We start from the raw sequence: 55,072 nt of genomic DNA, 5'->3' as shown, positions 1-55,072 counted from the left end.
GCCGTTGTGCGAAACCTGCGAGGTATTGGGCCATTTCGGCATACCCTGTTGGCAAAACCTGAACACGCCCTGAGCGTCGTACGAATCCAGATGCGGCCACTATCGTGAACATGCCTGAACGAGATCCTGCCATGAGTGAAGAGATTCTGATCAACATCACGCCGATGGAATCGCGCGTGGCGGTGGTCGAAAACGGTGTGCTGCAAGAAGTCCACGTCGAGCGCACGCAGAAACGCGGGATCGTCGGCAACATCTATAAAGGCAAGATCGTTCGTGTACTGCCGGGCATGCAAGCGGCATTTGTTGACATCGGCCTCGATCGTGCGGCTTTCATTCACGCCGCCGAAATCTCCCTGCGCGAAGGCCCGGCGGTGGAAAGCATCAGTTCGCTGGTGCACGAAGGTCAGAGCCTGGTGGTGCAAGTCACCAAAGACCCGATCGGCTCCAAAGGCGCACGCCTGACCACGCAACTGTCGATTCCTTCGCGTTATCTGGTGTACATGCCGCGTACCGCTCATGTCGGTATTTCCCTGAAGATCGAAGACGAAGCCGAGCGCGAGCGTCTCAAGCAGGTGGTCAGTGACTGCGTGGCCAAAGAAGGCATCAAGGAGGCCGGCGGCTTCATTTTGCGCACCGCTGCTGAAGGTGCCGGCGCTGATGAAATCCTCATGGACATCCGTTACCTGCGGCGCCTCTGGGACCAGATCAACGAGCAGATCAAGACCATCGCCGCGCCGAGCGTGATCTACGAAGACCTCGGCCTGGCCCTGCGCACCCTGCGTGACCTGGTCAATCCGAAGATCGAGAAGATCCGCATCGACTCGCGGGAAACCTTCCAGAAAACCACGCAATTCGTCGCCGAACTGATGCCGGAAATCGCTGATCGTCTGGAACACTATCCGGGTGAGCGGCCGATCTTCGATCTGTACGGTGTCGAAGACGAAATCCAGCGCGCGCTGGAGCGCAAGGTACCGCTGAAATCCGGCGGCTATCTGGTGATCGATCCGGCGGAAGCCATGACCACTATCGACGTCAACACCGGGGCGTTCGTCGGTCATCGCAACCTCGAAGAAACCATTTTCAAGACCAATCTCGAAGCGGCCACGGCGATTGCCCGGCAGATGCGCCTGCGCAACCTTGGCGGGATCATCATCATCGACTTCATCGACATGGAAGATGAAGAGCACCAGCGTCAGGTCCTGCGCACTCTGGAGAAACAGCTGGAGCGCGATCACGCCAAGACCAACATCATCGGCATCACCGAGTTGGGCCTGGTGCAGATGACCCGCAAGCGCACCCGCGAAAGCCTCGAACAGGTGCTGTGCGAGCCGTGCAGCAGTTGCCAGGGACGCGGCAAGCTGAAGACCGCCGAAACCATCTGTTACGAGATCTTCCGCGAGATTCTGCGCGAGGCGCGGGCCTATCAGGCCGAGGGTTATCGGGTACTGGCCAACCAGAAAGTGGTCGATCGCTTGCTTGACGAAGAATCCGGTAACGTCGCCGAGCTTGAAGGCTTTATCGGTCGCACCATACGTTTCCAGGTGGAAACCATGTATTCCCAGGAACAATATGACGTGGTGCTGCTCTGAAGCCCTGCATCACCACTCATTCAACGCGGCTGGCCTCAGCTTTTCGCAGTATTTTTGCCATGGGAGCCGACTGACATGGAGCGTCTGACACGCATATTGGCCGCACTCACCCGCTGGGGGCTGGGCCTGTGCGCGTTGGTTCTGGTGTTGATGGCGTTGTACGTCAGCCTCGGCCGCGAGCTGACCCCTCTGGTGGCGGAATACCGCGCCGACATCGAAGACAAGGCCAGCGCCGCCCTCGGCATGCCACTGCAAATTGGCGAGCTGGAAGGCAACTGGAGCGGTTTCGCGCCGATCCTGCTGGCCCACGACGTGATGGTCGGCGACGGCGCCAACGCTCTGCGCCTCGACCGCGTGCGGGTGGTGCCGGATTTGTGGGCCAGCGTGCTCGCCCGCGAAGTGCGCCTCGCGCATATCGAACTCAACGGTTTGAAGATCAGCCTCAAGGAAGCCGAAGACGGCACTTGGGCGCTGGAAGGCCTGCCGGTGCAGAAGGATCAACCGTTCGATCCGGCACAATTGTTCCAGCGCTCGCAGATGATCAGGCAACTGTCGGTGCTCGATAGCCAGGTGACCCTGCAACCGGTCGACCACGCGCCCATGACGCTCACCTATGTCGGTCTGAATCTGCGTACCGGCGCCAGCCGCCAGCGTCTCGACGCGCGTCTGACCTTGCCCGATGGCCAGCCTGTGGCGCTGAGCCTGCGCAGCCAGTTGCGTCCTGACCAGTGGCAGACCAGCGCCATCGAGGGTTATGCCAGCCTGCCGCAGAGCGACTGGTCGAAATGGCTGCCCGAGCGCCTGACCCAGCAATGGAATTTTTCCGAGATCAAGGCCGGCGGTGAACTCTGGGGCGATTGGGCCGAAGGCGCGTTGCAAAGCGCCGCGTTGCGCCTGAATGCGCCGCAAGTGACCGGTGCCTACGCCGAGCGCAAGCCGATCCAGATCAACAATCTGGCGCTCAACGCCTATTACCGCAACACCGCCGAGGGCGCAAAGGTCACTCTTGATTCACTGGCGATGAGCTTCGGCGACACCCGTTGGGAATCCCATGTGCAGGTGCAGCAGACTCGCGCCAGCGCCAACGCTGAAGAGCTCTGGCATTTGCAGGCCGATCGCCTCGATCTGACCCCGATCACGCCGCTGCTCAATGCGCTGGGGCCGTTGCCGCAAAGCTTCGCCACAGTGGTCGAACGTTTGAAGGTAACCGGCGACCTGCGCAACGTCCTGCTGGATTTCCGTCCGACCGCCACCGATGGCAACAAATTCAGCTTTGCCGCCAACCTCGACAATGTCGGTTTCGATGCCTATCACGGCGCTCCAGCGGCGCGAAATGTCAGCGGCAGCCTCAGCGGCAATCTGGACGGCGGTGAGTTGCGCCTCGACAGCAAGGACTTCGTCCTGCACCTCGATCCGATTTTCGCCAAACCATGGCAATACCTGCAGGCCAATGCGCGGCTGACCTGGAAGCTGGACAAGGATGGCTTCACCCTGATTGCGCCGTACCTGAAGGTGCTGGGCGAAGAAGGCAAGATTGCCGGCGACTTCCTCATCCGCCTGCACTTCGATCATAGCCAGGAAGATTACATGGACCTGCGCGTCGGCCTGGTCGATGGCGACGGTCGCTATACCGCGAAGTACCTGCCGGCGGTGTTGAGCCCGGCACTTGATGAGTGGCTGCGCACAGCGATCCTCAAAGGCGCGGTGGATCAGGGTTTCTTTCAGTATCAGGGCTCGCTGAGCAAGAACGCCGGCGAGGCTGATCGCAGCATCAGTCTGTTCTTCAAAGTGCACGACGCCGAACTGGCCTTTCAGCCGGGCTGGCCGCACGTGAGCAAGGTCAGCGGTGACGTGTTCATCGAGGACAGCGGCGTGCGCATCTGGGCCAGCAAGGGCCAATTGCTCGATACGCAAGTCAGCGATGTCTTCGTCAATATTCCTCACGTACCGGCCGGGCAGAACTCGCATTTGTTTCTTGATGGCGCATTTGCCGGTGGCCTGGGCGACGGCTTGAAGATTCTCCAGGACGCGCCGATCGGCACTGGCGAGACCTTTGCCGGTTGGGAAGGCGCTGGTGATCTGAATGGCAAGCTCAAACTGGACATTCCGCTGGCCAAGGGCGAGCAACCGAAAATCCTCGTCGATTTCAAAACTGCCAACGCGCGGCTGAAACTGGCCGAACCGAAACTGGAACTGAGCCAGCTCAAAGGCGATTTCCGCTTCGACAGTAACAAAGGCCTCAGCGGCCAGAACATTTCTGCGCGGGCCTTCGGCAAACCGGTCACTGCGCAGATATTCGCCGACGGCAGCCCCAATCAGATCAAGACTCGCGTCGCCGCATCCGGACAGGTTGAAGTGAAAAAGCTCACCGACTGGCTGGGCGTGACCCAGCCGTTGCCGGTGTCCGGGACGATTCCGTATCAGTTGCAGCTGAATCTTTCCGGGGCCGACAGCCAGTTGCTGGTCAGCTCCAGCCTCAAAGGCGTGGCAGTGGATTTGCCGGCGCCGTTCGGCATGGCCGCCGATGTCGGGCGTGACACGGTATTCCGCATGACCTTGCAAGGGCAGGAGCGGCGGTACTGGGTCAATTACGATCAACTGGCCAATTTCACTTTTGCTGCGCCGCCGAGCAATTTCGCCGATGGCCGTGGCGAACTGTTCCTCGGCGCTGGCGAAGCGGTGTTGCCGGGCGCCAAGGGCCTGCGCATTCGTGGGGTGCTGTCAGAGCTGGACGTTGCGCCGTGGCAGGATCTGGCCAACAAATACGCCGGTGGGGATCCGGGCGGCAGCGCCAAGCAACTGCTCAGCAGCGCTGACATCAAGGTCGGCAAATTGACCGCGCTCGGCACCACACTGGATCAGGCCTCGGTGCAGATCAATCGCAAGCCCGGCGCATGGAATCTCGCTCTCGATAGTCAGCAGGCCAAGGGCAGTGCCAGCCTGCCGGACGCCAAAGGCGTGCCGATTGCGGTGAATCTTCAGTACGTGAAACTGCCGGCGCCGGACCCGGCGGTGCAGGCTGACGAGAACGCGCCTGATCCATTGGCGTCGGTCGACCCGACGAAAATCCCGGCGCTGGATATCACCCTCAATCAGTTGTTCCTCGGCCCCGATCTGGTCGGTGGCTGGTCGCTGAAAGTGCGGCCGACTGCTAAAGGCATCGCCCTGAACAACCTCGACATGGGCCTCAAGGGTATCCTTCTGCAAGGCAACGGCGGCTGGGAAGGCGCGCCGGGGGCGACCAGCAGTTGGTACAAGGGCCGCATTGGCGGCAAGAATCTGGCTGACGTGCTCAAAGGCTGGGGCTTCGCGCCGAGCGTGACCAGCGAAGAATTCCACATGGATGTCGACGGCCGCTGGCCGGGCTCGCCGGCGTGGCTGGCGACCAAGCGCTTCTCCGGCACGCTCGATGCCTCGCTGAACAAGGGCCAGTTCGTTGAAGTGGAAGGCGGTGCTCAGGCGCTGCGGGTGTTCGGCCTGCTCAACTTCAACTCCATCGGCCGGCGTCTGCGTCTGGACTTCTCCGACCTGTTCGGCAAAGGCCTGAGCTACGACCGGGTCAAAGGTTTGCTGGTGGCGAACAACGGTGTCTACGTCACCCGTGAGCCGATTCGCCTGACCGGGCCTTCGAGCAATCTTGAGCTGGACGGCACGCTGGATCTGGTCGGTGACAAGGTCGATGCGAAATTGCTGGTGACCTTGCCGGTGACCAACAACCTGCCGATTGCCGCGCTGCTCGTCGGCGCACCGGCGGTCGGCGGCGCGCTGTTCCTCATCGACAAGCTGATCGGCGACCGCGTGGCGCGCTTCGCCAGCGTCAAGTACACGGTCAAAGGCCCATGGAAAGAGCCGAAAATCACCTTCGACAAGCCTTTTTAACTAGCAGACACTACCCCTGTAGGAGCTGCCGAAGGCTCGGGCCGCGATCGGACGATCTTTTGATCTGGCTCTTAAAAAAATCAACAGATCGCAGCCTTCGGCAGCTGCTACACAGTCATATGCAAATCCCGAGGAGCGGCCATGTCTTTAGCGGTGATTCAAATGGTCAGCAAGAGTGACGTGCTGGCCAATCTGGCCCAAGCCCGACGCCTGCTTGAACAGGCCGCCGCCGGCGGGGCGAAACTCGCGGTGCTGCCGGAAAACTTCGCCGCCATGGGCCGTCGTGACGTCGCTGATATCGGCCGCGCCGAGGCCTTGGGCGAAGGGCCGATCCTGCCCTGGTTGAAACAGACCGCCCGCGACCTCACCTTATGGATAGTCGCCGGTACATTGCCGTTGCCACCGTTGGGTCAACCCACGGCCAAAGCCAATGCCTGCTCGTTGCTGATCAACGATAACGGTGAGATCGTCGCGCGTTATGACAAGCTGCATCTGTTCGATGTCGATGTCGCCGACAATCGCGGCCGGTACCGTGAATCCGATGACTATGCTTATGGCGGTAATGTAGTGGTGGCGGATACGCCGGTGGGGCGCGTCGGTCTGAGCGTGTGCTACGACTTGCGTTTCCCGGAGCTGTACAGTGAATTGCGTGCCGCCGGTGCCGAGTTGATTACTGCACCGTCGGCGTTTACGGCCGTAACCGGCGCCGCGCATTGGGATGTACTGATCCGCGCGCGGGCCATCGAAACACAGTGTTATATCCTCGCGGCCGCACAGGGCGGCAGTCATCCGGGGCCACGCGAGACCTTCGGGCATGCGGCGATTGTCGACCCGTGGGGGCGTGTGCTGGCCCAGCAGGATCAAGGCGAGGCGGTGTTGCTGGCCGCCCCCGACAGCGATGAACAAGCGTCCATCCGGGCGCGCATGCCGGTGACGCGTCATCGGCGGTTTTTCTCGCAGGGCGCCCAGCGGCCTGCTTCAGAACACGAATTTAAGGCGTAAACCTATGAGCGAGTTGTTGTCCTCAGTCAGTGATCACCTGTTGGCACCCGGCGGTGTCACGATCGAGAGCCTGCAAGGCGTGCTCGGCGATCTGGCCGGGCCGGGCATCGATGCCGCCGACCTGTATTTCCAGGGCCAGATTTCCGAGTCATGGGCGCTGGAAGACGGCATCGTCAAGGAAGGCAGCTTCAACCTCGATCAGGGTGTCGGCGTGCGCGCGCAGTCCGGTGAGAAGACCGGTTTTGCCTACAGCAACGCGATCACCCTCGAAGCCCTCGGTGCAGCGGCCCGCGCCGCGCGTTCGATCTCACGTGCCGGGCAGAACGGCACCGTGCAGGCGTTCACCAGCCAGGACGTCGCGCAACTGTACGCGCCCGATAACCCGCTGGAAGTGCTCAGCCGCGCGGAAAAAGTCGAGTTGCTCAAACGCATCGACGTCGCCACCCGCGCACTCGACCCACGGATTCAGCAGGTCAGCGTGAGCATGGCCGGGGTCTGGGAGCGAATCCTGGTGGCCTCCACCGACGGTGGCCTGGCCGCCGACGTGCGCCCACTGGTGCGTTTCAACGTAAGCGTCATCGTCGAACAGAATGGCCGTCGCGAACGCGGCGGGCACGGCGGCGGTGGGCGTACCGATTACCGCTACTTCCTCGCCGAAGACCGCGCTATGGGTTATGCCCGTGAAGCGTTGCGTCAGGCGCTGGTCAACCTCGAAGCGATTCCGGCGCCGGCCGGTACCTTGCCGGTGGTGCTGGGTTCCGGCTGGTCCGGCGTGCTGCTGCACGAAGCGGTCGGTCACGGTCTGGAAGGCGACTTCAACCGCAAGGGCAGCTCGGCCTACAGCGGGCGCATGGGTGAAATGGTTGCCTCCAAGTTATGCACCATCGTCGATGACGGCACCTTGAGCGGCCGTCGCGGTTCGCTGAGCGTCGATGACGAAGGCACCCCCACCGAGTGCACCACGCTGATCGAAAACGGCGTACTCAAGGGCTACATGCAAGACAAGCTCAATGCGCGGCTGATGGGCGTGGCACGCACCGGTAACGGTCGCCGCGAATCCTATGCGCACCTGCCGATGCCACGCATGACCAACACCTACATGCTCGGTGGCGAAAGCGATCCGGCAGAAATCATCGCCTCGGTGAAGAAGGGCATCTACTGCGCCAACCTCGGTGGCGGTCAGGTCGATATCACCAGCGGCAAGTTCGTGTTCTCGACCAGCGAGGCTTATCTGATCGAGGACGGCAAGATCACCGCACCGGTCAAAGGCGCGACGTTGATCGGCAACGGCCCCGAGGCGATGAGCCGGGTGTCGATGGTCGGTAACGATCTGGCGCTGGACAGCGGTGTCGGTACGTGTGGCAAGGATGGGCAGTCGGTGCCGGTGGGTGTCGGCCAGCCAACGCTGAAAATCGATGCGATTACCGTGGGTGGCACGGGCGCATAAGAACGGTGGGGCTTTCGGGTGGCGCGCAGGACGGCCACCCGGTGGCGATTTTCAACGCAGGCCGCGTTGAGTCTCGTCCAGCTCCCGAATGTATTTGAAGATCTTGCGGCTCGAAGCAGGCGGTTTGTTTTGCGCAACCTCATGCTGGGCCTGACGGATCAGGGAACGCAATTGCTGGCGATCTGCGTCCGGGTACTCGATGACGAATTTCTCCAGCACGGCGTCATCGCCCGCGATCAGGCGGTCACGCCAGCGTTCCAGATTATGGAAACGCTCGTTGTACTGGCGAGTGGAGGCATCAAGTTGATCGAGCAGAGTCAGAATCGCGTCAGTGTCCTGGTCGCGCATCAGTTTGCCGATGAACTGCAAATGCCGTTTACGCGCGATGTTCGCGGTGTGCTTGGGCGCATCGGCCAATGCCCGGCGCAAAGCGTCGGTCAACGGCAGTTTGGCGACCAGATCAGGCTTGAGTGTGGTCAGGCGCTCGCCGAGGTCAACCAGCGCATGCAACTCGCGTTTGACCTGAGATTTGCTTTTTTCTCCCGTATCGAGGGAGTCGTCGTAAGAATCAACCATGGTGGCAGTCCGCAAAGAAACGCCGCCATGATAACCAGTCGGGGGCCGCTTGTCCGGCCCGGTCGCTCGATGACCCTAGCCGAAAGCAGAATTTGAGTGGAGATGAGCATGAGTGCAGTTCAAAGCGTCGGCCCGCAGGCATTGCCGGCACTGCAAGAACAGGTCGAGCAGATCATCGCCGAAGCCAAGCGCCAGGGCGCCAGCGCCTGTGAAGTCGCGGTGTCGCTGGAGCAAGGCCTGTCGACTTCGGTGCGTCAGCGCGAGGTCGAAACCGTTGAATTCAATCGTGACCAGGGTTTTGGCATAACCCTGTACGTCGGCCAGCGCAAGGGCTCGGCCAGCACCTCGGCCACCGGACCGGAGGCGATTCGTGAAACCGTCGCAGCAGCACTGGCCATCGCCAAGCACACTTCCGAAGATGAAGCCTCGGGCCTCGCCGACGCCGCACTGATGGCCAGGGATGTGCAGGATTTCGACCTGTTCCACGAGTGGGACATCACCCCGGAGCAGGCTATCGAGAAGGCGTTGCTCTGCGAGGCTGCGGCGTTCGATGCCGATGCGCGGATCAAGAACGCCGACGGCACCACCCTCAGCACCCATCAGGGCTGCCGGGTGTATGGCAACAGCCACGGTTTCATCGGCGGTTACGCATCGACCCGGCACAGCCTGAGTTGCGTGATGATCGCCGAAGCCGACGGCCAGATGCAGCGTGATTACTGGTATGACGTCAATCGCCAGGGCAGTCTGCTCGCCGATCCGGTGAGCATCGGCCAGCGTGCCGCGCAACGGGCGGCGAGCCGTCTGGGCGCGCGGCCGGTGCCGACATGCGAGGTGCCGGTGCTGTTTTCCGCCGAACTGGCGGGCGGTCTGTTCGGCAGCTTCCTCTCGGCAGTATCCGGCGGCAGTCTGTATCGCAAATCGTCGTTTCTCGAAGGCACGCTGGGGCAGAAGCTGTTCCCGGAATGGCTGACCATTGATGAGCGTCCGCATCTGATGCGTGCCATGGGCAGTGCTTCCTACGACGGTGATGGCCTGGCGACTTACGCGAAACCGTTCGTCGAAAAGGGCGAGTTGGTCTCCTACATCCTCGGCACCTATTCCGGGCGCAAACTGGGCATGCCGAGCACCGCCAACGCGGGCGGGGTGCACAACCTGTTCGTCACCCACGGTGATGAGGATCAGGCAGCGTTGTTGAAGCGCATGGGCCGAGGACTGCTGGTCACCGAATTGATGGGCCACGGCCTGAACATGGTCACCGGCGACTATTCGCGCGGTGCGGCGGGCTTCTGGGTGGAAAACGGCGAGATCCAGTTCGCTGTGCAGGAAGTGACCATCGCCGGCAACATGCGCGACATGTTCAAGCAGATTGTCGCGGTGGGTAATGATCTGGAGCTGCGCAGCAACATCCGCACCGGCTCGGTGTTGATCGAGCGGATGACTGTCGCCGGCAGCTAAGCCGCGAATCCGCCAACAAAAAAAGGCGCGCCATCCGTTCTGGATGGCGCGCCTTTTTTCTTCGCTTCGCACAAATCCCCTGTGGGAGCGAGCCTGCTCGCGAAAGCGGTGGATCAGTTGTAAATGTGCTGACTGACACAGCGCATTCGCAAGCAGGCTCGCTCCCACAAGTGAGCAGCGCAAACTCGAGTGCTTGTGTTGGTTATCATTATCATCTAATAATAAATCTCATCTCCGAACGAGTCCCGGATCATGAGTTCTGCCTTGCACGAGCAGCCTTACCTCGAAAGCTGGCGCTGGATGAGCCGCCAGATCCGTTGCGCGCTGGATCCTGACGAACCGCGCCTGATCGAACACTACCTCGCCGAAGGACGCTATCTGTCCTGTTGCACAGCCACTTCGCCCTGGACTGTCGCCGAAACGTCTTTCCGTCTGCTGCTCGATACCGCCACCGACATCGCGTTGCCGTGGCACTGGCGCAGCGTCTGTCTCGATCAAGCCTGGCGCCCCTTGCGTGAAATGGAGCGCCTGTCGCTATGCCAATGCCGCTTGCGGCGCTGGCAACGCTACACCTGGCAGCTCGCCACTTGCGAGTTGCAACCGTCGATTCCTCTCATTGATTTGCTGCAAGGACATTCGCATGACCAAGACACGTATTGAGCGCGACAGCATGGGCGAACTGCAGGTGCCGGTCGATGCGCTCTATGGCGCGCAGACCCAGCGCGCCGTGGACAACTTCCCGATCAGCGGCAAGCCGATGCCGACGCAGTTCATCCGCGCGCTGATCCTCGCCAAAGCCGCCGCTGCCCGGGCCAACGTTGAGCTGAACCAGATCAGCGCGGCCCAGGGCAAAGCCATCAGTGATGCCGCGCAAGGTCTGCTCGAAGGCGATTTCATGCAGCATTTCCCGGTGGATATCTTCCAGACCGGGTCCGGCACCAGCTCGAACATGAACGCCAACGAAGTGATCGCGACGCTGGCCAGTCGCATGCTCGGCGAGCCGGTCAACGCCAACGATCATGTCAACTGCGGGCAAAGCAGCAACGACATCATCCCGACCACCATCCACGTCAGCGCCGCGCTGGCGCTGCATGAACAATTGCTGCCGGCGCTGTTGCATCTGGTCCAGGTCATCGAGCGCAAGGCCGAGCAAGTGCATCACCATGTGAAGACCGGGCGCACTCACCTGATGGACGCGATGCCGGTGCGCATGAGCCAGGTGCTCAACGGTTGGGCGCAGCAGCTCAAGGCCAATATCGGCCATCTGCAGGATTTGCTGCCAAGCCTGCAAGCGCTGGCGCAGGGCGGCACCGCGGTCGGTACCGGGATCAATGCGCATCCGGAGTTCGCCGCGCGATTCAGTCGGCATCTGAGCCAACTGACCGACGTGCAGTTCACCCCGGGCAAGGATCTGTTCGCGCTGATTGGCTCGCAGGACACGGCAGTCTCTGTCTCCGGCCAGCTCAAAGCTACTGCGGTGTCGCTGATGAAAATCGCCAACGACCTGCGCTGGATGAACTCAGGTCCCCTGGCCGGCCTCGGCGAAATTGAACTGCAAGCGCTGCAACCGGGTTCATCGATCATGCCCGGCAAGGTCAACCCGGTGATCCCGGAAGCCACAGCGATGGTCGCTGCGCAAGTGATCGGCAACGACTCGGTGATCACCGTCGCCGGTCAATCCGGCAACTTCGAACTGAACGTGATGCTGCCGATCATCGCGCACAACCTGCTGAGCAGCATCGAACTGCTGGCCAATTCCAGTCGCCTGCTCGGTGACAAGGCAATCGCTACTTTCAAGGTCAACGAATCGCGCTTGCAAGAAGCGTTGTCGCGCAACCCAATTCTGGTCACCGCGCTCAACCCCATCATCGGTTACCAGAAAGCCGCCGAAATCGCCAAGCAGGCCTACAAGGAAGGCCGCGCGGTGATCGACGTCGCTCTGGAACACACCGACCTGTCGCGCAGCCAGCTGGAAGAGTTGCTCAACCCCGAGAAACTCACCGCCGGCGGCGTGTAAACCCCGCAACCGCTTTGGAGGCTCACCATGGAGCACTGGAAACGCACGATCGAACGGGCCAATCGCTGCTTCATGCTGGGCGAACTGATCGACGCCCGTGAGGCTTACCTGCAAGCCCTGGCCCTGGCGCAAGTGTTGTTCGAACGCTGGGCGGATGCCGACGAAGCGGTGGCGGCCTGCGTCGTCTCTCATCACAACCTCGCCGACCTGCATTTGCGCCTGAACCAACCGGAGGAGAGCGCCGAATACCTGTGCGCTATCCATCAACGTTTGTTGCAGACCATGCAGGACGAACGCCTTCGCCCGGCGCTGCGTGAGGCGGCGTTGCGCCAGAGCAGCAAGACCTACGTCGAACTGTTGAATTTCATCAGCGAGCACGGCGAGTACCCGCGCACCCAACGCCTGCTGCATCCAGACACCGGCAATGCTCGCCGCGCCGCAAATTCTCATCAGCATGGAGTCCACTGAAATGGCTTTTACCTTGCCTGCCTTGCCCTACGCCTACGATGCCCTCGAGCCGCACATCGATGCGCAGACCATGGAGATTCATTACACCAAGCACCACCAGACCTATATCAACAACCTCAACGCCGCCGTTGAAGGCACCGAATTCGCCGAGTGGCCGGTGGAAAAACTTGTCGCCAGCGTCCAGCAACTGCCGGAAAAGCTTCGCGCGGCGGTGATCAATCAGGGCGGCGGTCACGCCAATCACTCGCTGTTCTGGGAAGTGATGGTGCCCAACGGCGGCGGCAAGCCCGACGGCGCGCTGGCCACGGCTATTGATGAGCAACTGGGCGGACTCGACAGTTTCAAGGAAGCCTTCACCAAGGCCGCGCTGACCCGTTTCGGCAGCGGTTGGGCCTGGCTCAGCGTGACACCGGAGAAAAAACTGGTCGTGGAAAGCAGCGGCAATCAGGACAGCCCGTTGATGAACGGCAATACCCCAATCCTCGGTCTCGACGTCTGGGAGCACGCCTACTACCTGCGCTACCAGAACCGTCGCCCGGAATACATCAACGCGTTCTACAACGTGATCAACTGGCCGGAAGTTGCTGCGCGCTATCACGCCGCACTGGTTTAAGCCTTCAATAAAAACAATCCAGGGCTGACTATGGGCACGGAAACACTGGCGATTGGCAGCGGGCGCATGTTTCGTTACGCGGTGGGCTCGCTGTTGCTGCTGGCGGGGATGACTTTGCTGGTCGCCCACGGTTTGCAGTGGCTGAATCTGGAACCGCGGCTGTTGCGCGCCTTGCAGGGCGGTGCCATCTGCGCCTTGGGCACGGCGCTTGGCGCGGTGCCGGTGCTGGTGATCCGGCGCATGCCGCAGGCACTCAGCGACACCTTGCTGGGATTTGGTGCCGGGGTGATGCTGGCGGCGACGGCGTTTTCGCTGATCGTGCCGGGCATTGCTGCGGCGGAGAGTCTTGGTCTTACGCCGTGGGCTGCCAGTGGCCTGATCTGCTTCGGCATCCTGCTCGGCGCGTTCGGTCTGTATCTGGTGGATCGGCGCGTTTCGGGGGCCTCGCCGGAGATGCTCGTCGGCACGCTGGAGCATCCGGTGATTCCACCACGAATCTGGCTGTTCGTGTTCGCCATCATCGCGCACAACATTCCAGAAGGCATGGCGGTCGGCGTGTCTGCCGGCGGCGGGATGGCGGACGCCGACAGTCTGGCGATGGGCATTGCGTTGCAGGATGTGCCGGAAGGGCTGGTGATTGCGTTGGTGCTGGCCGGGGCGGGGATGTCACGGTACAGGGCGTTTCTCATCGGCGCGGCGTCTGGGCTGGTCGAACCGGTATTTGCACTGTTATGCGCGTGGCTGGTGAGTCTGGCTCAGGTGCTGTTGCCGCTGGGACTGGCGTTGGCGGCCGGGGCGATGTTGCTGGTGGTGACCCACGAAGTGATTCCGGAGTCGCGTCGTCATGGGCATGACAAGCTGGCCAGTATGGGCCTGTTGGTCGGGTTTTGTCTGATGATGGTGATGGATACGGCGTTGGGGTGAATGGAGGCGAGGAACAGTGTCCCCGCCTCAAGGATTATTCACCTTCGTCGAAATACCTTTCGATCAGATCGACCAATGCGTCCATGGCTTCCTGAGCCTGTTCGCCTTCGGTGCTCAAATGGATCTTGGTGCCTTTGCCCGCCGCGAGCATCATCATTGCCATGATGCTCTTGCCGTCGACAGTCGTTTCAGGGGTGCGTCCCACCCGGATCGTGCAGTCTGGATACTGACCGGCCACGCCGACGAATTTGGCCGATGCCCGAGCATGCAGACCCAGCTTATTGATGATTTCGATTTCACGAGCAGGCATCGCGGTGTGAATCCTTTAGGTGAGGTCGCGGTGGCGAACCTGGACGTTCTTCAGGGTTTTCTGCAGGGCCTGGCCCAGACGTTCGGTCAGGTAGACGGAGCGGTGGTGCCCGCCGGTGCAGCCGATGGCAATGGTCACGTAAGCACGGTTGCTGGCGGCGAAACGTGGCAGCCACTTGTTCAGGTAGGCGTAGATGTCCTGATACATTTCTTCGACATCCGGCTGCTGCGCCAGGTACTCGGCCACCGGTGCATCAAGGCCCGATTGCGCGCGCAGCTCCGGTTTCCAGTACGGATTGGGCAGGCAGCGCACATCGAAGACCAGATCGGCATCGACCGGCATGCCGCGCTTGAAGCCAAATGATTCAACCAGAAACGCCGTGCCGGGTTCCGGCTGATTCAGCAGGCGCAGCTTCAGGGTGTCGCGAAGCTGATAGAGGTTCAGGCTAGTAGTGTTGATTTTCAGGTCGGCCAGATCGGCGATCGGGCCGAGCAGGGCGGTTTCATCGTGAATCGCCTCGGCCAGTGAGCGATTGGCGTTGCTCAGCGGGTGACGACGACGGGTCTCGGAAAAACGCTTGAGCAGGGTTTCCTCGTCGGCGTCCAGGTACAGCACATCACACTTGATATGCTTGGCACGGACGTCTTCAAGCAGTTCAGGGAAGCGTGACAGATGGCTCGGCAGGTTGCGCGCATCGATCGACACGGCGACCAGCGGCTGCGCCAGCTCCGTGTGAATCAGCGCACGCTCGGCCAGTTCCGGCAGCAAACCGGCCGGCAGATTGTCGATGCAGTAGTAGCCGTTGTCCTCAAGGACATTCAGGGCGGTACTTTTACCCGAGCCCGAACGGCCACTGACAATGATCAAACGCATGATTAGTGCCCGTTCTGCTCGTCCAGTACAACCTGGTACAAGGCTTCGTTGCTCGTGGCGCTGCGCAGTTTTTCACGAACTTCCTTGCGGTCGAGCATGCTGGCGATCTGGCGCAGCAACTCCAGATGCGCATCGGTCGCGGCTTCCGGGACCAGCAGCACGAACAGCAGGTCTACCGGAGCGCCGTCGATGGCGTCGAAATCGATCGGGGCTTCAAGGTGCAGCAGGGCGCTGATCGGCGCCGTGCAGCTCTTGAGGCGGCAGTGGGGAATGGCGATGCCGTTACCAAAACCGGTGGAACCGAGTTTTTCACGGGCGATCAGCGCCTCGAAGACATCCTGCATCGCCAGATCCGGCACTTCGCGGTGGATCAGGTTGGCAATCTGTTCGAGGGCTTTTTTCTTGCTGCCGCCCGGCGCGTTCACTTGGGAACGGCCGGGGGTCAGGATGGTTTCAAGTCGGATCATGGGATAGGGGTGTTAACGACCGGTCGCGCCCTGGAGGAGGCTCTGGGTCTTTTCCTTATGCTTTTTGAGTTGGCGATCCAGCTTGTCGGTGAGTGAGTCGATCGCAGCGTACATGTCGGTATCTTCTGCGTTGGCGACCACTTCGCTGCCGGGGATATGCAAGGTGGCTTCGATCTTCTGCTTCAGCTTTTCGACGCACATCGTGACCTGCACGTTGGTGATCTTGTCGAAATGTCGCTCCAGTCGCTGGAGTTTTTCCTCGATGTAGGAACGCAGAGGTTGGGTCACTTCCAGTTGGTGTCCACTGATGTTGACTTGCATACAGCTTCTCCTTCGTTGCCAGTGCATAAAGCGGCAGGCCGAAAAGCCTGCCACTGGAACGCTGTAACGTGGCTTACATCAACCGCTTGCGTTCGCTCGAAGGCGCGATTCCGAGGGATTCGCGGTACTTGGCGACGGTGCGGCGAGCCACCTGAATGCCTTGTGCCTCCAGTAAACCAGCGATCTTGCTGTCACTCAACGGCTTTTTCTGATTTTCCGCTGCGACCAGTTTTTTGATGATCGCGCGGATCGCCGTGGACGAGCATTCGCCGCCTTCGGAGGTGCTGACGTGGCTGGAGAAAAAGTATTTCAGCTCATAAATACCGCGCGGGGTATGCATGAATTTCTGTGTGGTCACTCGGGAAATCGTCGATTCGTGCATGCCCACCGCTTCGGCGATGTCATGCAATACCAACGGCTTCATCGCTTCGTCGCCGTATTCGAGGAAGCCGCGCTGATGTTCGACGATCTGCGTGGCCACTTTCATCAGGGTTTCGTTGCGGCTCTGCAGGCTCTTGATGAACCAGCGGGCCTCCTGCAACTGGTTGCGCATGAAAGTGTTGTCGGCGCTGGTGTCGGCACGTTTCACAAAACCGGCGTACTGGGCGTTGACACGCAGGCGTGGCACCGACTCCTGGTTCAGCTCGACCAGCCAGCGCTCGTTGTCCTTGCGCACGATCACATCGGGAATGACATATTCGGCTTCTGTCGACTCGATCTGCGAACCGGGACGCGGATTGAGGCTCTGCACCAGTTCGATGACTTGGCGCAGCTCGTCTTCCTTGAGCTTCATCCGGCGCATCAACTGGCTGTAATCGCGACTGCCGAGCAGGTCGATGTAATCGGCGACCAGCCGTTTGGCCTCGGTCAGCCACGGCGTCTTCGCGGGCAGCTGGCGCAGTTGCAGGAGCAGGCATTCGCTGAGGTTGCGGGCGCCGATCCCGGCGGGCTCGAATTGCTGGATGCGATGCAGGACGGCTTCGATCTCGTCGAGCTCGATGTCCAGTTCAGGATCGAACGCTTCAAGAATTTCTTCGAGTGTTTCGTCCAGATAGCCCTGATTGTTGATGCAGTCGATCAGGGTCACGGCGATCAGGCGATCGGTGTCGGACATCGGCGCCAGGTTCAGTTGCCAGAGCAGATGGCTCTGCAGGCTCTCGCCGGCGGACGTGCGGGTGGTGAAATCCCACTCATCGTCATCGCTGCTGGGCAGGCTGCTGGCGCTCGTCTGGTAGACGTCTTCCCAGGCGGTATCCACTGGCAGTTCGTTGGGGATGCGCTCGTTCCACTCGCCATCCTCGAGGTTGTCCACCGTCGGGGCGGTTTCCTGGTAGGAGGGTTCCTGGATTTCGGCGGGCTTCTGTTCGGCGTTGTCGGCCAGAGGATCGGCGTTGTCGAAGTCGTCGCCTTCTTCCTGGCGCTCGAGCATCGGATTGGATTCCAGAGCCTCCTGGATCTCCTGTTGCAGGTCCAGGGTCGACAATTGGAGCAGGCGGATGGCCTGTTGCAGCTGCGGTGTCATCGTCAGCTGCTGGCCCATTCTCAAGACTAGCGATGGTTTCATGGCAGGGGCTTAACACCTTATTCGCCGGCGCTTTGCGCCATCCACTACAGGGCGCCGAAGCGCCAAACTTAAGCAAATTATATGCCTGAAACTGAAGTGTTTGCCTAGAGCGCTGTAACAATTAAAGCGGATAAATGCGCCTTGAATCGATACAGCGCTGTCGCGCTTACAGGCGGAACTCGTGACCCAGATACACTTCCTTGACCAGATCGTTGGCCAGGATGGTCTCGGCATCACCTTCGGCGATCAGTTGACCGTCATTGACGATGTAAGCGGTTTCGCAGATATCCAGGGTCTCACGGACGTTGTGGTCGGTGATCAGTACACCGATGCCCTTGGCCTTGAGGTGGTGAATGATCTGCTTGATGTCGCCGACCGAGATCGGGTCGACACCGGCGAACGGTTCGTCGAGCAGGATGAACTTGGGTGCAGTGGCCAGGGCGCGAGCGATTTCCACCCGGCGGCGCTCACCACCGGACAGGCTCATGCCTAGGTTGTCGCGGATGTGGCTGATGTGGAATTCCTGCAGCAGGCTTTCCAGCTCCTTGCGCCGACCGGCCTTGTCCAGCTCCGGGCGAGTCTCGAGGATCGCCATGATGTTGTCGGCAACCGACAGTTTGCGGAAGATCGACGCTTCTTGCGGCAGATAGCCGATACCGGCCTTGGCGCGGCCGTGCATCGGCTGGTGGCTGACGTCCAGGTCATCGATCAGCACACGGCCCTGATCCGCCTGCACCAGGCCGACGATCATGTAGAAGCACGTCGTTTTACCGGCGCCGTTCGGGCCGAGCAAGCCGACGATCTGCCCGCTGTCGATCGACAGACTGACGTCACGCACGACCTGGCGGCTTTTATAGGCCTTGGCCAGGTGCTGAGCTTTCAGAGTTGCCATTACTGGGATTTCTCTTCGGTTTTCTTCTTCGGCTGGATCACCATGTCGATGCGCGGACGCGATTCGGTGACCTTGCTGCCCGTGGCGCGACCGGCGCTGGCCAGTTTCTTCACGGTGTCGTAGACGATTTTTTCGCCTTGGGTGACGTTGTTATCCTTGTCGATAACCTTGGCCTTGTCGATCAGCACCACCCGATTCTGCTGGGCGTGGTATTGAATCGTCACGCCGTAGCCCTTGACCGGGTTGGCGTCGCCCTGTGTCTGCAACTGCTCGAAGTAAGCCAGGTTGCCTACCGAGGTCACCACGTCGATGTCGCCATTGGGCGCGCGCGTCATGGTCACGGTGTTGCCTTTAACGATCATCGAGCCCTGGGTAATGATCACGTCACCTTTATAGGTGGCGATGCCATTCTTGTCGTCCAGTTGGGCGTCGTCGGCCTGAATGCGGATAGGCTGCTGCTGATCGTTCGGCAGGGACCAGGCGCTCGCGCTTCCCAGTGCTGCGCCCAGACTGAGCAAAATAGGGAGGGTTTTAACGAGCCTCATACTGTCCTCTTACGTTCGATTGCAGGTGTATCCTGCTGTCCTTCAGGTACGCTTTCATTCCGACGCCAGTCGATACGCCGCCAGCGCCCTCGATTCTAACGGGTTGCGCAGTCTGCGCATATTCCTGCTGCGGGAACACGGTCATGCGGGTGCTGGTGATCAGGGTGCCGCGCTGTTTCTCGTCGGTGCGCTGTACGCGTACCGAATCGATCAATTCCACTTCGGTGCCGCCCGAGTTCACTTCGCCGCGTTCGCTGGTCACGTGCCACGGGAAGTCGGTGCCGCGATACATGTTCAAATCAGGCTTGGTCACCAGCGTGATATCAGTGGCCTTGACGTGTTCGGCCTTGTCGGAGGTCATCTCATACTGCACCTTGCCGTCGGGCAGGTACTGAATGGTGTGCGTGTTGGTCGCGTACCAGTCGATCGGATTCTCGGCGGCCGAGACCGGCGGCTTGTCGAGGAAGCGTTCCGGGCTGATGTTCCAGTAGCCGACCGCAGCGAAAATCGCCGCGATGCAGCCGAACAGCAGGAAGTTGCGAAACTTTTTGCTAAACATGGTCAGGCTCACAGGTACGCGGCGTTGGCCGCTTCGAGGCGGCCCTGGGCGCGCAGGATCAATTCGCAGAATTCGCGGGCGGCACCTTCGCCGCCACGGGCGCGGGTAACGCCGTGGGCGTGTTCGCGGACGAAATCGGCAGCGTTGGCCACCGCCATGCCCAGCCCTACACGGCGGATCACCGGCAAGTCTGGCAGATCGTCACCGAGATAGGCGACTTCTTCATAGCTTAGGCCCAGTTGCGCGAGCAGACCGTCGAGTACCACCAGTTTGTCCTCGCGCCCCTGAAACAGATGCGGGATGCCGAGGTTCTTCGCGCGGCGCTCGACCACCGGGGTCTTGCGACCACTGATGATCGCCGTCTGCACGCCGGCATTCATCAACATTTTGATGCCTTGGCCGTCAAGGGTGTTGAAGGTCTTGAACTCGCTGCCGTCTTCGAGGAAGTACAGGCGCCCGTCGGTGAGCACACCGTCGACGTCGAATACTGCCAGTTTGATCGCTTTGCCGCGTTGCAGCAGATCGTTGCTCATTACATGACTCCTGCGCGCAGCAGATCGGAGAGGTTGAAGGCGCCGATCGGGCGATCCTCCTCGTCGACGACTACCAGGGCGTTGATTCGATGGTCTTCCATGATTTTCAGGGCTTCGGCGGCGAGCATGTCGGGCCGGGCGGTCTTGCCGTGTGCGGTCATCACCTGATCGATGGTGGCGCTGCGGATGTCGATGGCGCGATCCAGGGTGCGGCGCAAATCGCCGTCAGTGAAGATCCCGGCGAGCTTGCCATCGGCTTCAATAATAGCGGTCATGCCCAGACCCTTGCGGGTCATTTCCATCAGCGCGTCTTTGAGCAGGGTGCCGCGTTGTACTTGCGGCAGCTCTTGCCCGGCGTGCATGACGTTTTCGACTTTCAGCAACAGGCGACGGCCAAGGGCGCCGCCCGGATGCGAGAAGGCAAAATCTTCAGCGGTGAAACCACGCGCTTCCAGCAAGGCCACGGCCAGAGCGTCGCCCATGACCAGCGCGGCCGTGGTCGAAGAGGTCGGTGCCAGATTCAGCGGGCAGGCTTCGTGCTCGACATGCACATTGAGATTGACCTCGGCGGCCTTCGCCAATGGCGACTGCGGATTGCCGGTGACGCTGATCAACTGGATACCCAGGCGTTTGATCAATGGCAGCAGCGTTACGATTTCGTTGGTCGAGCCGGAGTTCGACAGTGCCAGAATCACGTCGTCGCGGGTGATCATGCCCATGTCGCCATGGCTGGCTTCGGCCGGATGCACGAAAAACGCCGGAGTGCCGGTGCTGGCCAGGGTGGCGGCGATCTTGTTGCCGACGTGCCCGGATTTGCCCATGCCGACCACGACGACGCGGCCCTTGCTGGCCAGAATCATCTCGCAAGCGCGTACGAAATCGGCGTCGATATGGGCCATCAAGCCTTGGACGGCTTCCACTTCGAGGCGGATGGTGCGTTGTGCCGATTGAATCAGGTCGCGGGTTTTGCTCATGTCAGAATCGTATGGGCCGATGAAAAGGCGGCGATTATAGCGGTTATGTGGCAAAGCCTCACGCAAGTTCGACGTGCTTTGTCATTACTGGTTACCAAAACACTCTGAAAGTCGCTCAGGCCCTCTTCAGTCGGCGATCTTGGCCGGGTTCTCGCTTGGGCGCTCAGCCTTTGCAGTGATATAGTTCGCCGCCAGTTCGGCCTGCCCGGGATGCAGGTGTTTCCGAGGAAAGTCTGGCATCCCAGTGAGAGGCTGCATCGCAAGGAGTTTAGATGAGTGCCGATAACGCCTACGCGGTCGAGCTGAAGGGAGTCTCCTTCAAGCGCGGTGCGCGGAGCATTTTCAATAACGTCGATATCCGCATCCCCCGCGGCAAGGTCACCGGCATCATGGGGCCTTCCGGCTGCGGCAAGACCACGCTGCTGCGCCTGATGGGCGCACAGTTGCGGCCGTCCAGCGGTGAAGTCTGGGTCAACGGGCAGAATCTGCCGACGCTGTCGCGCAGTGATCTGTTCGATGCGCGCAAGCACATGGGCGTGCTGTTTCAGAGCGGTGCGCTGTTCACTGACCTTGATGTGTTCGAGAACGTGGCCTTCCCGCTGCGGGTGCACACGCAACTGCCGGAAGACATGATCCGCGACATCGTCCTGCTCAAATTGCAGGCAGTGGGTCTGCGTGGCGCCATCGAGCTGATGCCGGACGAACTGTCCGGCGGCATGAAGCGCCGCGTGGCACTGGCCCGGGCGATTGCCCTCGATCCGCAGATTCTCATGTACGACGAGCCCTTCGTGGGCCAGGACCCGATCGCCATGGGCGTGTTGGTGCGCCTGATCCGCCTGCTCAACGATGCTCTGGGCATCACCAGCATCGTGGTCTCGCACGACCTGGCGGAAACCGCGAGCATTGCCGACTACATCTATGTAGTGGGCGATGGTCAGGTGCTGGGGCAGGGCACGCCGGATGAGCTGATGAATTCGGATGAACCGCGTATCCGCCAGTTCATGACCGGTGATCCCGATGGCCCGGTGCCGTATCACTTTCCAGCGACGGATTACCGCGCAGATCTTCTGGGGAAGCGTTGATGCGCAGAATTTCATTGATGGAACGCGTGCGTCGGTTCGGCGAATCGGCGATCGACGCGGTCGCGGTGTTTGGTCGAGCGACCCTGTTCCTGTTTCACGCCCTGCTGGGCCGTGGCGGTATCAGCGGTGGTTTCGGCCTGTTGGTCAAGCAGCTGCATTCGGTCGGCGTCATGTCGCTGGTGATCATCGTGGTCTCCGGCATTTTCATCGGCATGGTCCTGGCGTTGCAGGGCTTCAGCATTCTTTCCAGCTATGGTTCAGAGCAGGCGGTGGGGCAGATGGTCGCCCTGACGTTGCTGCGTGAACTGGGGCCGGTGGTCACGGCGTTGCTGTTTGCCGGGCGCGCCGGTTCGGCGTTGACCGCCGAGATCGGCAACATGAAATCCACCGAGCAGTTGTCCAGCCTGGAAATGATCGGTGTCGATCCGCTCAAGTACATCATTGCCCCGCGCCTGTGGGCCGGCTTCATTTCCCTGCCGGTGCTGGCGATGATCTTCAGCGTCGTCGGCATCTGGGGCGGTTCGTGGGTCGCAGTCGACTGGCTGGGCGTTTATGAAGGCTCGTACTGGGCGAACATGCAGAACAGCGTGAATTTCACCAGTGACGTGCTCAATGGCGTGATCAAGAGTGTCGTTTTCGCCTTTGTGGTGACCTGGATCGCCGTATTCCAAGGCTATGACTGTGAGCCCACTTCCGAGGGGATCAGTCGTGCCACCACCAAGACCGTGGTGTTTGCCTCGCTGGCAGTGCTCGGCCTGGACTTTATTCTGACCGCTTTGATGTTTGGAGATTTCTGATGCAAAACCGCACCCTGGAAATCGGTGTCGGCCTGTTCCTGCTGGCAGGGATCCTGGCTTTGCTGCTGCTCGCCTTGCGCGTCAGCGGCCTGTCTCCGACTTCGTCCACCGACACTTACAAGTTGTATGCGTATTTCGACAATATCGCCGGTCTGACGGTCAGAGCCAAAGTGACCATGGCCGGTGTGACCATCGGCAAGGTCACCGCTATCGATCTGGATCGCGACAGCTTCACCGGTCGGGTCACGCTGCAGGTGGATAAAAAGGTCGACAACCTGCCGGTTGATTCGACTGCGTCTATCCTCACCGCGGGTCTGCTGGGCGAGAAATACATCGGTATCAGCGTCGGCGGTGAAGACACCCAGTTGAAAGACGGTGGAACCATCCACGACACGCAGTCGTCACTGGTACTGGAAGACCTGATCGGTAAATTCCTGCTCAATACCGTTAGCAAAGACGCCAAATGAGGAGCTTTTGAATGATCTCTATCTTGCGACGTGGCCTGTTGGTGTTGCTCGCGGCCCTGCCGTTGATGGCTAACGCTGCACCGGGGCAATCGGCTCATGACCTGATTCAGGACACCACGAACCGGATGCTTGCCGATTTGCAGGCGAACAAAGAGAAGTACAAGCAGGATCCGCAGGATTTCTATGCGGCGCTGAACAACATTGTCGGTCCGGTGGTGGATGCCGAGGGCATCTCCAAAAGCATCATGACCGTGAAGTATTCGCGCAAGGCCACGCCTGAGCAGATGCAGCGCTTTCAGGAAAACTTCAAGCGCGGTCTGTTCCAGTTCTACGGCAACGCTCTGCTGGAATACAACAACCAGGGCATCACGGTTGACCCGGCCAAAGACGAATCGGGCGAGCGCACCAGCGTCAATATGACCGTCAAGGGCAGCAATGGCGCGATCTATCCGGTGCAGTACACGCTTGAGAAGATCAGCGGCGAGTGGAAACTGCGCAACGTGATCATCAATGGCATCAACATTGGCAAGCTGTTCCGTGACCAGTTCGCCGACGCCATGCAGCGCAATGGCAACGATCTGGACAAGACCATCGATGGCTGGGCCGGTGAAGTCGCCAAGGCCAAGCAGGAAACCGACAAAGCCGCCGCGAAGCCAGCGCAATGAGTGAGGCGGCAGTTCGCATGAGTGATGTCGACGAGCTGGTGCTCAGCGGCGTGCTGGATTACCGCACCGGGCCTGAGCTGCGCAAGGAAGGGCAGGCGCTGATCAAGTCGAGCAAGGCGTCGGCGCTGGTCATCGATTGTTCGGCGGTGCAGAAGTCCAGCAGCGTCGGCCTGTCGTTGCTGCTGTGCTTCATGCGTGATGCTCAGGCGGCCGGCAAGGCCGTCAGCATCCGCGCGATGCCCGAAGACATGCGCGAAATCGCTCAGGTCAGCGAGTTGACCGAGCTGTTGGCGCACCCCTGAACCCTCATCTATAAAGAAGCCCCCCGTCAGAGTCCTGCGTTGCGGGGTTCGCAGGCGCGGGGCTTTTTTGTATGATGTCCGACCCGTGCGCACAGGGCGCCGATTGAGGTTGAGCATGCAGGCCGTAGAAGTGAAGAGCTTCCTTGAAGGAAAGCTGCCAGGAACGCTGGTAGAAGTTGAAGGCGAAGGCTGCAACTTCCAGCTGAACGTGATCAGCGATGAACTGGCGGCGTTGAGCCCGGTGAAGCGTCAGCAGCAGGTCTATGCCCATTTGAACCCATGGATCGTCGATGGCAGCATCCATGCGGTCACTATGAAATTTTTCAGCAGCACGGCCTGGGCCGAGCGCACCTGAGCCCTAGGGCGTCGAGATACTAATGGATAAATTGATTATTACCGGTGGCGCTCGTCTCGATGGCGAGATCCGCATTTCCGGCGCGAAGAACTCCGCCCTGCCGATTTTGGCCGCGACCTTGCTGTGCGATGGCCCGGTCACCGTTGGCAACCTGCCGCACCTGCACGACATCACCACCATGATCGAGCTGTTCGGGCGCATGGGCATCGAGCCGGTGATCGACGAGAAGCTCAGCGTCGAAATCGACCCGCGCACCATCAAGACCCTGATCGCCCCGTACGAACTGGTGAAAACCATGCGTGCGTCGATCCTGGTACTGGGCCCGATGGTCGCGCGTTTCGGTGAAGCCGAAGTCGCACTGCCTGGTGGTTGCGCCATCGGTTCGCGTCCGGTCGACCTGCACATTCGCGGTCTGGAAGCCATGGGCGCGGTCATCGACGTCGAAGGCGGCTACATCAAGGCCAAGGCACCTGAAGGTGGCTTGCGCGGCGCGCACTTCTTCTTCGACACCGTCAGCGTGACCGGTACCGAAAACATCATGATGGCCGCTGCTCTGGCCAAGGGCCGCAGCGTGTTGCAGAACGCCGCGCGCGAGCCTGAAGTAGTCGACCTGGCGAACTTCCTCAATGCCATGGGCGCCAAGGTTTCCGGTGCTGGCACCGACACCATCACCATCGATGGCGTCGAGCGGCTGGGTTCGGCTTTCTACAAAGTCATGCCTGACCGTATCGAAACCGGCACCTACCTGGTCGCCGCTGCCGTGACCGGTGGTCGCGTCAAGGTCAAGGACACCGATCCGACCATCCTCGAAGCGGTGCTGGAAAAGCTCCGTGAAGCCGGTGCGGAAATCACCTGCGGTGAAGACTGGATCGAGCTGAACATGCACGGCAAGCGCCCGAAAGCGGTCAACGTGCGCACTGCGCCGTACCCGGCGTTCCCGACCGACATGCAGGCCCAGTTCATCTCGCTTAACGCCATTGCCGAAGGCACTGGTGCGGTGATCGAGACGATCTTCGAAAACCGTTTCATGCACGTGTACGAACTGCACCGCATGGGCGCGCACATCCAGGTTGAAGGCAACACCGCGATCGTCACCGGTATCGAGAAACTCAAGGGCGCGCCAGTCATGGCCACCGACCTGCGTGCATCGGCCAGTCTGGTGATTTCGGCGCTGGTTGCCGAAGGCGACACGCTGATCGACCGCATCTACCACATCGACCGTGGTTACGAGTGCATCGAAGAAAAACTGCAAATGCTGGGTGCCAAGATCCGTCGCGTTCCGGGCTGATCGCTGCATCGGGACACACGGACGTGTCCACTGAATTCGTTTCGAGTCGAGGGTGTACGCACCCTCGATGTGTGTCCGGCGCCGATTGCGACCGGGCATGAGTACCTTGATAAGGACTGACGTTTCCCATGTTGACCATCGCACTGTCCAAGGGCCGCATCCTTGACGACACCCTGCCGCTTCTCGCTGAAGCGGGCATCGTGCCGACCGAGAATCCGGACAAGAGCCGCAAGCTGATCATTCCCACGACCCAGGACGACGTGCGTCTGCTGATCGTGCGTGCCACCGACGTGCCGACCTATGTCGAGCATGGCGCGGCCGACCTCGGCGTCGCCGGTAAGGACGTGCTGATGGAGTACAGCGGCCAGGGTCTGTACGAGCCGCTGGACCTGCAGATCGCCCAGTGCAAGCTGATGACCGCTGGCAAGATCGGCGCGGCCGAGCCCAAGGGCCGTCTGCGCGTGGCGACCAAGTTCGTCAACGTTGCCAAGCGTTATTACGCTGAGCAGGGCCGTCAGGTCGACATCATCAAGCTGTACGGCTCGATGGAGCTGGCGCCGCTGATCGGGCTGGCCGACAAGATCATCGACGTGGTCGACACCGGCAACACCTTGCGCGCCAACGGCCTGGAGCCACAGGAACTGATCGCCACGATCAGCTCGCGTCTGGTGGTCAACAAGGCTTCAATGAAAATGCAGCACGCCCGAATCCAGGCGTTGATCGACACCCTGCGCAACGCAGTGGAATCGCGACACCGCGGCTGATCTACCAGCGCGGCCCGAGGCCGCGCCGTCTATCCGCCGCATAGCCAGAATTCTCAGGTGCCCAAGCGGATCGAATGCTAGTTTCGGGCGCCTGAGTTATTTGCCATTCCTATGAGGCTCTCGCTATGACCGCAACCACTGCAATTCGCCGACTCAACGCTGCTGACCCGAATTTCGCGCATCATCTGGATCATCTGCTGAGCTGGGAAAGTGTGTCTGACGACTCGGTCAATCAGCGCGTGCTCGACATCATCAAGGCTGTGCGCGAGCGCGGTGACGCGGCGCTGGTCGAATTCACCCAGAAGTTCGACGGTCTTGAAGTCGCCTCGATGGCCGACCTGATCCTGCCGCGCGAGCGCCTGGAGCTGGCCCTGACCCGCATCACTGTGCCGCAACGCGAGGCCTTGGAAAAAGCCGCCGCCCGCGTGCGCAGCTATCACGAAAAACAGAAGCAGGATTCCTGGAGCTACACCGAAGCTGACGGCACGGTGCTCGGCCAGAAGGTCACGCCGCTGGATCGCGCAGGCCTTTACGTGCCAGGTGGCAAGGCCTCGTATCCGTCGTCGGTATTGATGAACGCGATTCCGGCCAAGGTGGCCGGCGTGACCGAAGTGGTCATGGTCGTGCCGACCCCGCGCGGTGAAATCAACGAGCTGGTGCTGGCCGCTGCCTGCATCGCCGGTGTCGACCGCGTGTTCACCATCGGCGGCGCGCAAGCAGTTGCCGCCCTGGCTTACGGCACCGAAAGCGTGCCGCGTGTCGACAAGGTTGTCGGCCCGGGCAACATCTATGTGGCCACGGCCAAGCGTCATGTGTTCGGTCAGGTCGGCATCGACATGATCGCCGGCCCTTCGGAAATTCTCGTGGTCTGCGACGGCCAGACCGATCCGGACTGGATTGCCATGGACCTGTTCTCTCAGGCCGAGCACGACGAAGACGCGCAAGCGATTCTGGTCAGCCCGGACGCCGAGTTCCTCGACAAGGTGGCCGCGAGCATCGACAAACTGCTGCCGACCATGGACCGCGCGACCATCATCGAAACTTCGATCAATGGCCGTGGTGCGCTGATTCAGGTGAGCGACATGGCCCAGGCCATCGAAGTCGCCAACCGCATCGCCCCGGAACACCTGGAATTGTCGGTCGCTGATCCACAAGCCTGGCTGCCGCAGATTCGCCACGCCGGTGCGATCTTCATGGGCCGCCACACCTCCGAAGCGTTGGGCGATTACTGCGCCGGCCCGAACCACGTGTTGCCGACTTCCGGCACCGCGCGCTTCTCCTCGCCGCTGGGCGTCTACGACTTCCAGAAGCGCTCGTCGATCATCTTCTGCTCCGAGACCGGCGCTTCCGAGCTGGGCAAAACAGCATCGGTACTGGCCCGTGGTGAATCGCTGAGCGCCCACGCACGCAGCGCCGAATACCGCATCAAAGACCAAGACTTTCTGAAAGGGCAGGGGAACTGAGCGATGAGTAAATTCTGGAGCCCGTTCGTCAAGGATCTGGTGCCCTACGTGCCGGGCGAACAGCCGAAGCTGACCAGACTGGTCAAGCTCAATACCAATGAAAATCCATATGGCCCGTCGCCAAAAGCGCTCGCAGCGATGCAAGCCGAGCTCAACGACAACCTGCGCCTGTATCCGGACCCGAACAGTGATCTGCTGAAAAGCGCCGTGGCCGAATATTACGGCGTGCAAACCAGTCAGGTGTTCCTCGGCAACGGTTCGGACGAAGTGCTTGCGCACATCTTCCACGGCTTGCTGCAACACGATCAGCCGCTGCTGTTCCCGGACATCAGCTACAGCTTCTATCCGGTTTACTGCGGTCTGTACGGCATTGAATTCGACGCGGTGCCGCTGGATGCGCAGTTCCAGATCAACCCGGCCGATTACGCCAAACCGAATGGCGGGATCATTTTCCCCAACCCGAACGCCCCGACCGGGTGCCTGCTGGCGCTGGACGCGGTCGAGCAAATCCTCAAGGCCAGTCCTGATTCGGTCGTAGTCGTGGATGAGGCGTACATCGACTTCGGCGGCGAGACGGCGATCAGTCTGGTGGACCGCTATCCGAATCTGCTGGTGACGCAGACGCTGTCCAAGTCACGCTCGCTGGCCGGCCTGCGTGTCGGTCTGGCAGTAGGGCATCCGGACCTGATCGAAGCGCTGGAGCGGATCAAGAACAGCTTCAACTCCTATCCGCTGGATCGTCTGGCGATTGTCGGCGCGGCGGCGGCTTTTGCAGACCGCGAGTATTTCGACAAGACCTGTCGTCAGGTGATCGAAAGTCGCGAATGGGTGGTGGCGCAGTTGCAGGCTAAAGGCTTTGAAGTGCTGCCGTCGGCGGCCAACTTCATCTTCGCTCGCCACCCGCAGCATGACGCGGCGGGCCTGGCGGCCAAGCTGCGCGAGCAGGGCGTGATCGTGCGGCACTTCAAGCAGGAACGGATTGCGCAGTTCTTGCGGATCTCGATTGGCACGCCGGAGCAGAATCAGGCGTTGATTGATGGGCTTGGCGACCTTTAAAAGCAAAAGCCCCTCACCCTAGCCCTCTCCCAGAAGGAGAGGGGACTGAATGGGGAATATTGCAGAGGTTCACCGACTTGAACGATTTGTATTGAATCCATAATCAACTCGGTCTTTCAGGTCGATGTATCCCGCAAGACAACTCGGTCGGCTCCCTCTCCCTCTGGGAGAGGGCTGGGGTGAGGGTGTGCTTTTATTCGTGATGCGGCTCGCCCAAGAAAGTCAGCGAACTGAACAACCCACGACTGTCCACATCCACACTGTCCTTCACCGGCACTTCAACCTGCGCCGCAATCACATTCAACCCTTCGTTACGCACCAGCACCTGCGCACGCCCATCCTTGTCGGTCTCGGTGCTCAGGGTGTTTGGCGCGCTGCGATAGTCGCCATACAACTTCACCCCCGCCGCCGGTTTGCCATCGAGCAGCACCCGCACCGGTAACGATTTACCCGGCCCGACCGTCAGCGGATCGACCTCCGGCAGGATCAGCAGTTTGATCTGGTCAAGCTTCGGCAACTTCGCCCCCGGCTGATAGATCGCCAGACTGTACTTGAACGTCTGCGTGGCCTCGGTGGCGCCGGGCACTTTGCTGCGTCCTTCGTTGATCCACTTCTTGTCCGCCGTCTGCGACCACATGCCATTGTTCAGCGCCACGGCCATCACCGCCGGCGGCTTCAACGGTTTCAGCCGGGCATGATCGGCCAGGCGCTCGACGCTGACCGGGATCATTTTGCCGCTTGCGTCATAAGCCCAGGCACCGCTGATTTTCTGCGCCTTGAAGGCGTTGTCTTCAGCGCCGTGACCGTAGACCACTTCGATGTTGCCGCGTCGCTCCTCTGTCCACAGGCCGTGCGCCGACACCTGACCGGTGAACAGCGCAGCGATGAGCAGAAGGGATTTGCCGTAGTGCATGGTGACGTCCTTTTACAGGTTGAGTGTCAGGCTGACAGTGAAATTGCGTGGCTCGCCGGGGTTGACCCAGTAGTTGCTGTAGGAGCGCTCGTAATATTTCTCGTCGAAGATGTTGTTCAGGTTGAGGCCGAGCGTGACGTTGCCGCTGGCCTTGTAATGCGCGAGCAGGTCGACGGTCTGGTAGGCCGGCAATTCGAAGTCGCTGCCGGATTCGCCCGAGCGATCGCCGACGTAGGTGAACGCTGCACCGACGTCTGAACCGCGCAGTCGGCCATCCTGAAATTCATAAACACCCAGCAGACTGCCGCTGCGTTTAGCCACGCCGAGGATGCGGCTGCCGGTAGGAATGGTCGCGTCGCCCTTGGTCACCTCGGCGTCGATGTAGGCGAAGGCGCCGATGACCCGCACTGCGTCGGTCACCTGGCCGCTCACTTGCCAATCGAAACCCTGACTGCGCGCCTTGCCCATGGCGCGGCTGGTGTCGGTGCCCGGATCGAGGGCGAGAACGTTTTCCTTGTCGATGTGGAAGAAGGCGAGGGTGCTGCTCACGCGCTCATCGAACAGTTCGTTCTTGATCCCCACTTCGTAACCGACGCCTTCTTCCGGGTCGAAGGATTTGCCGGAGGCATCCAGGCCGTTGTTCGGTTTGAACGAGGTCGAGGCATTGGCGAACAGGCCGGTGTTCGGCGTGAGCTGATAGAGCAGGCCGGCGCGTTGAGTCAGTGCGTCGTGGCGCTGCTGGCTTTTGGCGTTGCGGCTGTGATCGTCGATGCGCTGATCGAAATGCTCGAAGCGCGCGCCGACCATGCCGCGCAGCTTGTCGGTGAAAATGATCTGGTCCTGCAGGTTCAGCGCATGACTTTCGACGTGTTCGAAGAAGTCGGTGCCCGAGCGTGCGCCGTTGGGTTTCGGCTGGCCGTAGACCGGCTTATAGATGTCGATGGCGTAGGGGCCGCCAGCAATGGTGGTGACGCGTTCGTCCTTGCGGTAATTCTCGTACTCGGTGCCGATCAGCAATTCATGCTGCCACGGCCCGAGGTCGAACAGACCGCGCAGTTCCAGTTGGGTGATGCTGTCGTGCCAACTCGTATCGCGTTCGCGCAAGCGGCGATTGACCGTGTGGCCGTCGGCGTTCAGCGGTCGTGCTTCGGAAGCGTCGCCCCAGAGCTTGCCTTCCTTGTAGTGGCTGGCCAGACGCAGCTTCCAGCTGTCGTTCAGATGGTGCTCAAGGGCGGCCTGGAGCAGGTTGTTATGGTTGTCGATGTTGCCGTCGTTGGGCTCGCCCAAGAACGTCGAACGGGACACGCCGCTCCACTTGTTGTTCGGCGCCACCACGCCACGATCGAACGTCGAGTTGTGACGGACGATTTCGCTTTCCACCAGCAGCGAGGTGTCCGGGTTCAACTGCCAACTGATCGAAGGCGCGACGAATACCCGCTGGCTGTCGACGTGGTCGCGAAAGCTGTTGTTGTCTTCTACGGCGAGGTTGACACGCGAGAGCACATTGCCCTGATCATCGAGGGGCGTGTTGACGTCCAGCGCGGTGCGATAGCGATCCCAACTGCCGGCGCTGGTTTGCACAGTGGTGAACGCTTCGGGCTGCGGCTTCTTGGTGACGATGTTCACCGTGCCGCCGGGATCACCCCGGCCGTACAGGCTGGCGGCCGGGCCCTTGAGCACTTCGATGCGCTCGATGTTGGCCGCATCTGGCGTGCTCGGGTAGCCGCGATTGGCGCTGAAACCGTCCTTGTAGAACTCGGACGTGGTGAAGCCGCGCACGCTGTATTCGTACAGGGTCAGGCCGCCGAAGTTGTTCTGCTTCGATACGCCGCCGGCAAAATCCAGCGCGCGTTCAACGCTGGTGCTGCCCAGATCCGAGAGCACACTGGCCGGAACGACGCTGATGGCTTGTGGGATATCGCGAATCGCCGTGTCGGTTTTGGTCGCACTGGCCGAGCGAGTCGCGCGATAACCGCTGACCGGGCCGGTGGGGGATTCATAGTCGGAAGTGACGCTGATGGCTTCCAGCTCAACGGGCTGCGGCTCATCGGCGAAGGCGGGATCGCAGAGCAAACCCAGAGTCAGGCCCAACAGCGAGGCCTTTTTGCGAGACGACATGTTATGTTGTTCCAATTGCTAGAATTGAAACAATATAACATGCCTGTTGAGAATGTCTGTTATTCGCGCCACTGGCGCGAAAACATTTTTACTCTTCTTTTTCTTTCACCGGTGCCGGCGGTGGACGCAGGCCGATTTCAGCCGTCAGCTTCAGTTCCTTGCCGTTGCGCATGACCTGAATCGTCACCTTGTCGGTCGGTTTGATCCGCGCCACCTGGTTCATCGAGCGGCGACCATCGCCGGCCGGCTCGCCATCGATGCTCAGAATCACATCGCCCAGTTGCAGACCGGCTTTCTGCGCCGGGCCGTCACGGAAGATTCCGGCGACGACAATCCCCGGGCGCCCGGACAAGCCAAACGACTCCGCCAGTTCCTGGGTCAGCGGTTGCACTTCAATGCCCAGCCAGCCACGAATCACCTGACCGTGCTCGATGATCGATTTCATCACTTCCATCGCCAGTTTCACCGGGATGGCAAAACCGATGCCCTGCGAGCCGCCGGACTTGGAAAAGATCGCCGTGTTGATACCGGTGAGGTTGCCGTTGGCGTCGACCAGCGCACCGCCGGAGTTGCCCGGGTTGATCGCCGCATCGGTCTGGATGAAGTCTTCGTAGTTGTTCAGCCCCAGCTGATTGCGGCCGGTGGCGCTGATGATGCCCATGGTCACGGTCTGGCCGACGCCGAACGGGTTGCCGATGGCCAGCGCAACGTCGCCGATGCGAATGCTGTCGGAGCGGCCGACGGTGATCGCCGGGAGGTTTTTCAGGTCGATTTTAAGGACAGCGAGGTCGGTTTCCGGATCGCTGCCGATCACGCGGGCCAGCGTCTCGCGACCATCCTTGAGCGCCACGACGATCTGGTCGGCGCCGCTGGTGACGTGGTTGTTGGTGAGGATGTAGCCTTCCGGGCTCATGATCACCCCGGAACCGAGGCTCGATTCCATGCGCTTCTGTTTCGGCGAATTGTCACCGAAGAAGCGGCGGAACTGCGGATCCTCGAACAAGGGATGCGCCGGTTTGTTGATGACCTTGGTGGTGTACAGGTTGACCACCGACGGCGCGGCGATGCTCACTGCATCCGCATAGGACACCGGCCCCTGCTGCACGATCGTGGTCTGAGGGGCCTGTTGCAGATTGACGTCGAGGCTCGGCAGCCCGACCCACTCGGGGTAACGCTGAATAATCAACAGAGCGATAAGCACACCGGCCAACAGCGGCCAGCCAAAAAAACGCAGCGCCTTGAGCATTAAGCACGTTCCTGGAAAGGTTGCAGGCGAGGTCAGACCGCCCATAATGTCGCGCATTATACGAGGCCGCGCGCGCCTCTGAACGGGATATTTAGGAGTCTTTCATGGCCGTTGCCCTCAGCACCCTCGTCGAAGAAGCCGACCGTTACCTGGGCAGTGCGAAAATTGCCGATTATTGCCCCAACGGATTACAGGTCGAAGGCCGCCCGCAAGTGATGCGCATCGTCACTGGCGTCACCGCCAGCCAGGCTTTATTGGACGCCGCCGTCGAAGCCGAGGCCGACCTGATCCTGGTCCACCACGGTTATTTCTGGAAAGGCGAAAACCCTTGCGTCACCGGCATGAAACAGCGCCGCTTGAAAACCCTGCTCAAGCACGACATCAGTCTGCTCGCCTATCACCTGCCGCTGGATCTGCACCCGGACGTCGGCAACAACGTGCAACTGGCGCGTCAACTCGACATCACTGTCGAAGGGCCGCTCGACCCGAGCAATCCGAAAGTCGTCGGGCTGGTCGGTTCGCTGAATGAGCCAATGACTGCGCGGGATTTCGCGCGCAAGGTGCAGGAAGTCATGGGCCGCGAGCCGCTGCTGATCGAAGGCAGCGGCATGATCCGCCGTGTCGGCTGGTGCACCGGCGGTGGCCAGGGTTATATCGATCAGGGCGTGGCGGCGGGGGTCGATCTGTTCATCAGTGGCGAGGCCTCCGAGCAGACTTTCCACAGCGCCCGGGAGAACGACATCAGCTTCATCGCCGCTGGCCACCACGCCACCGAACGCTACGGCGTGCAGGCGCTGGGTGAGTATCTGGCGAAGCGCTTTGCCCTTGAGCACATCTTCATCGACATCCCGAACCCGATCTGAGCTCACCGCAAACTCCTGTGGGAGCGAGCCTGCTTGCGAAGGCCTCAGACCTTCGATACAAAGGTGCCTGACAATCCGCTTTCGCGAGCAGGCTCGCTCCCACATTCGGCCCTGACGGGCCGAACTGGCAGGCATATTCATATACCCTTTCGATCTAGTTGGCGTCCTGATTAGAAGAGGTCGCTGTGCTAGGATTCCTCGCTCGAACACGGCCCGCTGGCCGTTCATAAGAAAGCTTTCGTGAGTAGCCATGGTCGACAAACTGACGCATCTGAAACAGCTGGAGGCGGAAAGCATCCACATCATCCGCGAGGTGGCCGCCGAGTTCGATAACCCGGTGATGCTGTACTCCATCGGTAAAGACTCCGCCGTGATGCTGCACCTGGCACGCAAGGCGTTCTTCCCGGGCAAACTGCCGTTTCCGGTGATGCACGTCGACACCCGCTGGAAATTCCAGGAAATGTACAAGTTCCGCGACAAGATGGTCGAAGACTTGGGCCTGGACCTGATCACCCACATCAACCCCGATGGCGTCGCGCAGAACATCAACCCGTTCACCCACGGCAGTGCCAAACACACCGACATCATGAAAACCGAAGGCCTGAAACAGGCACTCGACAAGCATGGTTTCGACGCAGCATTCGGTGGCGCCCGTCGCGATGAAGAGAAATCCCGCGCCAAAGAGCGCGTGTACTCGTTCCGTGACAGCAAGCACCGCTGGGACCCGAAAAACCAGCGTCCGGAGCTGTGGAACGTCTACAACGGCAAGGTCAACAAGGGCGAATCCATTCGTGTATTCCCGTTGTCGAACTGGACCGAGCTGGACATCTGGCAGTACATCTATCTCGAAGGCATTCCGATTGTGCCCCTGTACTTCGCCGCCGAACGCGAAGTGATCGAGAAGAACGGCACGCTGATCATGATCGACGACGAGCGCATCCTCGAGCACCTGTCCGATGAAGACAAAGCGCGCATCGTGAAAAAGAAAGTGCGGTTCCGCACCCTTGGCTGCTACCCGTTGACGGGCGCGGTGGAGTCCGAGGCCGAAAGCCTGACGGACATCATTCAGGAAATGCTCCTGACGCGAACTTCCGAGCGCCAGGGCCGGGTCATCGACCACGATGGCGCAGGCTCGATGGAAGACAAAAAACGTCAAGGTTACTTTTAAGCTTCGAGTTACAAGCGGCAAGCTGCAAGTTAAAGGCGGTATGAGTAGCTTTGCAGTTTGGCGCTTGCAGCCGGTTGCTGCGGGCCGGAATCGGATGACTCGTAATGGATTTCGAGAGACTGGTTGTATGGCAGCGAAGCAAATGTCTGGCGGTGAGGATTTTCAAAGAGTTTGCGCGGTGCGGGGATTTTGGATTCAAGGATCAGATCACCCGTTCTGCACTTTCAGTGCCTTCCAATATCGCTGAAGGCATGGAGCGTCGGAGTTGCAAAGAAAAGGTTCATTTTCTTTGGATTGCGAAAGCTTCTTGTGGAGAGCTGCGCACCCAGATCCTGATAGGCCGAGATATCGCTTACATCGCAGAACCACTGGCTGAAAATTGGATTATGGAGACCCGAGAGCTTTCTAGGATGCTGGTTGGGTTGATCAACAAAATTTCTGACTAGCTGTACGCCGACAAGCTTGCCGCTTGAAGCTTACAGCTCGGAGCTTGAATGCAATGAGCCACGCATCTGATTTGATCAGCGAGGACATCCTCGCCTACCTGGGCCAGCACGAACGTAAAGAGCTGCTGCGCTTTTTGACCTGCGGTAACGTCGACGACGGCAAGAGCACCCTGATCGGGCGCCTGCTGCACGACTCGAAAATGATCTACGAAGATCACCTCGAAGCGATCACCCGCGATTCGAAGAAGGTCGGCACCACCGGTGACGACATCGATCTGGCGTTGCTGGTCGACGGTCTGCAGGCCGAGCGTGAGCAGGGCATCACCATTGATGTCGCCTACCGCTATTTCTCCACCGCCAAGCGCAAATTCATCATCGCCGACACCCCCGGCCATGAGCAGTACACCCGCAACATGGCCACCGGTGCGTCCACCTGTGACCTGGCGATCATTCTGGTCGACGCCCGTTACGGCGTGCAGACCCAGACCCGTCGCCACAGCTTCATCGCTTCTTTGCTGGGTATCAAACACATCGTCGTCGCCATCAACAAGATGGACTTGAAGGACTTCGACGAAGGCGTGTTCGAATCGATCAAGGCTGACTACCTGAAGTTCGCCGAAGGCTTGAAGATGAAGCCGACCAGCATGCACTTCGTGCCGATGTCTGCCCTCAAGGGCGACAACGTGGTGAACAAGTCCGAGCGCTCGCCGTGGTACACCGGCCAGTCGCTGATGGAGATTCTGGAGACTGTGGAAGTCGCCGGCGATCGCAACTTCACCGATCTGCGTTTCCCGGTGCAGTACGTCAACCGTCCGAACCTGAACTTCCGTGGTTTCGCCGGCACCCTGGCCAGCGGCATTGTGCACAAGGGCGACGAAGTCGTGGTGCTGCCGTCGGGCAAGAGCAGCCGGGTGAAATCCATCGTCACCTTCGAAGGTGAACTGGAGCACGCCGGTCCAGGTCAGGCGGTAACCCTGACCATGGAAGACGAAATCGACATCTCCCGTGGCGACCTGTTGGTGCATGCCGACAACGTGCCACCGGTCACCGACAGCTTCGAAGCGATGCTGGTGTGGATGGCTGAAGAGCCGATGCTGCCGGGCAAGAAATACGACATCAAACGCGCCACCAGTTACGTGCCGGGCTCGATCGCCAGCATCGTCAACAAGGTCGACGTCAACACGTTGGAAGAAGGCCCGGCGAGCGCGTTGCAGCTCAACGAAATCGGCAAGGTGAAGATCGCGCTCGACGCGCCGATCGCCCTCGACGGTTACGAAAGCAACCGCACCACCGGCGCATTCATCGTCATCGATCGCCTGACCAACGGCACCGTTGGCGCCGGCATGATCGTCGCTCAGCCTGTAGCGCATGGCACTGCAACCCACCACGGCAAATTGGCCCATGTGGCGACTGAAGAACGCGCCCAGCGCTTCGGCCAGCAACCAGCCACCGTGCTGTTCAGCGGCCTGTCCGGTGCGGGCAAAAGCACCTTGGCGTATGCGGTCGAACGCAAGCTGTTCGACATGGGTCGCGCGGTGTTTGTACTGGATGGCCAGAACCTGCGTCATGACTTGAACAAAGGTCTGCCACAGGATCGCGCCGGGCGTACCGAGAACTGGCGTCGTGCCGCCCATGTGGCGCGTCAGTTCAACGAAGCGGGGCTGCTGACCCTGGCCGCGTTCGTCGCGCCGAGTGCCGAAGGTCGCGAGCAGGCCAAGGAACTGATCGGCAAGGATCGCTTGCTGACGGTCTATGTGCAGGCCTCGCCGACCGTGTGCGCCGAACGTGATCCACAAGGCCTGTACGCTGCTGGCGGCGATAACATTCCGGGCGAATCCTTCCCGTACGATGTGCCGCTCAATGCCGACTTGGTGATCGACACGCAGTCGCTGAGCCTGGAAGAAAGCGTCAAGCAAGTGCTGGAGCTGTTGCGTCAGCGTGGCGCGATTTAAGGTAGAAGCAGCGACAAGCTTCTAGCTGCAAGCGGCAAGAAAAAGCCCGCCGGTGAGTGATCATCGGCGGGTTTTTTATTTCAGAGCGCTGCAATTAAAACTGTGGGAGCGAGCCTGCTCGCGAAAGCTTTATCTCATTCAACATCTTTGTATGCTGATCCACCGCTTTCGCGAGCAGGCTCGCTCCCACAGGGGGTTATTGGCGACCTGGAAATTCGCGGTGCATCTGCTCCAGCAACGCATCCTTGTCCAGCCACAGCTGATTGATCCAGCCCTGAAACTGCAAACGGTACTCGCCGTCCTGGTCGTAGTTCTTGCCGATGAAGGCCGGCGGGATTTTGATTTCTTCAAAATGCACCACCACATCGCGCACATTGCCGCAGAGCAAATCCCAGAACCCCGGACGCCCGGCCGGGTAATGAATCGTCACGTTGACGATCGACTCCAGCTGTTCACCCATCGCATCCAGCACAAAGGCGATCCCACCGGCCTTGGGCTTGAGCAGGTACTTGAACGGTGACTGCTGCTGCGCATGCTTGCCTTCGGTGAAGCGTGTGCCTTCGACGAAGTTGAAAATCCCCACCGGGTTATGGCGGTATTTCGCGCAGGTCTTGCGCGTGGTTTCCAGGTCCTTGCCTTTTTTCTCCGGGTGTTTTTCCAGATACGCCTTGGAGTAGCGCTTCATGAACGGAAAGCCCAGCGCCCACCAGGCCAGCCCGATTACCGGAACCCAGATCAGCTCCTGCTTGAGGAAGAACTTCAGCGGCTGAATCTTGCGGTTGAGCACGTATTGCAGCACCAGAATATCCACCCAGCTCTGGTGGTTGCTGGTGATCAGGTACGAGTGCTGATAGTCGAGGCCTTGCAGACCGCTGAGGTGCCAGCGGGTGCGCCGTACCAGATTCATCCAGCCTTTGTTATTGCTGATCCACGCCTCGTGGGTGTGGCTCATCAGCCAACCGGCGATGCGCTGGGTAAAGGCAAACGGCAAAGCCTTGATCAGCGCCACGCAGAACAGGAACGAGCACAGCAGAATCGTATTGAGCGCCAACAGCAGCGAGGCGATCACGCCGCGCAACGGTGCAGGGAGAAAGTCCAGCATTTACACATCCATAGGTCGGTTGGCGGCTTGAATCGCGGTGAGCGCGATGGTGTAGACGATGTCATCGACTTGCGCGCCGCGCGGCAGGTCGTTCACCGGTTTGCGCAGGCCTTGCAGCATCGGCCCGAGGCTGACGCAATCGGCGCTGCGCTGCACGGCTCTGTGCGTGGTGTTGCCGGTGTTCAGATCGGGGAACACAAACACCGTGGCGCGCCCGGCGACCTGACTGTTCGGCGCCAGTTGCCGCGCCACGTCGGCGTTGGCGGCGGCGTCGTACTGCAACGGGCCGTCGATCAACAGCGAGTTTTGTTGCTCATGGGCGAGCAGGGTCGCCTCGCGGACTTTCTCGACTTCTTCACCGCGCGCCGATTCGCCGCTGGAATAGCTGATCATCGCCACCCGTGGAGTAATGCCGAATGCGGCCGCCGAGTCGGCGCTTTGCAGGGCGATCTCGGCCAGTTCCGCGGCGCTCGGGTGCGGGTTCATCACGCAGTCGCCGTAGACCAGCACTTCTTCCGGGAACAGCATGAAGAATACCGACGACACCAGCGTGCAGCCCGGTGCGGTCTTGATCAGTTGCAGGGCCGGGCGGATGGTGTTGGCGGTGGTGTTGATCACACCCGAAACCAAGCCGTCGACCTCGTCCAGCGCCAGCATCATGGTGCCGATCACCACGGTGTCTTCCAATTGTTGCTCGGCCATCGGTGCGTTGAGGCTTTTGCTCTTGCGCAGGGCGACCATCGGCTCGACGTAACGCTCGCGGATGTGGTCCGGGTCAAGGATTTCCAGACCCGGCGGCAGCACGATGCCTTGGGCGCGGGCGACCGCTTCGACGTCTTCGGGTTTGGCCAGCAATACGCAGCGGGCGATCCCGCGTTCCTGACAGATCGCCGCTGCTTGCACGGTGAACGGCTCGCTGCCTTCGGGCAACACGATGCGCTTGTTCGCCGCTTGCGCGCGCTGGATCAATTGGTAGCGGAACACCGCTGGCGACAGGCGCATCTCCCGAGGCGTGCCGCAGCGCTGGTGCAGCCAGTTGGCGTCGAGGTGGCTGGCGACGAAATCGGTGATGATCTCCGCGCGCTCGCGGTCATCGATCGGGATTTCCTTGTTCAGGCCATTGAGCAGATTGGCGGTGTCGTACGAGCCGGTGCTCACCGACAACACCGGCAAACCGGCCTGCAACGCGCCCCGGCACAGGTCCATGATGCGCGGGTCGGGCAGGGTGTCGCTGGTCAGCAGCAGGCCGGCCAGCGGCACACCGTTGATCGCCGCGAGGCTGACGGCGAGGATGATGTCGTCGCGATCGCCCGGGGTCACCACCAGCACGCCGGGCTTGAGCAGCTCGACGGTGTTGCGCATGGTTCGTGCGCAAATGATGATTTTGCTCATGCGCCGGGTTTCGTAGTCTCCCGCGTTGAGCACTTGCGCACCCATCAGGTCGGCGACGTCGCGGGTGCGCGGCGCATTGAGTTCCGGCTGAAACGGGATGCAGCCAAGCAAGCGGAAATCACCGCTGCGCAGCAACGGCGAATGCTCTTTCAGGCGTGTGGCGAAGGCGTCCATGCTCTCGTCGGTCTTGACCTTGTTGAGGATCACCCCGAGGACCTTCGGGTCCTTCGGGCCGCCGAATAATTGCGCTTGAAGCTCGACGCGGCCAGAAAGCTCGGCGAGCACTTCGTTTTCCGGCGCCGAGACCAGAATCACCTCGGCATCCAGGCTCTTGGCCAGATGCAGATTGACCCGCGCGGCGTAACTGGCGCTGCGGGTCGGCACCATGCCTTCGACCACCAGCACGTCTTTGCCGACCGCCGCTTGCTGATACAGGGCGATGATTTCTTCGAGCAGTTCGTCGAGCTGACCGTCGCCGAGCATGCGTTCGACGTGCGCCAGCCCCAACGGTTGTGGCGGTTTCAGGCCGTGGGTGCGCGCCACCAGTTCGGTGGATCGCTCAGGGCCGGTGTCGCCCGGGTGCGGCTGGGCGATCGGTTTGAAGAAGCCGACTTTGAGACCGGCGCGTTCAAGCGTGCGCACCAGCCCGAGGCTGATGGAGGTCAGACCCACGCCAAAATCGGTGGGGGCGATAAAAAAAGTTTGCATGGGAATTCTCTATGCAAGGGTGTCAGCCTATGTCTGGCCGACTACCGAAATTCAGTCGCCAAGGTTATCGCTAACCGAGCCTTGTGCACACCAACCGCAGGCAAAGGGTTGACCTGTTTTTTCAATACGTTGCGCCGGATCCAGGACCCAGGCGCGGGTTTGCCACGGCGGCTGGTGGCGCAGGTGCTGGGTGTGGCCACAGGAAAGCTCGACCACCCAATGGCCATCTTCGTCCTGATGGAAGCCGGTGATGGTCGAAACCCGTTTGTCCGGGTTGTGGTCGCTTTCACGCGATTGCTTCGCTAAACTTGGCCTTTCTATATTCTTATGCAAAAGGTCTCGCCCCATGCTGATCGCCGCCAATAAGGCTGTCTCCATCGACTATACCCTGACCAACGACGCTGGTGAGGTCATCGACAGCTCCGCCGGCGGCGCTCCGCTGGTTTACCTGCAAGGCGCAGGCAACATCATCCCGGGCCTGGAAAAAGCCCTTGAAGGCAAAGCTGTCGGCGACGAGCTGAAAGTAGCCGTTGAGCCGGAAGACGCTTACGGTGAATACGCCGCTGAACTGGTCAGCACCCTGAGCCGCAGCATGTTCGAAGGCGTTGACGAGCTGGAAGTCGGCATGCAGTTCCACGCTTCGGCGCCGGACGGCCAGATGCAGATCGTCACCATCCGTGATCTGGACGGCGACGACGTCACCGTTGATGGCAACCACCCTCTGGCCGGTCAGCGCCTGAACTTCGAAGTGAAGATCGTTGATATCCGTGACGCCAGCCAGGAAGAAATCGCTCATGGTCACGTCCATGGCGAAGGTGGCCATCACCACTGATTTTCTGCGCTAAGCTTCGAGTACTGGAGAGGCGCCTGTGGGCGCCTTTTTAGTCCGCGGCTGTCCTTGGTGGCCTCGCCAAGTGGCTGTTTCGAGTAGAACACGAGAATCCTGGAGTTCGGCATGAGTGCTTTTCACGACCTTAAGTTGACAGCCCTGGATGGTCAGGAGCTACCGCTGGCGCCGTTCAAGGGACAAGTCGTGCTGGTGGTCAACGTGGCCTCCAAATGCGGCTTGACCCCTCAGTACGCGGCACTGGAAAACCTCTACCAGCAATACAAAGATAAAGGCTTTGCTGTGCTGGGCCTGCCGTGCAACCAGTTTGCCGGTCAGGAGCCAGGCTCGGAGAAAGAAATCCAGGAGTTCTGCAGCCTCAACTATGGCGTGACCTTTCCGTTGTCGAGCAAGCTCGAAGTCAACGGCCACGAGCGGCATCAGTTGTATCGCCTGCTGGCGGGCGAGGGCGCCGAATTTCCCGGTGACATCACCTGGAACTTCGAAAAGTTTCTGCTCGGCAAGGATGGCCGGGTGCTGGCGCGGTTCTCCCCGCGCACCGCGCCGGATGATCCGACAGTGATTGCCGCGATCGAAAAAGCCTTAGCCTGAATCAGAAAATCGCAGCATTGAGCTGCGATTTTTTTGCCTGCCTTTTGACCCTTAATCATTTAGATCAATAGTGCTGTCACGCGAAGAACGTGGCGGATATTATCGCCGTCATATCGATCAATGTCCGTCGCCAACGTTTTCGTGGAGCCTCTCGATGCCCGTTCAAGCCCTGTTCAAACCGTTCCACCTCGGTGCCCTCGAACTGCCGACCCGCGTGGTCATGGCGCCAATGACCCGCTCGTTCTCCCCGGGCGGCGTGCCTAATTCCAAAGTCATCGAGTACTACCGTCGCCGTGCGGCCGCTGGGGTTGGCTTGATCATCACCGAAGGCACCACGGTCGGCCATATCGCTGCCAACGGTTATCCGAATGTGCCGCAATTTTTCGGTGACGCGCCGCTGGCCGGCTGGAAAAAAGTTGTCGACGCCGTGCACGCCGAGGGCGGCAAGATCGTCCCGCAACTGTGGCATGTCGGCAGCGTACGTCGCCTCGGCACCGAGCCGGACGCCAGCGTGCCGGGCTACGGTCCGTCGGAGAAACTCAAGGACGGCCAGGTCGTGGTTCACGGCATGACCAAGCAGGACATCCAGGACGTGATTGCCGCGTTCGCCCAAGCTGCCAAAGACGCGCAAGGCATCGGCATGGACGGCGTGGAAATCCACGGTGCCCATGGCTATCTGGTGGACCAGTTCTTCTGGGAAGGCAGCAATCAGCGCACCGACGAATACGGTGGCAGCCTGGCCAACCGTTCGCGTTTTGCCATCGAATTGATTCAAGCAGTGCGCGCAGCCGTCGGTGAGGGTTTCCCGATCATCTTCCGCTTCTCGCAATGGAAGCAGCAGGATTACACCGCGCGTCTGGTGCAAACTCCCGAAGCGCTGGGCGAATTTCTCAAGCCGCTGTCCGACGCTGGCGTGGACATTTTCCACTGCTCGACCCGACGCTTCTGGGAGCCGGAGTTCGACGGTTCGGATCTGAACCTTGCTGGCTGGACCCGCAAGCTGACCGGCAAACCGACCATCACCGTGGGCAGCGTCGGCCTGGACGGCGAGTTCCTGCAGTTCATGGTCAACACCGACAAGGTCGCGCAACCGGCCAGCCTGGAAAACCTGCTGGAGCGTCTGAACAAAGAAGAGTTCGACCTGGTAGCGGTGGGCCGCGCGCTGCTGGTCGATCCGGACTGGGCGCAGAAAGTCCGTGAAGGGCGTGAGCAGGACATTCTGCCGTTCAGTCGTGAGGCGTTGATGACCCTGGTCTAAGCGGCGCCAGTTCGAACCATTCGCGAGCAGGCTCGCTCCCACCTTCGACCGCATTCCATCTGAAAGAATGCAGTACCCATGTGGGAGCGAGCCTGCTCACGAAAGCTGTTTCTCTGTCGACGAAAATCTAAGGTTGTGTCTGCGCCCCAGGCACCCCCAGCTCCCCCGCACAAGCCCCCCGCAAATACCCCTCGAACTGCTCGATAATCGCCGCCCAGCCCTGGCGACTGCCATGCTGCCGTGCATTCAGCCGCACACAGCGCAACCGCTCATCCTCCTCCAGCAACCACGCCGCCGCCTCGCAAAATGCCTGCTCATCGCCGGGCATGGCTGACACGCCGTTGTAGCCGTGGCGAATATGCTGCGCCGCCGCTGCCTGATCATAGGCAACAACGCCGAGCCCCGAAGCCAGGGCTTCCAGCACCACATTGCCGAAAGTTTCGGTCAGGCTGGGAAATACGAACAGATCTCCTGAGGCGTAGTGCGCCGCCAGGGCTTCGCCCCGCTGCGCGCCGCAGAAGATCGCCTCCGGCAGTTCTTTTTCCAGCGCCGAACGCTGCGGGCCATCTCCGACCACGATCAGCTTCAGATGGCGCTGTGGATAAGTTTCGCGCAGACCTTCAAAGCAGCGTTTGAGCAGGCCCAGATTTTTCTCCGGGGCGAGCCTTCCTACGTGGATGACCGCGATATCTTTATCAGAGAGTCCCCATTGCTCACGCAACGCGCTCTGACGTTTGCTCGGATGAAACAACTGGCTGTCCACGCCCCGCGACAACAACGCCAGCCGTTCGAAATGCCGACGCTCCAGTTCCAGGCGCTGACTGGCGCTCGGCACCAAAGTCATTGCCGAACGATTGTGAAACCAGCGCAGGTAATGAGTGAGCATCCGCGTCAGCAGGCCGAGGCCGTACTGGCTGGTGTATTGCTGGAAGTTGGTGTGAAAACCGCTCACCACCGCAATCCCCAGGCGCCGTGCCGCGCGCAGTGCCGACAATCCGAGCGGGCCTTCCGTGGCGATGTACAGCACATCCGGCCGCTGGCGTTTCCAGCGGCGCAGCAGTTTATGCATCGACGACTGGCCCCATTGCAGTCCCGGATAGCCCGGTAGTGGCCAGCCGCGACACAGCAACAGTGCATCGTCTTCGCTGCGTTGCGGATCGGTGGCCTGGCGCGGGCGTACAAGCTCCACCTGGTGCCCACGTGCGCGCAAACCCTCGCACAAGCGGCCAAGGGTATTGGCCACGCCGTTGATTTCCGGTGGGAAGGTTTCGCTGATGAGGGTTATATGTAGAGCTGTCGTCATGACCTCAGTGTCGGCTGAGGCCATGTCGAGCTTGTTACGGTCGGATGATGGATTTGTGACGCGGTCAGTGCTGGATCACCAGATTTTCGGCGCCACGTTCACGCACCCAAAACAACGTCGCCCCGGCTACCGCCGCCGGCATCATCAGGATGTTGACCACCGGAATCAGCAACACCAGATAGACGATCCCGCCAAAACTCATGCTCTGCCAGCGCTTCTGCCGCAGCCAGGCCAGCATCTCGTTCCAGCCCAGTTTGTGGTTGTCCGCCGGATAGTCGATGTACTGGATGGCCATCATCCACACGCCGAATAGCAGCCATAACGGCGCGGCGACGATATTCACCACTGGGATGAACGACAGGATGAACAGGCCGAGGGCGCGCGGCAGGAAGTAGCCGAGCTTGCGCATTTCCCGGGAAAGGGTGCGCGGGATCATCGCGATCAGTTCGCCCCAACTGAACGCCGGGAAATCATCAGTGCCGCGCACCACCACTTCGACTTTTTCCGCAAGGAAGCCGTTGAACGGTGCGGCAATGATGTTGGCGAGCATGGTGAAGGTGAAAAACACCATCAAGGCCACCAGGACCACGAACAATGGCCAGAGGATATAGCTGAGGAAACTCAGCCATTCAGGCAACGACGGCATCAGCGTGTCGACCCACAGGCTGAACTGGTGGCCGGCCAGATAGATCAATCCGACGAACAGCACCAGGTTGATCGCCAGCGGCAACAACACGAACAGGCGCAGGCCAGGGCTCAGGACCAGTTTGAGGCCTTCGCGCAGGTACTGCGGGCCGGACAGAACAGGGGCGGGCATAAGGTGCTCCGAAGCAAGGGAAAACGCGCCGACGTTACCGGCTTTGCCAGAGCGGCGAAAGCGCGGCAGGGCAATCGACATTCACTGTAACAAAGAGGTCTATCTCGTCAGCGTCTCGGCATAGAGACCACCTATGAGCTGGATTGTTAAACCGTATTTCCTTAATCTTGCCCCCCTCGATACGCTGCACCCAACTTTTTACAGGACTGTCGAGTTCAAGCCTTCCCCAAGGTGTCCACGGTCCTTTTTTATTCCGCCGGCCGTCCGGCGTCCGCGCCAGATTTTTCATGGCCGGCCAACAGGAGCAGATTCATGTCTGAAGTCCGTCATTCGCGAGTGATCATTCTCGGTTCCGGCCCCGCCGGCTACAGCGCTGCGGTCTACGCGGCCCGCGCCAACCTCAAGCCACTGCTGATCACCGGCATGCAGGCCGGCGGTCAACTGACTACCACCACCGAAGTCGACAACTGGCCGGGTGATGTTCATGGTCTGACCGGCCCGGTGCTGATGGAGCGCATGCGCGAGCATGCGGAGCGTTTCGAGACCGAGATCGTTTTCGATCACATCAACGCCGTGGACTTCGCTGCCAAGCCGTACACTCTGACCGGCGACAGCGCGGTTTACACCTGTGATGCTCTGATCATCGCCACCGGTGCCAGCGCCCGCTACCTGGGTCTGCCGTCGGAAGAAGCGTTCATGGGCAAAGGCGTGTCGGCCTGCGCGACCTGCGACGGTTTCTTCTATCGCAACAAGCCGGTCGCTGTGGTTGGCGGTGGCAACACCGCTGTCGAAGAAGCGCTGTACTTGGCCAACATCGCCAGCACCGTGACTCTGATCCACCGTCGCGAAACCTTCCGCGCCGAGAAGATCCTGATCGACAAGCTCAACGCCCGTGTGGCTGAAGGCAAGATCATCCTCAAGTTGAACGCCAACCTGGACGAAGTCCTCGGCGACAACATGGGCGTCACCGGTGCGCGTCTGCGCAACAACGATGGCAGCTTCGACGAAATCAAAGTCGACGGCGTGTTCATCGCCATCGGCCACACCCCGAACACTTCGCTGTTCGAAGGCCAGCTGACGCTGAAAGACGGTTACCTGGTTGTGCAGGGCGGCCGCGAAGGCAATGCGACGGCCACCAGCGTCGAAGGCATCTTCGCTGCCGGTGACGTGGCTGACCACGTTTACCGTCAGGCCATCACCTCGGCCGGCGCCGGTTGCATGGCGGCACTGGACACCGAGCGCTACCTGGACGGCCTGCAGAACGCCACGTTCTAAGACCGCAGGGCACAAAAAAACCGGCCAGAGATTGGCCGGTTTTTTTGTGCACGCTCTTCCTGCTCCAACGCAATTCGATCGTTCCCACGCTCTGCGTGGGAATGCAGCCCGAGACGCTCTGCGTCCCAAAGCGGACGCAGAGCGTCCAATGAGGCATTCCCACGCGGAGCGTGGGAACGATCCGAATCCCGTTGTTAGCGACGGGTCAGGGGTTGTGCGGTGAATTCAACCCCGGCCAGGCCGTGCTTGATCAACGCGCGGATATTGCTGTGATCGCTGCCCTCAGGCGTCGCCAGCACCGAACGGTAATGCTCGCCGAACGCCAGCAGCGCTTCTTCATCACTCAGACCCTCAAGCAATGCCAGGCCCAGTGTCTTGCACGAACCTTCGTTCTGCCCGGCAGCGTTTTCCACGCCGCCGTTGTTGAATGCTTGCGGCTGGTAGTGGTAACCGGCGGCGATGAACGCCAGAGTGTCGGCGAAAGCATGCTCGCCACTCTTGAGGCTGGCGCGCAGGGTGTTCAGATCAGTCATTGGGTTTTCCTTTGGCAAACGCCGCTTGCTGTTCGGCGCTGGCTTCTTGCTGGTATTGGGCTTTCCACTCGGCGTAAGGCATGCCGTACACCACTTCGCGGGCGTCATCGAGGCTGACCTCGATCTGGCGTTGATCGGCTTCGGCCTTGTACCACTTCGACAGGCAGTTGCGGCAGAACCCGGCAAGGTTCATCAGGTCGATGTTCTGCACGTCCTTGCGGCTGTCGAGGTGGGCGACCAGTCGGCGAAAGGCGGCGGCTTCGAGTTCAAGGCGTTGTTGATCAGTCATGGGGGGTCTCTTCGAGACAGCTTCAAGCGGCAAGCTGCAAGCTGCAAGATGGATCGGGGTCGGCTGTTAGCTTACCGTTTGAAGCTTGAAGCTTGAAGCTTGAAGCTTGAAGCTTGAAGCTCAGCGGCTTGCCGCGAGCGTAATCGATACCGACTCGGCGAAGCGCAGGGCGTGCGGTTTGTCGACTTCGACTTCGGCGTACAGCACCGATGCATTGGTCATCACCAGGTCGAGCAATTCCTGGGTCAGGCGTTCGAGCAGGGCGAAGCGGTTACCTTCGACGTGGGCGATGATCGCTTTGGTGATGGTGCGGTAATTCAGCGCGTGGTCGATGTCGTTGTCACGCACCGCCTCCTGCGCTGCGTACAGGATGGTCAGGTTGATCAGCACATCCTGCTTGTTGAGGATTTCGTCCTCGTTGATGCCGATAAAAGTGCGCAGGCGCAGATCCTTGACCCGGATGCGCGCCATCCCCGGTTGAAGTTGTGGCATTGATTTGCTCCGTCCAGTCTATTGCAGGCGTTCTGGTGGATCTTACTCGACTCGCGGCCGAAGCGGGACGGCCTATTTGACGTGCCGTCCACCGTTGACGGTGAGGGTCGTGCCGGTGACATAGGGATTGTCGAGCAGATAGCGCAGGCTCTGATAGATCACCTCGCTGCCGGGCTCGATACCCAGCGCGGACTTGGCCAGCGCCTTGGTGCGGTACGCCGCGTCATCGTCGGGGTTGAACAATAACAGCGCCGGGGCGATGCCGTTGACCTTGATGGCCGGCGCAAAGCGCGCGGCAAACGACAGGGTCAGACTGTCGAGCCCGGCCTTACTGGCGCAATAACCGATGTGCTTGCTGCTGCCTTTGCGGGTGACGTCGTCGCTGATGTGGATGATGTCGGCAGGTGTCGAGCGCTGCAGCAACTCGGCGCAGTGCAGGTTGATCAGGTAAGGCGCGAGCATGTGAATGTTGAACATGCGATTGAAGGCTTGTGCTTCGCTGCCCTGGGTTTCCGCCAGCCATTCGGAGGCGTTGTGCACGACGGCGCGCAAGCTGTCGGTGTGGGCTTTCAGCGCGTCGATGAAGGCAAGAATCCCGGCCTCGCTGGAAAAGTCCGCGAACAGCGCTGTCGCGCCAAGATCGCGAAGGGCCTGCACGCCCGGTCGCTCGGTGCGGTAAGTGAAAATCAGCGGGTGGCCGTCCTCGATCAAGCGCTGCGCGCAGTGCAAACCGACACGCTGGCCGGCGCCGGTGATGAGGATCGGGGCTGCGGAATCTGGCATGGGCGGCTCGCATCGCGGTTGAAGCGAAAACTATAACAGGCTCGCCGCCCGCTGCAGATCAGCGATTTTGCGCCGACGGTGTGGCCGCCAGTGGCCGGGTCGGCGTGCTGTTCAGCCAGTTCGCCAGCAGACGCGTCGACAACGGGATGAAGAAATACACCATCAGCGGCGTCAGGCACGCCGTGCCGATCAAGATGCGCGGCAACAGGCTCAACTCAGCCAGCAGCGGGCCGAGGATAAAGTTGAAGATCAGCGACACCGGGAAAAACGCCAGCCAGATCGCCACGGCCTGTTTCCAGCGCGGTGGGCGTTGCCCGGCAGCACCAAACCAGCCTTCAATGCCGCTGACCCGGTGCTCTTTAGGATGTTCGAACAAATCGCTGCCGCGGTTAAGCCAGGCGGTACGCGACGCCGAATATTCCCAAGCATGCAGCGTCTGCTCATCGACAAAGCGAAAGATGATCTGGAATTCGTTGTCACCGGGCGGTGGCGCAAGGACACCGGAGCCCAGGTAGCCGGGGAAGTCGGTTGCCAGTTGTTCGCCTTCGCGAAGCCAGGCGATAAGATCGTGATAACGGCCATCAGCGACGCGACGCGCTACCATGAGCGTGACGGGGGAAGTAGACATTTTGTATCTCCGTATTTCGAGTGCGTCGTTCCGGGTAGGAACTTCGCCTGACGCAGGCCGGGGTAGAGGCCTGCGCTTTACAACAAGCAAGGATTATTCCTGATTTTGTCGATTAAACCAGCCATATTCGTCGCAGATCACTACTTGAAGGTTTCCAGTCCATCATGTTTAAAATGGGATCCAATGAACCGACATGGAAGTTGACCGCCAGATGCCTGTAATCACGGACACTCGCCCGGTTTCAACAGCACCCGGCACGCTCGAGCGCGAAGAGCTGTTTCCCATCCGCGAAGTGGCGCGCCTGACCGGCGTCAATCCGGTGACCCTGCGGGCCTGGGAGCGTCGCTACGGATTGATCCAGCCGACCCGCACCGAAAGCGGGCATCGTCTGTATTCAATGAACGATATCGAGCGTGTTCGCAGCATCGTCGACTGGATCGATCGCGGCGTGGCCGTGAGCAAGGTCGGCAAGATTCTGGCGAAAACAGAGCCTTTGAAGGTATTGGCCAACTTCATCCCCGATGACCATGTGCAGGCCGATTACAGGCAATGGCAGGAGCAGGTTCAGCAGGCCGTCAGTGCGTTCGACGATCAGCAGCTGGATCGCGTCTACGGGCAGATTTTCTCGTCGTACACGCTGCCGGTGGTGTTCGAAGCCATCATCATGCCGTTGTGGCGGCAATTGCTGCAGCGCCAGGACGCTTTCGGGCAAACCAGCGAATGGTTGTTTCTCGACGGATTTCTCAGGGCGCGCGTGCTGCAGCGCATCGTCATGCTGCGGGGGGCTCAACCGCGCCGGGTGGTCGTCAGTGCGCTTGCGGGGCAATGCAGAGAGCTTGAGTTGCTGGTAGCGGCGCTGTTTCTCAGCGGCAACGATTCTGGCGTGCGGGTGCTCACCACGGGCCAGCCTTTCGATGAATTGACGCTGGTCTGCGAAAAGGTCAAGCCTGACGCACTTGTGCTGTTTTCCAATCATGTCCCCGGTCCGGAGCTGCCCCGGCGCCTGAATCGTCTGGCACTGAGCCTGGATTGCCAATTGATGCTGGCTGGCGATGCCTCGGAACTGGCCGAAGACAGCCTGGCCGGTTCATCGGTGGCATGCCTGGGGAATGAGGGCGCGACAATGCGTCAACGCATGAAGCAGTTCATGGCGGGCAAACTGGATACCTGAAACTCAGGCGTGCAGGGCGGGGTGGGTCAAACGATGCTGTTGCAGAATGAACTGGCGCAAGCGCTCGGTTTCGTCGGCATCGGTCTGGCTCAGTTCGTAGGCGAAGAAACCTTGCTCGGTTTCACGCTCGAAATGGCCGCGCAACGAGATGCGCTCATAACCGGAAGGGCTGAACCACAGGGCGAAATGTTTCGGTGGTTTGGTCTTGTTGCGCACTTCCAGCAACACACCTTTGTGCGACACCTCGTGCACCCACAGCGTGCCGGGCTGGCCTTTGGCGTTTTCCAATGCCACCGGCTCTTCCAATACCAGGCGCCACGGCCGCACCATCGGGCCGTCTTCATAGATGCTCGGCACGCCGAGACGCAGATGCAGTGCGTGGAATTCGTCTTCCACCAGATGCAGCGGGAAGGTCATCTGCTGATTTTCGAAGTTGGCCTGGATCGTCACCTGCTCGTGAGCAGCCAGACGTGTCAGCAGGTCACGGATCTGCGAACCACCATTAACCAGCAGACTCGACGTTGCATCCCGCACGTTAAGTTGCGGGTTGTGCTGCATGGTCTGGATGAAATCCAGCTCGTCCTGGGTGAGGAGGGCGTCGCGCTGCATGGCTAACTCGAAGTGAATAGTTACAAAGTCATTGGTGATTGTAGTTAATGACCATCAGTTCGCGGTTTTGTTTGCGCCGTTCGTCGCTTTCAACGCCGCTAGCTCGCTTTGCAGCGCCGCCACTTGTGCTTCCAGCTGTGCAACCCGCTGCTGCGCCTTGACCTGAACCGTCACATCTTTTTGCACACCGATGAAATAAGTCTGCCCGTCATCGGCATTTTTTATCGTCGACAATGACAATTCGTTCCAGAACGGCGTGCCATCCTTGCGATAGTTGCGCAGGATTTCCCGGCAGGAACCGCCTTCACGCAATGTCTCGCGAATCAGCTGCAGACTTGGTTGATCACGGTCTCCCGCCTGCAAAAAGCGACAGTCCTGGTAGAGGATTTCCTCACTGCTATAACCGGTCATGCGCTCGAAGGCAGGGTTTACGTAAATAAGGATGTTGTCCTGCTCGCCTTCCTTTTCAGCGACCACGATTCCGTCATTCGACGCATTAATCACCATTTGCAGCAGGCTGGCGTTGATCATCCGAGAATCCCTTCCGTTATGTCAGTGGCAGGCATTCTAGAAGAAAGCCGCGGACTGTCTATAGGCCAGCAGCTTCCATTGAGAGCCAATCGCAACTTCGCGGCGTGGGCTGTTACTATCGCGGCTCTTTTTTTCAGTTCCAGGATCAGATTGATGAAAGTCGCCATCCTCTCAGGTTCAGTCTACGGCACCGCCGAAGAAGTCGCCCGCCACGCCCAGGACCTGCTGAAAGCCGCCGGCTTTGAAACCTTCTACAACTCGCGCGCTGCGTTGGCCGATATTCAGGCGTTCGGTCCCGAGGCCCTTCTGGCTGTGACCTCGACCACTGGCATGGGCGAGCTGCCGGACAACCTGCAACCGTTGTATTCGACCCTGCGCGATCAGTTGCCTGCTTCGTTGCGCGGCCTGCCCGGCGCGGTGATCGCCCTCGGTGATGCCAGCTATGGCGACACCTTCTGCGGCGGTGGCGAGCAGATGCGCGAACTGTTTGCCGAACTGGGGGTAAACGAGGTTCAGGAAATGCTGCGCATCGACGCCAGCGAAAGTGTCACGCCGGAAACCGATGCCGAGCCGTGGCTGGCGCAATTGATTGAAGCGCTCAAGGGCTGAGTGCGGACACTAACCGCTGCCTCTTTTAAGCGTTGTTGCATTGCAACGGATCCAGGCTGTTTGCCCGGCTGACTCGTTCAGTCATCAAGCTGGCTGCCAATGCAACTACGCGATGCCCTGCGCCTGACTAGACTGCTGACACGAGCAGAACAAGAAGAACGCAGAGGTGCATACAGTGAGCGTAGCCCCCGTCCAATCGTCGTCGAATGTCAAAGATCAGGTAAGCGCTGCCGAGTGGCAGACCCGTGTCGATCTTGCCGCCTGTTATCGCTTGGTCGCGCTGCACGGCTGGGACGATCTGATCTTCACGCATATCTCGGCCAAGGTGCCCGGCACCGAAGATTTCCTGATCAATCCGTTTGGCCTGATGTTCCACGAGATCACTGCTTCGAGCCTGGTGAAAGTCGATCAGGCCGGCAACAAACTCATGGACAGCCCGTACGAAATCAACCCCGCCGGTTACACCATTCACAGCGCCGTCCACGAAGTGCGCCACGATGTGGTTTGCGTGCTGCATACGCACACTGCGTCAGGCGTTGCAGTGTCGGCGCAAAGGCAGGGGGTGCTGCCGATCAGTCAACAGTCACTGTTTGTGTTGTCGAGCCTGGCCTATCACGCCTACGAGGGCGTGGCCCTGAATCATGAAGAAAAGGCGCGCCTACAAGCCGACCTCGGCGACAACAATTTCCTCATGCTGCACAACCACGGTCTGCTGACTTGCGGCGGCACTATTGCCGATACGTTTCTGATGATGTTCACCTTCCAGCGAGCCTGCGACATTCAGGTCATGGCGCAGACGGGAGGGGCCGAACTGATCGCTATCGAACCGCAGATTCTCGCCGGCGCAAAGGCAATGATTGCCGGCGTCACCAAGAGCGCTCAAGGCATGGGCGGGGCGCTGGCGTGGCCGGCGCTGTTGCGCAAACTCGATCTTCAAGACCCGGGGTATAAATTCTAATGCCGCTCGCCGAGATTCCTCTGAGTGTCTGGCGCAAGCGCAGCCGGACATTCGTTTTTCATGGCCAGTCGATCCGCTACTGGACAGTCGGGCAGGGTGAACCGTTGCTGTTGATTCACGGTTTCCCCACTGCCAGTTGGGATTGGCATTACCTGTGGCAGCCACTGGCGCAGCGTTATCAGGTGATCGCCTGCGACATGCTCGGTTTCGGCGATTCGGCAAAACCGCGCAATCACACCTATAGCCTGCTGGAACAGGCCGATCTGCAACAGGCACTGCTCGCCCATCTGCAGGTTGAACAAGCCGTGCACATCCTCGCTCACGACTACGGCGACAGCGTCGCTCAGGAACTGCTCGCGCGGCATTACGAAAAACGCATCGAAGTGGCCAGTTGCGTATTCCTTAATGGCGGTCTGTTTCCGGAAACCCATCGTCCGCTGCTGATGCAGAAACTGCTGCTCAGCCCGATTGGCTGGCTGCTCGGCCGCGCCTTCAGCCGTGAGGCGCTGGTCAAAGGTTTCCGGCAGATCTTCGGCGCGCAGACCCAGCCCACTGAAAGCGAGCTGGATGACTACTGGAGTCTGGTCGACAGCAACCATGGCCCGCGCATCCTGCATAAATTGATCACTTACATCCCCGAGCGCCGGGTGCAACGTGAGCGCTGGGTGACGGCCATGCAGCAGGGTGACATTCCCTTGCGGGTGATCGATGGCGCATTTGACCCGATCTCCGGCGTGCACATGGTCGAGCGTTATCGCGAATTGATCCCTGATGCAGACACCGTGCTCTTACCCGGCATCGGCCACTATCCGCAAACCGAGGTGCCGGCGCTGGTGCTCAAGCACTATCTGGCGTTTCGCGATCGTCTGGTATTGCCTCCGCGCAAAGTGGCTTACTCCTGATTCTCGCCAAGAGCACAGGCTCTCGGCGACCGGACACTCGATCATCCCTCAGCCTTATCGCGCACCATTCAGCCGCAGCCGTGTTCGTTGTGACCCAAAGCGCCGTGCCTGACACTCGGGGCAATATCCCTTGGCCTGCTGGAGTTGTTGCGATGAATGAGCCTGTGCGTTTCGAAGATAAAGTCGTGATTGTCACCGGCGCCGGTGGCGGCCTCGGGCGTGCCCATGCGCTGCTGTTCGCCAGACAGGGCGCCAAAGTGCTGGTCAACGATCTCGGTGGCTCGACGCAGGGCGAGGGCGCCAATGCTTCGGCTGCCGACC

Annotated in this window: 60 protein-coding genes (2 of these 60 cut by a window edge); 34 read left to right on the top strand and 26 right to left on the bottom strand. The window is 60.4% G+C overall.

The annotated features are described in order from the left end of the window. The 5 genes from AC0IXA_RS12525 to tldD form a co-directional block, all read left to right on the top strand. Positions 1–73: the end of a Maf family protein gene (locus tag AC0IXA_RS12525; protein ID WP_471813261.1), read on the top strand. Its footprint begins 524 nt before the window's first position; only the last 73 of its 597 coding nucleotides appear in the window; its start codon lies off the left edge, out of view; its stop codon occupies positions 71–73. Between the two features lie 58 nt (positions 74–131). Continuing rightward, positions 132–1,589, top strand: coding sequence for a ribonuclease G (rng, locus tag AC0IXA_RS12520; RefSeq protein WP_016771696.1), 1,458 nt, complete (start codon positions 132–134; stop codon positions 1,587–1,589). A 75-nt stretch (positions 1,590–1,664) separates the two neighbouring features. After that, a complete protein-coding gene (locus tag AC0IXA_RS12515) occupies positions 1,665–5,468 on the top strand; it encodes a YhdP family protein (RefSeq protein ID WP_471813259.1) in 3,804 nt (1,267 codons plus the stop codon). Positions 5,469–5,609: 141 nt separating this feature from the next. Continuing rightward, positions 5,610–6,470, top strand: a complete 861-nt coding sequence (locus tag AC0IXA_RS12510; RefSeq protein ID WP_471813257.1) for a carbon-nitrogen hydrolase family protein — start codon at positions 5,610–5,612, stop codon at positions 6,468–6,470. Between the two features lie 4 nt (positions 6,471–6,474). Next, positions 6,475–7,917 (top strand): metalloprotease TldD, encoded by a 1,443-nt coding sequence (gene tldD, locus AC0IXA_RS12505; RefSeq protein ID WP_016771693.1) that lies wholly within the window; start codon positions 6,475–6,477, stop codon positions 7,915–7,917. A gap of 51 nt (positions 7,918–7,968) precedes the next feature. Here the strand turns inward: tldD and yjgA are convergent, their stop codons facing one another. Next, positions 7,969–8,493 carry a ribosome biogenesis factor YjgA gene (gene yjgA, locus AC0IXA_RS12500; RefSeq protein WP_016771692.1) on the bottom strand — a complete coding sequence of 175 codons (525 nt, stop codon included), beginning with the start codon at positions 8,491–8,493 and terminating at the stop codon, positions 7,969–7,971. A 108-nt stretch (positions 8,494–8,601) separates the two neighbouring features. Here yjgA and pmbA point away from each other — a divergent pair, with 108 nt between their 5' ends. The 6 genes from pmbA (at position 8,602) to AC0IXA_RS12470 (ending at position 13,970) form a co-directional block, all read left to right on the top strand. Beyond that, positions 8,602–9,948: a metalloprotease PmbA gene (gene pmbA, locus AC0IXA_RS12495; RefSeq protein ID WP_024011613.1), complete on the top strand. Its 1,347-nt coding sequence runs from the start codon at positions 8,602–8,604 to the stop codon at positions 9,946–9,948. 252 nt (positions 9,949–10,200) lie between these two features. Then, on the top strand, positions 10,201–10,608 hold the full coding sequence (locus tag AC0IXA_RS12490) for a hypothetical protein (RefSeq protein WP_016771690.1): 408 nt from the start codon (positions 10,201–10,203) through the stop codon (positions 10,606–10,608). Then, positions 10,589–11,965 (top strand): class II fumarate hydratase, encoded by a 1,377-nt coding sequence (locus AC0IXA_RS12485; protein ID WP_016771689.1) that lies wholly within the window; start codon positions 10,589–10,591, stop codon positions 11,963–11,965. The genes AC0IXA_RS12490 and AC0IXA_RS12485 overlap by 20 nt, the downstream gene beginning before the upstream one ends. A 27-nt stretch (positions 11,966–11,992) precedes the next feature. Then, entirely contained in the window at positions 11,993–12,433 is a 441-nt protein-coding gene (locus tag AC0IXA_RS12480; RefSeq protein WP_212615323.1) for a hypothetical protein, read from the top strand. A gap of 1 nt (position 12,434) precedes the next feature. Further along, complete coding sequence (locus AC0IXA_RS12475; protein WP_071174388.1) at positions 12,435–13,046, top strand: superoxide dismutase; 612 nt, start codon at positions 12,435–12,437, stop codon at positions 13,044–13,046. Between the two features lie 30 nt (positions 13,047–13,076). Then, positions 13,077–13,970, top strand: coding sequence for a ZIP family metal transporter (locus tag AC0IXA_RS12470; RefSeq protein WP_471813252.1), 894 nt, complete (start codon positions 13,077–13,079; stop codon positions 13,968–13,970). Between the two features lie 34 nt (positions 13,971–14,004). Here the strand turns inward: AC0IXA_RS12470 and AC0IXA_RS12465 are convergent, their stop codons facing one another. The 10 genes from AC0IXA_RS12465 to AC0IXA_RS12420 all read right to left on the bottom strand — a co-directional run bounded on the left by AC0IXA_RS12465 (position 14,005) and on the right by AC0IXA_RS12420 (position 21,008). Next, the gene (locus AC0IXA_RS12465) at positions 14,005–14,280 is read right to left on the bottom strand and encodes an HPr family phosphocarrier protein (protein WP_016771685.1); all 276 of its coding nucleotides are present in this window, start codon (positions 14,278–14,280) and stop codon (positions 14,005–14,007) included. Between the two features lie 15 nt (positions 14,281–14,295). Then, positions 14,296–15,153 carry an RNase adapter RapZ gene (gene rapZ, locus AC0IXA_RS12460; protein ID WP_016771684.1) on the bottom strand — a complete coding sequence of 286 codons (858 nt, stop codon included), beginning with the start codon at positions 15,151–15,153 and terminating at the stop codon, positions 14,296–14,298. 2 nt (positions 15,154–15,155) lie between these two features. After that, positions 15,156–15,620, bottom strand: coding sequence for a PTS IIA-like nitrogen regulatory protein PtsN (gene ptsN, locus AC0IXA_RS12455; protein WP_471813250.1), 465 nt, complete (start codon positions 15,618–15,620; stop codon positions 15,156–15,158). 12 nt (positions 15,621–15,632) lie between these two features. Continuing rightward, positions 15,633–15,941 carry a ribosome hibernation-promoting factor, HPF/YfiA family gene (gene hpf, locus AC0IXA_RS12450; RefSeq protein ID WP_007912419.1) on the bottom strand — a complete coding sequence of 103 codons (309 nt, stop codon included), beginning with the start codon at positions 15,939–15,941 and terminating at the stop codon, positions 15,633–15,635. A 73-nt stretch (positions 15,942–16,014) separates the two neighbouring features. Then, positions 16,015–17,505, bottom strand: a complete 1,491-nt coding sequence (locus AC0IXA_RS12445; RefSeq protein ID WP_016771682.1) for an RNA polymerase factor sigma-54 — start codon at positions 17,503–17,505, stop codon at positions 16,015–16,017. Between the two features lie 166 nt (positions 17,506–17,671). Next, entirely contained in the window at positions 17,672–18,397 is a 726-nt protein-coding gene (gene lptB / locus AC0IXA_RS12440; protein ID WP_024011621.1) for an LPS export ABC transporter ATP-binding protein, read from the bottom strand. Further along, entirely contained in the window at positions 18,397–18,942 is a 546-nt protein-coding gene (gene lptA, locus AC0IXA_RS12435; protein ID WP_016771679.1) for a lipopolysaccharide transport periplasmic protein LptA, read from the bottom strand. The genes lptB and lptA overlap by 1 nt, the downstream gene beginning before the upstream one ends. Next, the gene (gene lptC / locus AC0IXA_RS12430) at positions 18,929–19,501 is read right to left on the bottom strand and encodes an LPS export ABC transporter periplasmic protein LptC (protein ID WP_041477980.1); all 573 of its coding nucleotides are present in this window, start codon (positions 19,499–19,501) and stop codon (positions 18,929–18,931) included. Before lptC ends, lptA begins: the two co-directional genes overlap by 14 nt. 8 nt (positions 19,502–19,509) lie before the next feature. Beyond that, a complete protein-coding gene (locus AC0IXA_RS12425; protein WP_016771677.1) occupies positions 19,510–20,034 on the bottom strand; it encodes a KdsC family phosphatase in 525 nt (174 codons plus the stop codon). Beyond that, on the bottom strand, positions 20,034–21,008 hold the full coding sequence (locus AC0IXA_RS12420) for a KpsF/GutQ family sugar-phosphate isomerase (RefSeq protein ID WP_041477981.1): 975 nt from the start codon (positions 21,006–21,008) through the stop codon (positions 20,034–20,036). Before AC0IXA_RS12420 ends, AC0IXA_RS12425 begins: the two co-directional genes overlap by 1 nt. Before the next feature lie 272 nt (positions 21,009–21,280). Here AC0IXA_RS12420 and AC0IXA_RS12415 point away from each other — a divergent pair, with 272 nt between their 5' ends. The 10 genes from AC0IXA_RS12415 to hisC all read left to right on the top strand — a co-directional run bounded on the left by AC0IXA_RS12415 (position 21,281) and on the right by hisC (position 29,247). Further along, the gene (locus tag AC0IXA_RS12415) at positions 21,281–22,090 is read left to right on the top strand and encodes an ATP-binding cassette domain-containing protein (RefSeq protein WP_039759369.1); all 810 of its coding nucleotides are present in this window, start codon (positions 21,281–21,283) and stop codon (positions 22,088–22,090) included. Then, positions 22,090–22,887: a lipid asymmetry maintenance ABC transporter permease subunit MlaE gene (gene mlaE, locus AC0IXA_RS12410; protein WP_016771674.1), complete on the top strand. Its 798-nt coding sequence runs from the start codon at positions 22,090–22,092 to the stop codon at positions 22,885–22,887. Before AC0IXA_RS12415 ends, mlaE begins: the two co-directional genes overlap by 1 nt. Continuing rightward, positions 22,887–23,354 (top strand): outer membrane lipid asymmetry maintenance protein MlaD, encoded by a 468-nt coding sequence (gene mlaD / locus AC0IXA_RS12405; RefSeq protein WP_016771673.1) that lies wholly within the window; start codon positions 22,887–22,889, stop codon positions 23,352–23,354. Before mlaE ends, mlaD begins: the two co-directional genes overlap by 1 nt. 11 nt (positions 23,355–23,365) lie before the next feature. Further along, entirely contained in the window at positions 23,366–24,019 is a 654-nt protein-coding gene (locus tag AC0IXA_RS12400) for an MlaC/ttg2D family ABC transporter substrate-binding protein (protein ID WP_110603726.1), read from the top strand. Beyond that, complete coding sequence (locus tag AC0IXA_RS12395) at positions 24,016–24,321, top strand: STAS domain-containing protein (protein WP_130909585.1); 306 nt, start codon at positions 24,016–24,018, stop codon at positions 24,319–24,321. The genes AC0IXA_RS12400 and AC0IXA_RS12395 overlap by 4 nt, the downstream gene beginning before the upstream one ends. Before the next feature lie 115 nt (positions 24,322–24,436). Further along, positions 24,437–24,676 (top strand): BolA family protein, encoded by a 240-nt coding sequence (locus AC0IXA_RS12390; RefSeq protein ID WP_137215495.1) that lies wholly within the window; start codon positions 24,437–24,439, stop codon positions 24,674–24,676. Positions 24,677–24,698: 22 nt separating this feature from the next. Next, positions 24,699–25,964, top strand: coding sequence for a UDP-N-acetylglucosamine 1-carboxyvinyltransferase (gene murA, locus AC0IXA_RS12385; protein WP_016771669.1), 1,266 nt, complete (start codon positions 24,699–24,701; stop codon positions 25,962–25,964). A 128-nt stretch (positions 25,965–26,092) separates the two neighbouring features. Further along, positions 26,093–26,728, top strand: coding sequence for an ATP phosphoribosyltransferase (gene hisG / locus AC0IXA_RS12380; protein WP_016771668.1), 636 nt, complete (start codon positions 26,093–26,095; stop codon positions 26,726–26,728). Between the two features lie 125 nt (positions 26,729–26,853). After that, a complete protein-coding gene (hisD, locus tag AC0IXA_RS12375) occupies positions 26,854–28,191 on the top strand; it encodes a histidinol dehydrogenase (RefSeq protein ID WP_471813244.1) in 1,338 nt (445 codons plus the stop codon). A gap of 3 nt (positions 28,192–28,194) precedes the next feature. Further along, on the top strand, positions 28,195–29,247 hold the full coding sequence (hisC, locus tag AC0IXA_RS12370; protein ID WP_471813242.1) for a histidinol-phosphate transaminase: 1,053 nt from the start codon (positions 28,195–28,197) through the stop codon (positions 29,245–29,247). A 193-nt stretch (positions 29,248–29,440) separates the two neighbouring features. Here hisC and AC0IXA_RS12365 read toward each other — a convergent pair whose 3' ends face one another. The 3 genes from AC0IXA_RS12365 to algW form a co-directional block, all read right to left on the bottom strand. Beyond that, complete coding sequence (locus AC0IXA_RS12365; protein ID WP_341639097.1) at positions 29,441–30,160, bottom strand: DUF4198 domain-containing protein; 720 nt, start codon at positions 30,158–30,160, stop codon at positions 29,441–29,443. Positions 30,161–30,172: 12 nt separating this feature from the next. After that, positions 30,173–32,278 (bottom strand): TonB-dependent siderophore receptor, encoded by a 2,106-nt coding sequence (locus AC0IXA_RS12360; protein ID WP_471813240.1) that lies wholly within the window; start codon positions 32,276–32,278, stop codon positions 30,173–30,175. Between the two features lie 88 nt (positions 32,279–32,366). After that, positions 32,367–33,524 carry a Do family serine endopeptidase AlgW gene (gene algW / locus AC0IXA_RS12355; RefSeq protein ID WP_039759347.1) on the bottom strand — a complete coding sequence of 386 codons (1,158 nt, stop codon included), beginning with the start codon at positions 33,522–33,524 and terminating at the stop codon, positions 32,367–32,369. Between the two features lie 104 nt (positions 33,525–33,628). Here algW and AC0IXA_RS12350 point away from each other — a divergent pair, with 104 nt between their 5' ends. From AC0IXA_RS12350 to cysN, 4 genes are all read left to right on the top strand, one after another. Further along, a complete protein-coding gene (locus tag AC0IXA_RS12350; RefSeq protein ID WP_471813238.1) occupies positions 33,629–34,387 on the top strand; it encodes a Nif3-like dinuclear metal center hexameric protein in 759 nt (252 codons plus the stop codon). 250 nt (positions 34,388–34,637) lie between these two features. Then, positions 34,638–35,555: a sulfate adenylyltransferase subunit CysD gene (cysD, locus tag AC0IXA_RS12345; RefSeq protein ID WP_016771664.1), complete on the top strand. Its 918-nt coding sequence runs from the start codon at positions 34,638–34,640 to the stop codon at positions 35,553–35,555. A 104-nt stretch (positions 35,556–35,659) separates the two neighbouring features. Beyond that, complete coding sequence (locus tag AC0IXA_RS12340; protein WP_039759341.1) at positions 35,660–36,001, top strand: four helix bundle protein; 342 nt, start codon at positions 35,660–35,662, stop codon at positions 35,999–36,001. 53 nt (positions 36,002–36,054) lie between these two features. Then, positions 36,055–37,953: a sulfate adenylyltransferase subunit CysN gene (cysN, locus tag AC0IXA_RS12335; RefSeq protein WP_024011630.1), complete on the top strand. Its 1,899-nt coding sequence runs from the start codon at positions 36,055–36,057 to the stop codon at positions 37,951–37,953. A 196-nt stretch (positions 37,954–38,149) separates the two neighbouring features. Here the strand turns inward: cysN and AC0IXA_RS12330 are convergent, their stop codons facing one another. From AC0IXA_RS12330 to AC0IXA_RS12320, 3 genes are read right to left on the bottom strand one after another with little or no spacing between them, the layout of a single operon-like run. Next, a complete protein-coding gene (locus tag AC0IXA_RS12330; RefSeq protein ID WP_471813236.1) occupies positions 38,150–39,055 on the bottom strand; it encodes an acyltransferase in 906 nt (301 codons plus the stop codon). Then, on the bottom strand, positions 39,056–41,155 hold the full coding sequence (gene pta, locus AC0IXA_RS12325) for a phosphate acetyltransferase (RefSeq protein WP_471813234.1): 2,100 nt from the start codon (positions 41,153–41,155) through the stop codon (positions 39,056–39,058). A gap of 51 nt (positions 41,156–41,206) precedes the next feature. Then, the gene (locus AC0IXA_RS12320) at positions 41,207–41,533 is read right to left on the bottom strand and encodes a DUF3565 domain-containing protein (protein WP_082530248.1); all 327 of its coding nucleotides are present in this window, start codon (positions 41,531–41,533) and stop codon (positions 41,207–41,209) included. Between AC0IXA_RS12320 and AC0IXA_RS12315 the strand changes: the two genes are divergently transcribed. The 3 genes from AC0IXA_RS12315 to AC0IXA_RS12305 all read left to right on the top strand — a co-directional run bounded on the left by AC0IXA_RS12315 (position 41,502) and on the right by AC0IXA_RS12305 (position 43,851). Further along, positions 41,502–41,987 (top strand): FKBP-type peptidyl-prolyl cis-trans isomerase, encoded by a 486-nt coding sequence (locus AC0IXA_RS12315; protein WP_016771661.1) that lies wholly within the window; start codon positions 41,502–41,504, stop codon positions 41,985–41,987. The two genes, AC0IXA_RS12320 and AC0IXA_RS12315, sit on opposite strands and share 32 nt — an antisense overlap. A 123-nt stretch (positions 41,988–42,110) precedes the next feature. Continuing rightward, positions 42,111–42,593 carry a glutathione peroxidase gene (locus AC0IXA_RS12310; protein WP_016771660.1) on the top strand — a complete coding sequence of 161 codons (483 nt, stop codon included), beginning with the start codon at positions 42,111–42,113 and terminating at the stop codon, positions 42,591–42,593. Positions 42,594–42,747: 154 nt separating this feature from the next. After that, complete coding sequence (locus AC0IXA_RS12305) at positions 42,748–43,851, top strand: NADH:flavin oxidoreductase (RefSeq protein WP_471813231.1); 1,104 nt, start codon at positions 42,748–42,750, stop codon at positions 43,849–43,851. Positions 43,852–43,978: 127 nt separating this feature from the next. On the opposite strand, the gene AC0IXA_RS12300 is transcribed toward AC0IXA_RS12305, so the two are convergent. Both AC0IXA_RS12300 and cysZ read right to left on the bottom strand, forming a co-directional pair. Further along, entirely contained in the window at positions 43,979–45,178 is a 1,200-nt protein-coding gene (locus tag AC0IXA_RS12300) for a glycosyltransferase family 4 protein (RefSeq protein ID WP_471813229.1), read from the bottom strand. Positions 45,179–45,218: 40 nt separating this feature from the next. Beyond that, positions 45,219–45,971: a sulfate transporter CysZ gene (cysZ, locus tag AC0IXA_RS12295; protein ID WP_125917950.1), complete on the bottom strand. Its 753-nt coding sequence runs from the start codon at positions 45,969–45,971 to the stop codon at positions 45,219–45,221. A 312-nt stretch (positions 45,972–46,283) separates the two neighbouring features. Here cysZ and trxB point away from each other — a divergent pair, with 312 nt between their 5' ends. Then, the gene (gene trxB / locus AC0IXA_RS12290) at positions 46,284–47,246 is read left to right on the top strand and encodes a thioredoxin-disulfide reductase (RefSeq protein ID WP_016771656.1); all 963 of its coding nucleotides are present in this window, start codon (positions 46,284–46,286) and stop codon (positions 47,244–47,246) included. Positions 47,247–47,440: 194 nt separating this feature from the next. Here the strand turns inward: trxB and AC0IXA_RS12285 are convergent, their stop codons facing one another. The 5 genes from AC0IXA_RS12285 to AC0IXA_RS12265 form a co-directional block, all read right to left on the bottom strand. Further along, positions 47,441–47,779, bottom strand: a complete 339-nt coding sequence (locus AC0IXA_RS12285; protein ID WP_471813227.1) for a HopJ type III effector protein — start codon at positions 47,777–47,779, stop codon at positions 47,441–47,443. Beyond that, complete coding sequence (locus AC0IXA_RS12280) at positions 47,772–48,068, bottom strand: DUF1244 domain-containing protein (RefSeq protein WP_056782977.1); 297 nt, start codon at positions 48,066–48,068, stop codon at positions 47,772–47,774. Before AC0IXA_RS12280 ends, AC0IXA_RS12285 begins: the two co-directional genes overlap by 8 nt. A gap of 120 nt (positions 48,069–48,188) precedes the next feature. Then, positions 48,189–48,560 (bottom strand): dihydroneopterin triphosphate 2'-epimerase, encoded by a 372-nt coding sequence (gene folX, locus AC0IXA_RS12275; protein WP_016771653.1) that lies wholly within the window; start codon positions 48,558–48,560, stop codon positions 48,189–48,191. Positions 48,561–48,632: 72 nt separating this feature from the next. Beyond that, a complete protein-coding gene (gene folM / locus AC0IXA_RS12270; protein WP_024011636.1) occupies positions 48,633–49,343 on the bottom strand; it encodes a dihydromonapterin reductase in 711 nt (236 codons plus the stop codon). Between the two features lie 58 nt (positions 49,344–49,401). Beyond that, positions 49,402–49,971, bottom strand: coding sequence for a putative antibiotic biosynthesis monooxygenase (locus AC0IXA_RS12265; protein ID WP_073473745.1), 570 nt, complete (start codon positions 49,969–49,971; stop codon positions 49,402–49,404). Between the two features lie 211 nt (positions 49,972–50,182). Here AC0IXA_RS12265 and AC0IXA_RS12260 point away from each other — a divergent pair, with 211 nt between their 5' ends. After that, entirely contained in the window at positions 50,183–51,142 is a 960-nt protein-coding gene (locus tag AC0IXA_RS12260; protein WP_471813224.1) for a MerR family transcriptional regulator, read from the top strand. Positions 51,143–51,145: 3 nt separating this feature from the next. On the opposite strand, the gene AC0IXA_RS12255 is transcribed toward AC0IXA_RS12260, so the two are convergent. Then, positions 51,146–51,751 (bottom strand): hypothetical protein, encoded by a 606-nt coding sequence (locus AC0IXA_RS12255; RefSeq protein WP_024011639.1) that lies wholly within the window; start codon positions 51,749–51,751, stop codon positions 51,146–51,148. 54 nt (positions 51,752–51,805) lie between these two features. Further along, positions 51,806–52,282, bottom strand: coding sequence for a PAS domain-containing protein (locus AC0IXA_RS12250; protein WP_024011640.1), 477 nt, complete (start codon positions 52,280–52,282; stop codon positions 51,806–51,808). 153 nt (positions 52,283–52,435) lie between these two features. Here AC0IXA_RS12250 and AC0IXA_RS12245 point away from each other — a divergent pair, with 153 nt between their 5' ends. From AC0IXA_RS12245 to AC0IXA_RS12230, 4 genes are all read left to right on the top strand, one after another. Continuing rightward, positions 52,436–52,891, top strand: coding sequence for a flavodoxin (locus AC0IXA_RS12245; protein WP_471813222.1), 456 nt, complete (start codon positions 52,436–52,438; stop codon positions 52,889–52,891). Positions 52,892–53,066: 175 nt separating this feature from the next. Continuing rightward, the gene (locus tag AC0IXA_RS12240; protein WP_471813220.1) at positions 53,067–53,849 is read left to right on the top strand and encodes a class II aldolase/adducin family protein; all 783 of its coding nucleotides are present in this window, start codon (positions 53,067–53,069) and stop codon (positions 53,847–53,849) included. Beyond that, on the top strand, positions 53,849–54,751 hold the full coding sequence (locus AC0IXA_RS12235) for an alpha/beta fold hydrolase (protein ID WP_125917959.1): 903 nt from the start codon (positions 53,849–53,851) through the stop codon (positions 54,749–54,751). The genes AC0IXA_RS12240 and AC0IXA_RS12235 overlap by 1 nt, the downstream gene beginning before the upstream one ends. Positions 54,752–54,903: 152 nt before the next feature. Further along, a protein-coding gene (locus AC0IXA_RS12230) for an SDR family oxidoreductase (RefSeq protein WP_471813218.1) crosses the window boundary here: on the top strand, positions 54,904–55,072 show its start. 743 nt of this gene lie beyond the right edge of the window; the window shows 169 of its 912 coding nt (coding positions 1–169); its start codon is at positions 54,904–54,906; its stop codon lies beyond the right edge, outside the window.

Source organism: Pseudomonas sp. AC083 (assembly GCF_979253165.1).
Note: the sequence above shows the minus strand (reverse complement) of the source record. Positions and strands in the feature narration are given on the sequence as shown.

Coding starts and splice junctions, on each gene's coding strand:
- AC0IXA_RS12250 (WP_024011640.1), bottom strand. CDS start 52,282: ATGATCAACGCCAGCCTGCTGCAAATGGTGATTAATGCGTCGAATGAC.
- AC0IXA_RS12420 (WP_041477981.1), bottom strand. CDS start 21,008: ATGAGCAAAACCCGCGACCTGATTCAATCGGCACAACGCACCATCCGC.
- pta (WP_471813234.1), bottom strand. CDS start 41,155: ATGCAAACTTTTTTTATCGCCCCCACCGATTTTGGCGTGGGTCTGACC.
- cysN (WP_024011630.1), top strand. CDS start 36,055: ATGAGCCACGCATCTGATTTGATCAGCGAGGACATCCTCGCCTACCTG.
- rng (WP_016771696.1), top strand. CDS start 132: ATGAGTGAAGAGATTCTGATCAACATCACGCCGATGGAATCGCGCGTG.
- AC0IXA_RS12445 (WP_016771682.1), bottom strand. CDS start 17,505: ATGAAACCATCGCTAGTCTTGAGAATGGGCCAGCAGCTGACGATGACA.
- AC0IXA_RS12265 (WP_073473745.1), bottom strand. CDS start 49,971: ATGTCTACTTCCCCCGTCACGCTCATGGTAGCGCGTCGCGTCGCTGAT.
- AC0IXA_RS12255 (WP_024011639.1), bottom strand. CDS start 51,751: ATGCAGCGCGACGCCCTCCTCACCCAGGACGAGCTGGATTTCATCCAG.
- AC0IXA_RS12305 (WP_471813231.1), top strand. CDS start 42,748: ATGCCCGTTCAAGCCCTGTTCAAACCGTTCCACCTCGGTGCCCTCGAA.
- AC0IXA_RS12245 (WP_471813222.1), top strand. CDS start 52,436: ATGAAAGTCGCCATCCTCTCAGGTTCAGTCTACGGCACCGCCGAAGAA.
- hisD (WP_471813244.1), top strand. CDS start 26,854: ATGACCGCAACCACTGCAATTCGCCGACTCAACGCTGCTGACCCGAAT.
- AC0IXA_RS12360 (WP_471813240.1), bottom strand. CDS start 32,278: ATGTCGTCTCGCAAAAAGGCCTCGCTGTTGGGCCTGACTCTGGGTTTG.
- ptsN (WP_471813250.1), bottom strand. CDS start 15,620: ATGATCCGACTTGAAACCATCCTGACCCCCGGCCGTTCCCAAGTGAAC.
- cysD (WP_016771664.1), top strand. CDS start 34,638: ATGGTCGACAAACTGACGCATCTGAAACAGCTGGAGGCGGAAAGCATC.
- AC0IXA_RS12365 (WP_341639097.1), bottom strand. CDS start 30,160: ATGCACTACGGCAAATCCCTTCTGCTCATCGCTGCGCTGTTCACCGGT.
- AC0IXA_RS12425 (WP_016771677.1), bottom strand. CDS start 20,034: ATGAGCAACGATCTGCTGCAACGCGGCAAAGCGATCAAACTGGCAGTA.
- rapZ (WP_016771684.1), bottom strand. CDS start 15,153: ATGCGTTTGATCATTGTCAGTGGCCGTTCGGGCTCGGGTAAAAGTACC.
- lptB (WP_024011621.1), bottom strand. CDS start 18,397: ATGGCAACTCTGAAAGCTCAGCACCTGGCCAAGGCCTATAAAAGCCGC.
- lptC (WP_041477980.1), bottom strand. CDS start 19,501: ATGTTTAGCAAAAAGTTTCGCAACTTCCTGCTGTTCGGCTGCATCGCG.
- AC0IXA_RS12340 (WP_039759341.1), top strand. CDS start 35,660: ATGGATTTCGAGAGACTGGTTGTATGGCAGCGAAGCAAATGTCTGGCG.
- AC0IXA_RS12310 (WP_016771660.1), top strand. CDS start 42,111: ATGAGTGCTTTTCACGACCTTAAGTTGACAGCCCTGGATGGTCAGGAG.
- algW (WP_039759347.1), bottom strand. CDS start 33,524: ATGCTCAAGGCGCTGCGTTTTTTTGGCTGGCCGCTGTTGGCCGGTGTG.
- cysZ (WP_125917950.1), bottom strand. CDS start 45,971: ATGCCCGCCCCTGTTCTGTCCGGCCCGCAGTACCTGCGCGAAGGCCTC.
- AC0IXA_RS12300 (WP_471813229.1), bottom strand. CDS start 45,178: ATGGCCTCAGCCGACACTGAGGTCATGACGACAGCTCTACATATAACC.
- AC0IXA_RS12315 (WP_016771661.1), top strand. CDS start 41,502: ATGCTGATCGCCGCCAATAAGGCTGTCTCCATCGACTATACCCTGACC.
- lptA (WP_016771679.1), bottom strand. CDS start 18,942: ATGAGGCTCGTTAAAACCCTCCCTATTTTGCTCAGTCTGGGCGCAGCA.
- folX (WP_016771653.1), bottom strand. CDS start 48,560: ATGCCACAACTTCAACCGGGGATGGCGCGCATCCGGGTCAAGGATCTG.
- AC0IXA_RS12390 (WP_137215495.1), top strand. CDS start 24,437: ATGCAGGCCGTAGAAGTGAAGAGCTTCCTTGAAGGAAAGCTGCCAGGA.
- AC0IXA_RS12470 (WP_471813252.1), top strand. CDS start 13,077: ATGGGCACGGAAACACTGGCGATTGGCAGCGGGCGCATGTTTCGTTAC.
- folM (WP_024011636.1), bottom strand. CDS start 49,343: ATGCCAGATTCCGCAGCCCCGATCCTCATCACCGGCGCCGGCCAGCGT.
- AC0IXA_RS12235 (WP_125917959.1), top strand. CDS start 53,849: ATGCCGCTCGCCGAGATTCCTCTGAGTGTCTGGCGCAAGCGCAGCCGG.
- AC0IXA_RS12480 (WP_212615323.1), top strand. CDS start 11,993: ATGGAGCACTGGAAACGCACGATCGAACGGGCCAATCGCTGCTTCATG.
- AC0IXA_RS12485 (WP_016771689.1), top strand. CDS start 10,589: ATGACCAAGACACGTATTGAGCGCGACAGCATGGGCGAACTGCAGGTG.
- AC0IXA_RS12475 (WP_071174388.1), top strand. CDS start 12,435: ATGGCTTTTACCTTGCCTGCCTTGCCCTACGCCTACGATGCCCTCGAG.
- AC0IXA_RS12330 (WP_471813236.1), bottom strand. CDS start 39,055: ATGCTGGACTTTCTCCCTGCACCGTTGCGCGGCGTGATCGCCTCGCTG.
- hpf (WP_007912419.1), bottom strand. CDS start 15,941: ATGCAAGTCAACATCAGTGGACACCAACTGGAAGTGACCCAACCTCTG.
- trxB (WP_016771656.1), top strand. CDS start 46,284: ATGTCTGAAGTCCGTCATTCGCGAGTGATCATTCTCGGTTCCGGCCCC.
- mlaE (WP_016771674.1), top strand. CDS start 22,090: ATGCGCAGAATTTCATTGATGGAACGCGTGCGTCGGTTCGGCGAATCG.
- hisG (WP_016771668.1), top strand. CDS start 26,093: ATGTTGACCATCGCACTGTCCAAGGGCCGCATCCTTGACGACACCCTG.
- AC0IXA_RS12285 (WP_471813227.1), bottom strand. CDS start 47,779: ATGACTGATCTGAACACCCTGCGCGCCAGCCTCAAGAGTGGCGAGCAT.
- murA (WP_016771669.1), top strand. CDS start 24,699: ATGGATAAATTGATTATTACCGGTGGCGCTCGTCTCGATGGCGAGATC.
- mlaD (WP_016771673.1), top strand. CDS start 22,887: ATGCAAAACCGCACCCTGGAAATCGGTGTCGGCCTGTTCCTGCTGGCA.
- tldD (WP_016771693.1), top strand. CDS start 6,475: ATGAGCGAGTTGTTGTCCTCAGTCAGTGATCACCTGTTGGCACCCGGC.
- AC0IXA_RS12280 (WP_056782977.1), bottom strand. CDS start 48,068: ATGACTGATCAACAACGCCTTGAACTCGAAGCCGCCGCCTTTCGCCGA.
- AC0IXA_RS12400 (WP_110603726.1), top strand. CDS start 23,366: ATGATCTCTATCTTGCGACGTGGCCTGTTGGTGTTGCTCGCGGCCCTG.
- AC0IXA_RS12415 (WP_039759369.1), top strand. CDS start 21,281: ATGAGTGCCGATAACGCCTACGCGGTCGAGCTGAAGGGAGTCTCCTTC.
- AC0IXA_RS12465 (WP_016771685.1), bottom strand. CDS start 14,280: ATGCCTGCTCGTGAAATCGAAATCATCAATAAGCTGGGTCTGCATGCT.
- AC0IXA_RS12490 (WP_016771690.1), top strand. CDS start 10,201: ATGAGTTCTGCCTTGCACGAGCAGCCTTACCTCGAAAGCTGGCGCTGG.
- AC0IXA_RS12260 (WP_471813224.1), top strand. CDS start 50,183: ATGCCTGTAATCACGGACACTCGCCCGGTTTCAACAGCACCCGGCACG.
- yjgA (WP_016771692.1), bottom strand. CDS start 8,493: ATGGTTGATTCTTACGACGACTCCCTCGATACGGGAGAAAAAAGCAAA.
- AC0IXA_RS12320 (WP_082530248.1), bottom strand. CDS start 41,533: ATGGAGACAGCCTTATTGGCGGCGATCAGCATGGGGCGAGACCTTTTG.
- AC0IXA_RS12515 (WP_471813259.1), top strand. CDS start 1,665: ATGGAGCGTCTGACACGCATATTGGCCGCACTCACCCGCTGGGGGCTG.
- AC0IXA_RS12510 (WP_471813257.1), top strand. CDS start 5,610: ATGTCTTTAGCGGTGATTCAAATGGTCAGCAAGAGTGACGTGCTGGCC.
- AC0IXA_RS12395 (WP_130909585.1), top strand. CDS start 24,016: ATGAGTGAGGCGGCAGTTCGCATGAGTGATGTCGACGAGCTGGTGCTC.
- AC0IXA_RS12350 (WP_471813238.1), top strand. CDS start 33,629: ATGGCCGTTGCCCTCAGCACCCTCGTCGAAGAAGCCGACCGTTACCTG.
- hisC (WP_471813242.1), top strand. CDS start 28,195: ATGAGTAAATTCTGGAGCCCGTTCGTCAAGGATCTGGTGCCCTACGTG.
- pmbA (WP_024011613.1), top strand. CDS start 8,602: ATGAGTGCAGTTCAAAGCGTCGGCCCGCAGGCATTGCCGGCACTGCAA.